This window comes from Streptomyces rubradiris (genome assembly GCF_016860525.1).
In the GTDB taxonomy this organism is placed as follows: Bacteria; Actinomycetota; Actinomycetes; order Streptomycetales; family Streptomycetaceae; genus Streptomyces; species Streptomyces rubradiris.
The window spans coordinates 112,127-169,797 of the sequence record NZ_BNEA01000007.1 but is presented as its reverse complement, the minus strand read 5'-3'; the positions used below and the strand labels follow the sequence as shown (position 1 = coordinate 169,797).

Below are 57,671 nucleotides of genomic sequence, written 5' to 3'. Positions count from 1 at the left end.
ACCGGCCACGACGAGCGCCGCTACGACGGGGTCGTCCTCGCCCTCGACACCGCCGGGCTGCGCTCACTGGTCGGCCGCTGCACGGAGCTGGGCGACGCACCCTGGCGCGAGCGGATCGGACGGTTGCGAACCGCCCCGCCCTTCCTGGTCAGCCGGCTGTGGCTGGACCGGCCCGTCGCACGCGACCGGCCCGGCTTCCTCGGTACCAGCGGTTTCGGCACCCTGGACAACATCAGCGTGCTGGAGCGCTACGAGGACGAGGCGGCCGGCTGGAGCGCACGCACCGGAGGCTCCGTCGTCGAACTGCACGCCTACGCCGTACCGCCCGGAGCCGACCGGGACGTCGAAGAGAAGCGCCTGCTCGAACAACTGCGCCTCGTCTACCCGGAGACCGGCACGGCAACGGTCCGCGACGCCCGCCACGAGTGGCACGAGGACTGCCCCCTGTTCCCGGTCGGCGGCTACGGCGACCGCCCCACCGTCCGCACCCCGCACCCCGGGCTGGTCGTGGCGGGCGACCTGGTCCGCACCGGCCTGCCCGTGGCCCTCATGGAACGGGCCGCCACGAGCGGTTTCCTCGCGGCCAACACCCTGCTGGAGCGGTGGGGCGTACGGGGCCAGACACTGTGGACGGTGCCCGACCGCGGGCGCAGCGCACTCCTCAGGGCCCTGGCCACGTGCGCAGGGGACGCGGTGCCGCTGCGAGCAGGGCGTGGTGCCCTCACGCTGGAGGAGTAGTGCCGCCGTTCGCGAAGGAGATGCTCGATGGCGAGGGACCGAGACGAGGGCAGTGAGTTCGAGAAGGGCGACAAGGTGGCCTGGAAGAGCCACGGCGGCCAGGCCGAGGGCGAGGTGGAGAAGAGGATCACGGAACGTACCGAGGCGGCCGGCCGTACGGTGAACGCGTCACCGGACGAACCGCAGTACCAGGTCCGCAGCGACAAGTCCGGCAGACCCGCGGTCCACAAACCGTCCGCGCTGAGGAAGAAGAAGTGAGGCGGCGTGGACGACGACGAACGCAAGGAGGTCTGGGACTACTTCCGGGACCTCGTGAACATGACACCGGCCGAGCTGGACACGTGGCTGGAGACGGATGAGTCCCGCGCCGCCGGGCAGCACAAAGGGGGAGGAGAGTCCACCGGGCACGCGTCCGGCCGACGCATCACACAGATCCTGCGGGCGGGGAAGAGCGACCTCACGGACGACGACTACCTGCACATGCGCAAGGTGGTGGGCTACATCCGCCGCCATCTGGCCCAGCGGCCGTCGGGAGACGTACGCGACACCCGGTGGCGGCACTCCCTGATGAACTGGGGCCATGACCCGCTGGCCTGACGACCAGCGGCCGACGACCATGTGAGCCCGCGGCGCCCGCGACCCGGCGCCGGGCCCGGAGCATCCGGCCCGGCGTCGGCCCCCCGCCGGCGCTGACGCCCTCGGTCGCCCAGGGGTTCTCAGTTTGCGGGGTGGGACCCGGGGGTGTGGCCGAAGGTGCGGCGGAAGACGTCGATGAAGGCACTGGTGGACGACCATCCGCACTGGTGTGCCACCGCGGTCACCGGCATCCGCTCGGTCAGGAGGACCAGTGCGTGATGGAGCCGGAGTTGGGTGCGCCACTGGGGGAAGGTCATGCCGAGGTCGTCGCGGAACAGCCGGGACAGGGTGCGGTCGCTCGCCCCGACCTCGCGGCCGAGTTCGGCGAGGGTGCGGCCGTCGCCCGGAGCGGCTCGCAGGATGTCGCACAGGGCGCGCAGCAGGGGTGACGTGGGGGTGGGCAGGTGCAGCGGCTGCTGGGGGGAAGCCCGTAGCTGGTCGAGGAGCACCGCGCGCAGGCGGGCCCGTTCGGGGCTGTCGTCGTCCTCGGCGCCTGTGTAAGCGATGATCAGTTCGCGCAGCAGTGGGCTGACGGCCAGTACGGTCGGTGTGTCCAGGCCGAGTGGGTTCTCGGTGGCGGGCAGCCCCAGCAGGTGCAGGTCGATCTCACCGTGGGCCCGGTGCGCGTGCACGGTGCCGGCGGGCACCCAGATGGCACGGGTGCCCGGGGCGATCCAGGTTCCCTCGCTGGTCGTGACGGCCAGCACGCCGCGGCCCGCGTAGATGATCTGGTGGTCGTCGTGCCGGTGCGCACCGATCGAGCCGCCGGGCGCCAGCGACTGGGTGCGGGTCGGGGCTACGGGCTCGTGGCGGATTTCCGTCATCACGTGGCAGTTTATCGGAAGCGCGACATGATGCCGGGCGCGGAACATGGCGGGGTGCGAAGGAACACATCGATCGTTCTGCTGTCCGTGGGTCACGCGTGTGTCGACATCTACCAAGGTGCTGTGGCGGCCCTGGTGCCGTTCTTCGTCGCCGAGCGTGCCTATACGTACGCGGTCGCCTCGGGCATCGTGCTGGCGGCCTCGCTGTTGTCCTCGGTGGTGCAGCCGGTGTTCGGCGCGCTCACCGACCGGTGGGCCATGCCCTGGCTGCTGCCGGTCAGCACGTTCTCCGGCGGTGTCGGTATCGCGCTGAGCGGCCTGAGCGGTTCTTACCCGCTCACCCTCGCATGCGTCGCGATATCGGGGATCGGGGTGGCCGCTTACCACCCCGAGTCCGCCCGGGTCGCCCGCATCGCCGGCCGGGGCAGTCACCGCGCCATGAGCTGGTTCGCCACGGGAGGCAGCATCGGCTTCGCGCTGGCCCCGCTCATGGTCGCCGCCGTGATGGCCGCCGGAGGACTGCGTTGGACACCCCTGCTGGTGTTGCCGGCCCTCGCCGGTACCGCCATGAGCCTGCCCGTGGTGCGTGCTGTGCGGCGCGGGCAGGCCACCGGACCCCGCGTGACGGTGCCCGCCGGAAGCGACAACATCGCCTCTTTCGTGAGACTGTCACTGGCCGTGGCCTTCCGGTCGATCGCGTTCATCGGTCTGAGCACCTTCATCTCGCTGTACGCCCGCCAGCGTCTGGGCGGCGGCACGGCCGCGGGCACCGCGGCCCTGACCGTGCTCTACCTCGGCGGTGCGATCGGCTCGGTACTCGGCGGGTCCCTGGCCGCCCGCTGGGACCGGGTGACGGTCTCGCGCTGGTCGTACCTGATCACGGCCGCGGCCGTCGCGGGCGTGGTGTGGGTGCCCGGCCCGGCCCTCTACCTGTTCGTGGCACTGACCTCGGCCGGCCTGTATGTGCCCTTCTCTCTGCAAGTCACGCTCGGCCAGGACTACTTGCCCTCCCGCGTCGGCACCGCCAGCGGGGTCACCCTGGGCCTGGCCGTCAGCATCGGCGGCCTGGCCGGCCCCGCCATCGGCGGCCTCGCCGACGCCACCTCCCTGCGCACCGCCCTGGCCCCTGTCGTCCTGATGCCCCTGCTGAGCTGGCTGCTTCTGCGCACCCTGTCCGAGCCGAACGTGCCGCGGTTCCGGACCGAGGTGCCTGCGAAGGGGGACGACGCCGGTACGGCCCTCGGTCCCGCCCCTGCCGACTCCCGCTGACCAGCCCCTCCTGCCACCGTGGTGAGCCGACGGGCACCCGACGCCCAGGACCACTGCCCGCTCCGCAAGCGGGACCGCACGGCAACCCCGAGCCGGGTCCCACACCTGGCTGACCGGCCCCATGACAAGGAGCGGCCGAGTCCTGGGATGTGACAGGAAGAAGGAACGTGGCGAACGGGAGGAGAAGGCTCTGCCGCCGCGGACCTCAGCGCCTCAGAGCACCGATGCGGCGCCACACCAAGCGCGGCGGTACCCAGCCGGCGACGAGTTTCACCACGCACCAGACCCCGCTCGGGCCGTACAACGAGCGTCCCGGGCGCGGCGGGGCTCCGTGCGTCAGCAGCAACAAGGAGCAGTATCCGGGAACCCAAGGCGACGACCGGTACGTCCGCGAGGCAGAAAGCCGGTTCACCGGCCTGATCCCCGCACTCGACGCCGAGCATTCCGACCTCCCCGTCTCGAAGCGCTGAAAGGCGGTCAGCTGAGTGAGGAGCAGATCGACGAACTGAGCGACGAGCAGTGCCGGGCGGTGGCGATGATCACGAGTATCGCCAAAGCCGAAGCCGTGCGTGAGCCGGGAGCGAACAAGCACATCCGCAGCGCGCTCCGGGGCGGCAGGCCAACCCGGAGCAGAAGCACCCGAGTTCCTCAACGACTTCCTGCGGGCTCGGATTGGTGGAGCCCAGCATGAGAACCGCGTCCGGTCAGGGAAGGCGCGGCGGGCCTCGCCCGAGGTCGAAACAATTCTGGAGGCCTCGTCCTCGTCCGGACGAGAGCATGTCCGACCGCTGACGCCGAGCCTGTGGCCGCTCCCTTCCACCGGGATGCGCGAGCGGAGCCGCGCGGGCGAGGGCCGGTGCCCCGTCGGAGGCGGGGGAGGGGCAGCGGCGGTTCGCGGCGGTGATGAGGTGGTTCGTGAGGGTGCTGCCTGTGCGGCCCGGTGGCCGAGCCGGCACCGGTGGGGACGGCGGCACGGGAGAGCGGGGTGGTGCGCGCGGAGGCGGAACGCATGCTTCCGTCATGTGAGCGACATGAGCCTGCCAGGCTCCTGCCCCGTCGCTGTGGTCACGGCCCTGTCAACTGCCCCTGCACTGACCGCGACAGGGGAGAGACCGGATGACACCCGCCGCACGCCCGTCCCAGCACGCCCCCGAACTACGCGCCGCCGCCCGGCAGTTCGGCCGACGCCGTTTCCTCACCGGCACCGGCGCCGCCGCCGCGCTCGCCTTCGCCGTGAACCTGCCCGCCGCCGGTACGGCCGCCGCCACCGAGTTCGACGCCCGGCGAATCACGGACGACCCCTTCACGCTGGGCGTGGCCTCCGGCGACCCGCTGCCGGGCTCCGTCCTGCTGTGGACCCGGCTGGCCCCGCAGCCGTACCAGCCCGACGGCGGACTGCCCGCGCGGCGCGTCACCGTGCACTGGGAGCTGGCCCACGACGCGAACTTCCGCCGGATCGTCAGGCGCGGCACCGCGCCCGCCCACCCCGAGTTCGGCCACACCGTCCACGTCGAGGTGCCCCACCTGCCGGCGGACCGCGTGTTCTTCTACCGCTTCCGGGCCGGCTCCTGGCTGAGCCCCACCGGCCGCACCCGCACCGCCCCGCTGCCCGGCGCCCGCCCCGCGGCTCTCACCCTGGGCGCCGTCTCCTGCCAGGCCTACGCCGACGGCTACTACACCGCCTACCGCCACCTCGCCGAGGACGACGTGGACGTCGTCTTCCACCTGGGCGATTACCTGTACGAGTACGCCGTCAACGCCACCGGCAACGACCGCAAGTACACCGACCGCACCCTGCCGGCGCACTACAACCGCGAGACGGTCACGCTGGAGGACTACCGGCTGCGCTACGCCCTGTTCAAGTCCGACCCGGACCTGATGGCCGCGCACGCCGCGCACCCCTTCGTCGTCACCTGGGACGACCACGAGACGGAGAACAACTACGCCGACGACACCCCGGAGGACGGCGGCTCCGCCGAGGAGTTCCTGCTGCGCCGCGCCTCCGCCTACCGCGCCTACTGGGAGAACCAGCCGCTGCGCCGGCCCCAGCTGCCCACCGGCTCCGACATGCGGCTCTACCGCCGCCTGCACTGGGGGCGGCTCGCCCAGTTCGACGTCCTGGACACCCGTCAGTACCGCTCGGACCAGGCCTACGGCGACGGCTGGCAGTACCCCGGCCCGGAGTCCGAGGACCCGGCGCGCACGCTCACCGGCGCCACGCAGGAGCGGTGGCTGATCGACGGCTGGCGTGCCTCGCGGGCGCTGTGGAACGTCGTACCGCAGCAGGTCACCTTCTCCCGGCGGTACAACACCACCGCCACGCCGTCCAAGGTCTCCATGGACTCCTGGGACGGCTACCCGGCCTCTCGCGAGCGGGTCCTGGCGGGGGCCGAGGCCGCCGGCGTGGAGAACCTCATGGTCCTCACCGGCGACGTGCACGTGCACTACGCGTTCGACATCAAGCGCGACTTCGACGACCCCGGTTCCCGGACCGTGGGCACCGAGATCGTCACCACGTCGATCACCAGCGGACGCGACGGGGCGGACAAGCCGAGCAACTGGGCCACCTACCTCGCGGCCAACCCGCACATGAAGTTCTACAACGGACGGCGCGGCTATGTGACCGTCACGCTCGGGCGGGAAGCGGCCCGCGCCGACTTCAAGACCGTCCCGTACGTCACCAGGCCGGGCGCGCCCGTCACGACCGCGGCGTCCTTCGTCACGGAAGCCGGCGCCCCAGGACTCGAGCCGGCCTGAACCCCGGCGCGGCAGCGGGGCACACGGACCCCGCCCGAGCCCCTGTGGCCGAACTCCCGTCTGCCGCGCGACGCCGGGAAGGGCGGGAATTCTGCCGCCGCGTCCGCTGCGGAGCGTGGGCCTTCGGCAGCGGGTGTCCGGGCGTGACCCGGCGCCCCCGCCGGGCTCTGCGAAGGGGCGGCCACGCGGGTGGGGAACGCGGCCGGAGGGGGACTGTCTGCCGACGGCCTCACTCGTGGTCGTATTTCGGGCTGATGCCGAGGGTGCTCCGCCGGGAGGAGCCTGGTGCCGGCGATGTCGAGTACCACCGGTATGAGCAGTTCGGCCAGCCGGGCCGTTTCGCCGGGCGCGAGTACGTTCCGGGGCGGGGCCGCGAGTTGGTCGGTGAGTCTCTCGACGGCGGCGTGTATCCGGTGTCCCTCGTCGGTGGCTGTGCCGTCGGCCTGACCGGACCGCGGGCGGCGAGGCGGTCGCGGGCGGCGGTCCATTCCTCCTCGGACCACTGCCTGCTGGTGAACACCTCCTCCGGCGAGGCGCCGACGGCGGCGTGCGAGACCAGGGACTCGGCGGGGCCGATGCCGTGGGCCCGGAGGGCGACGATGTGGCCGTCGCCGCGGTGCTCGCGCAGGATGGTGGCCTGCCAGAGCACCATGTGCGGTTCGTCGGGCCAGGGCAGCGCGGAATTGGCGGCGGCCCGGGCGCGGCCTGCGGTGCCCGCGGCCTCGGCGGCACGGCGGGCCAGACCTGCGGCCTCGCGCAGTCCGGGGCAGTCGATCCGGTCGCCGAGGAGCTTGCGCAATGCACGGTCCACTGCGCCCTGCTCCCTTGATGCGCATCAACGCCGGCAGGGCGCTCGGCTTCACCGCTCAGTCGCTGCAGTGGGTGGTCAGTGCCTGCGCGGTCGCCTTCGGCGGATTCCTGCTCTTCGGCGACCGCACGGTCGATCGCCTCGGAGCCCGCCGCATGGTCGTACTCGGCCTCGTGATCTTCGGCCCCTCCTGCCTCCTCGGGGGCTTCGCCGAGGCTCCCGGCCTGCTGATCACGGCTCGTGCGATCCAGGGCTTCGGTGCCGCCCTGCTCACACCGGCCACGCTCACTCTGATCGACACGCGCTTCACCGAGGGTTCCGAGCGCAACAGGGCTCTCGCGGTGTGGGGGCCTGCGGCAGCGGTGGTCTGGCCGCCGGAGCGCTGCACGGCGGTGTCCTGACTGAGGCCTGGGGCTGGAGTGGGTCCTGTTCATCCTGGCCCCGCTGGCTTTGCCCGCCGCGGCCGTCGCACCCAGCGCTCTCGCCCCGGAGGAGCGCGACGCCGCCGCCGACGGCGGTTTCGATGCCGTGGGCGCGATCCTCGCCACGGCCGGCTCATCCCTGCTGGTCCTCGGTCCAGTCAGCGGTCCGGAGGCGGGCTGGGGTTCGCTGCGCGGTGTGGGTTCGATCGCCGCCGCTGTCGTCCTCCTGGCGATCTTCGCCCTGGTCGAGAACAAGACCCGCAACCCGCTGGTTCCGATGCGTCTGTTCGGCAACCGCAGCCTGGTGACGGCTGTCCTGATCATCCTGGTCTTCCAGAGCGCCCTGGGCGGGTCGTGCTACATCTTCACGAACTTCCTCCAGGGCGTGCTCGCCCACGACGCGCTGGAGGCCGGTCTCGCCTTCGTCCCGCTGACGATCATCTCGATGGCCGCGTCCCTGAGGTTGGCCGGCTTGCTGCTCGGCAAGTGGGGCTCGCGCGCCACTCTCTTCACCGGCATGCTCATCAACGGCGTCGGCGTGATCGTGCTGGCCGTCCCGATGTCGACCGGTGCCTCCTTCTGGTCCCTCGTTCCCGGCCTGGGCATCTGGGGCATCGGCGGCGGTGTCACCTTCCCGGCGATGTTCGCCTGCGCCGCCTCCGGGGTGGCTCCGCAGGAGGCGGGTGCGGCATCGGCACCGGCCACCACCTCACAGCAGATCGGCGGTGCCGCCGGACTCGCGGTCCTCGTCGCGATCGCCACGGCCGGCCTGGCCGGTTCCGCCGGCGCCGCACCCGCCGTCGCGGACGTCGCCGAGGGCCTGCGCACCGCGATGTGGATCGGCGGCACGGCCTCCGTCATCGGCGGCCTGCCGGCCTTCACCCTCAAGAAGCCAGGTGCCCCCGCGGCCGAAGTCCCGCAGGAGCAGGCGGAGGAACTCGGGGTCCGCAGCGCCGGCTGACGAGGCCCCGCCCCTGGGAACGGTTCTTTGCAGTCTGCCGACTCCGCGCCGGCTGAAGGACTCAGTCTCATCCGGTGAGTCTGCGGTAGCAGACGAAGGTGCAGGCGATGCTGGTACCCGGTACGACGAGAGGGCCGACCTACGGGGCGGCCGTCACTCGCGCGTCACTCCTGATGCGGGCGTGACAGCGCCACGCTAAAAGGGGGGTTCCGCAGAGTACCCGTCCTCCCCGAGAGGGACGGATTCGGTCTTTGCCTTGGCGGCGCGCTGTTCGGCGACTGTGGGGTGGGCGGTTATCGCCTCGGTCGCCCGTCCTTGCTGGACCAGGACCTCGAACAGTTCCTCACGTGCTGCGATGGTGCCCAGGTCCCGCAGTTCCGCCGCGGCCTCGGCAAGGCGGCCGGCGGTGCTGAGGAGACCTGCTCTGATGATGCGGGGGTCGGTCCACGGATCGGGGTGGGCCTCGACCACGGCGATCGCTTCCTCGGCACGGCCGAGGCCGGCAAGGGCGAACGCCCGCCACCAGTGCTGGAACTCCTGGTGGCCGTGGTGGGGCACGGTGAGGGGATGGTCCAGGAGATAGAGCAGTTCCGTGGGCCGGTCGAGGAGGGAGCAGACAAGCGGGGCCAGGAGGTTGGAGCAGTCGTACCAGCTGAAGCCGGGTTCGGCCACGGCGATCGCGTCGTCCAGTCGGCCGTCCTCCAGCAAGACCGAGGACAGCCAGGCCCGGTAGCCGACCCAGTCGTCGGCGGCGATTGCCTCACGCATCACCGTCTCGGCCTCCTCGGCCCGCCCGTGCTCTCGCAGGGCACGGGCGTAGATGTCCAGGACGCTGTGTGCGTCCTGTCCGCCGGCCAGTTCGCGCAGCTCCGCCAGTCGACCGTGGCGTGCCAGTAGTCCGGCGTAGGCGGTGAGGGTGTTCTCGGAGAGGAAACGGCGCCTGGCCATGTCCTCGCCGAGGATCCGGATCGCCTCGTCGGCGCGGCCCGCACGCTCCAGTACCCGGGCCTGGAGCTCCTGCGCGTCCGAGCAGGAGGAGTCCCGTCGGCCCTCGTCGTCGGCGCGGCGCGCGGCTTCGGCGTGCGGGGCGATCAACTCCAGCACCCGCTCGTCACGGTCCCTGCCCTCGGTGATCTCCACCAGGGCCGTCCGGATCCACGGCTCACCGATGTGCGGCACGAGCAGGTCGATGGCCTCATCCACGCACCCTGCCTCGGCGAGCACCTCGGCGACGTCACGGCACACGATCTGCGAAGCGCGGTCCTCCTCGTCCGGGCACGCCAGATCCACGGCCTCAGTTGACCGGCCCGCCCGCGACAGGATCTCCGCCTTCGTCCACAGAGCCGCCCGCCATCCGGTCGCGACGAACGGCTCCATCACCTCCAGCGCCCGCCCGAACTCACCCGACCGGCACAGCTCCCGCACCGCACCCTCCGCGCAGAACCACTCGCCGCGCTCCTGTGCCGCCTGGACCACGAGGTCCAGGTGACCGTGCTCCAACAGGAGAGTCACTTTCCGGGGAGAAAGCCCACCGTAGTTACTGACCTGCCAGGAGAGATCCTCTGTGTTCACGGCTGAAAGCGTAGAAGTAGCCACCGACATCACCGTCACGAGGCAGTCGATCACTCGGCTCGACATACGGCAGCACAAAAGGCCTCCGCCCCCGGCGAACTCCCGCCTCCCAGGCGGAATCATGGCGGGCCCGCTCGGCGACCTCGAAGCCGGCGGCACCGCGGAGCCGCCGCCCACCGGATTCACCGATCCCGACTCTCTCACCGGAGGCATTCATCCCGGCCGGCTCGTCGTCATCGCCGGCGGGGCGACGACTTCCACCGTCCGGCGGCTGGCTTGCCCGTTTTGCCACGGGCAGCATGCGGACCCACTACCGTGTACCGGCATGACGGTGCTGATCATCGGCGGCAGCGGTTTCCTGGGGGCCGAACTGGTGCGTCAGGCGACGTCCGTCGGCCGCGTCACCGCAACGACCTTCAACTCCCGCCCCGGCCAAGCCCCTGACGCCCCGTGGCACCGCCTGGACCTACGAGATCCCCGTCGCCTCGGCGAGGTCATCGACACAGTGGCCCCCAGCGCGGTGATCAACGCCTCCAGCGGGGCGGCGGACTGGGCGGTCACCGCCGACGGCTCCGTCCGCCTCGCCCAGATGACGGCGCGGCGGGGGATCCGCCTCGTGCACGTCTCCAGCGACGCCGTCTTCTCCGGGGCCTCCCGCTCCCGTTACGACGAGACGGCTCTTCCCGATCCGGTGACCCCCTACGGGGCGGCGAAGGCGGCCGCTGAGACCGCGGTGCGCCTGCTCCACCCTGACGCGGTCGTCGCCCGTACCTCGCTGATCATCGGCGACGGCGACTCCGTCCACGAGCAGGCGGTGCGCGAGCTGGCCGCCGGCACCCGGAAGGGGGCGTTGTTCACGGACGACATCCGCTGCCCGGTGCATGTCGCCGACCTGGCGACCGCCCTGTGGGAACTCGCCTCGTCGGACGCGACAGGCGTCTTCCACCTCGCCGGACCCGATGCCCTCAGCCGCTACGAACTCGGTGTGCTCATCGCCCGGCGCGACGGGATCGACCCCTGCCTGCTGCCGACCGGCCGCCGGGCCGACACGCGCATCCTCGGAGCACTGGACGTGCGCCTCGACAGCCGGGCCACACAGGGGCGCCTGAGCACCCGGCTCCGCGGCGCCGGGGAGTTCCTCGACACGACCCGATGACGGCGGATGACGAAAGAATGACAGCTTTGACGGGCAAGCGGTCTGACCGCTCCGCGATCGCCTCCGCGCTCCGCCCACGCACCCCGGCGGAGATCTCCGCCCCGACCCCTACGGAGTCTTGATGACCGCGTACCGAACTGCCGCGCCGCACCGCCCGGTTGCGGACCACACCCGGAGGATCGACGGGCAACCCGTCGTCCACTGCCCGGACTGCCACTGGGCCCAGGCCCTGGACGAACGACTGCATCAGGGGCCCTACGGCCTTCTCTACTGGCACCGCGACCACCCCGACGACGCGGTCGACCACCTCGCAGCGCCGCCGGACCACTTGGCCGTGCCCACGTACGTGCGGTGGTGGGCGTCCGGCCACTGGCTGGCCATCGAAGACCGGCGCTCCGAGGGGCCTGGCGCGCTGCTCGGGACCGCGTGCCTGGAGATCTTCCGATCGGTCTCGGCCGACGGTGCTCTGGAGCGGGCGGTGGTCGAGAACACCCACCGGCGTTACGTCTTCCCGTCGAGGGCCCGCGCCGACATCGAGGAAGCCGCAGCCCGGCTGTTCCGCACAGGGCTGCTCCGCCCGGAACCGTGACACGGGCTGCGGCCGTTGCGTGCCCCGGGACGCGGTCGACGCCGACGATGACGACGACGGCGCGGAGGAACGTGCCGGGTGCCGGGCAGGGCCGGTCACGCTCCCCGCTCGGGCTCCCCGAACCCGCTGCCGACGAGTCCTCCGTGGAGCGCGGGCCGCAGGTCAGCGGTGGTCTATTCCGAGGCCGGCTACTTCGAACGGAACGTCCGCACCATCGAGGTGCTGGTCGACCGCGACGCGGTCGCGTCCGGAGCCGCCGCGACCGGCGAAGCCTGGCAACACTACGACCTGGGACACGGCTACTGCACCTACACCTTCTTCGAGCAGTGCCAGCACCGCATGGCCTGCGCACGCTGCGACTTCTACACTCCCAAGGAGTCCACGAAAGCCCAACTCCTCGAAGCCAAAAGCAACCTGCAGAAGATGGCCGTCTCGATCCCGCTCACCGAGGACGAGCAAGCAGCTGTCACCGACGGCCAGAGCGCGCTCGACCGCCTACTCGACAGGCTCGCCGACACCCTCACCCCTGCTGGACCCACACCCCTACAAATAGGCGTCCCGGCCCGAGCAACCATGCTGCCGGTCGTCGAGATCAACCGGAAGTCGACGTGATCAGCCGACCCTCATCAGCCCAGCCGATGCCTCACGAAGTCTGGATGCGGATCCCCCACTTCGATGGTGTTCTCGTCGAGGCCGTTGCAGATGCGGAAGCGATCCGCATCGAAGGCGAACTCCACAGCGATGGTGCCATCGGCCAAGTCCTGCCCTGACGGGCGCCATTCAAGCAGGGAAGCCTCGCGGAGTTCCTGGCCGACGAACGGCTGAAGCCGTTCGTCGGCGCTGGACCACACAGGCGTGAACTCTGACCACTCCCAGCCGGTGATCGCCGCGGTGGTGTCGATGGTGTTCCAGTCGATCGACAGCTCATCGAACTTCCAGTGGCAGATCTCGACTCGCACGCCCTCAAAGTCCAACACCACCGGGCAATCAGCGAACCATTCCCCGTCCTCAACAAAGCGCACCAGTGCGAACCCGGTCAGGCGCCGCCCGCGCAGCTCCGCCAACCGTGGTCGGTGATTCTCGCGGACGGCTTCGAGCCCGACGAGGAAGGTTGGCTCGAAGCCGGAGATGCCCATAGTCACAACACCGGATTCTGCAGAACTTTCAGGGACACGGCCACTCATTAAGACCAGGCCTGGAGAGCCTCGCTTGACAACTCAGATTCCACAGAATGATCCGGTTGACGTGCCCTTCGATGGCACCCGAGTTCCAGGCCAGGGTCGGTCCGGCGATGACGGCGTCGAGGTCGCGGGTGATGCCGGCGGCGAGGGTGTGGAGGCTGGGCAGGTCGTCCTGTCGGACGGCGTCGAGCCAGTCAGGCAGTCGCTCGCCCTGGCGCTCGGTGAGCATGGTCGCGAAGGAGCGGACGTGCCGGGTGAGGGCGTCGATTTCGGGGCAGTGGGCGCGGACAGTCTTGAGCTGGAGCTGTTCGGGCTCGGTGAGGGTTTCCGGGCGGCTGAGGATCCATCCGGCGACCGTCCGGGGCGAGGGCGGCCGGGCGGCCACCGGCCGCGGGGAGGCGCGCTTCTTGCGCAGATAGGCGCGGACGCGCTGGTAGCTGCCTTTGTATCCGAGTCTCCGTGAACACCGCGCCGACGGGCGAGCCGGAGGAGGGCTTCTGTCGGGGGCTTTCCTCCGGCCCGGCAATTGTCGTGGTGGGTGCGGGAGATGGGATCGTGTGGAAGTTCCCTACCCGGGCGGTACAGGCCGTGAGCCAGGCTGCGCACCCGTGTCCGCCGGTGGGCCAAGGAGTGCACCTTCGAGCAGATGCTGCGGGCAGCGCAGGCCAGGCGGACGCGGCCGGGGTCACCGCCCTGACCGGCGAGACACACCTGGCCTGTGATGCTTCCGGCCGTCCGTTCGTGTCACGCGCCGGCTGGTGAACCACGCCTTCAAGGGCGGGGAGTGGGTGGTCGACAGCCGGGATATGTGCGCATCTTCTGTGTTCACGCATCACCGCTCGCACTCCCGGCGCCTGCTCGGCACAAGTGCCGGACTCTCCGCCGTCCTGCTGTGGGTCCTCGCGCAGGCTCCGGCGCCCCGGCCGGCCGAGGCCGTCACGCCGAGCCTGGCGGCGACCGTGGACGGCGAGGGACTGCGGAAGAGCGTGCCCAACCCCTCCCCGCAACGCGCCCATCCTTATGTCGTGCCCATGGCAAGTGTGTTGACGTTTCGTCAACTACCTTGTGACGAGCGTCCGTTGTTGGCAACTCTTGATCGAAGCCCGAGCGGGATGCCACGCCCCCGCCTCGGCAGGGTGCGCGATCACGCGCGCCCGCCCCCACAGACGCGCGCCCCACCCGTGCGCGCCGCCAAGAGGAGGAATCCCTCGTGATGGCACAACTGCGGAGCAAGAGAATACGGTTCGCCGCGATGGCCGCGATCGCGTCGACCGCCTTGGCCGGCGGTCTCGCCGCCGTCCCCGCCCAGGCCGCTCCCGCCGTGGGCAAGGTGATCGGTGCCGGCTCGCCCACGGCGGTCCGGGACAGTTACATCGTGACGCTCCGGAAGGACGCCGGATTCAAGGCCTCCTCGATCAGGGGCAAGAAACTGGTCAAGCGGTACGGCGGCAGCGTGACCAGGACGTTCGGTAGCGCGCTGAACGGCTACGCCGCCACCCTCTCCACGGCGGAGGCCGAGCGCCTGGCCGCCGACCCGGCGGTGGCCGCCGTCGAGCAGAACCAGCGGGTCGGCGTCACCGACACCACGCAGTCCAACGCGCCGTGGGGCCTCGACCGCATCGACCAGACCTCCCTGCCCCTGTCCGGCACCTACGCCTACCCGGACAGCGCCGGCAGCGGTGTGACCGCCTACGTCATCGACACCGGCGTACGCATCACGCACCAGCAGATCAGCGGCCGCGCCTCCTACGGTTACGACGCCGTCGACGGTGACACCAACGCCGCGGACGGCAACGGCCACGGAACCCATGTGGCCACCACCATCGCCGGCTCCACCTACGGCGTGGCCAAGAAAGCGAAGATCGTCGCCGTGCGGGTACTGGACAACAACGGCTCCGGGACCACCGCCGGAGTCATCGCCGGCATCGACTGGGTGACCCGGAACCACTCCGGTCCCTCCGTCGCCAACCTGTCCCTCGGCGGCGGTGCCTCCGCCACGCTGGACGCGGCCGTGCGCACCTCCATCGCGAGCGGCGTGACGTACGCGGTGGCCGCCGGCAACAGCAACGCCAACGCCTCCTCGTACTCCCCGGCCCGGGTCGCCGAGGCCATCACCGTCGGCGCGACGACCAGCACCGACGCCCGGGCGAGCTACTCCAACTACGGCTCCGTGCTGGACGTCTTCGCCCCGGGATCCTCCGTCACGGCCGGCTGGAACACCGGCGACACCGCGACCAACACGATCTCCGGCACCTCCATGGCGACCCCGCACGTCGCCGGAGCAGCGGCGGTCTACCTGGCCGGCCACGCCTCCGCCACACCGGCCCAGGTCGCCACGGCCCTGGTGAACGGGGCGACGGCAGGCAAGGTCACCGGCGCCGGCTCGGGCTCGCCCAACCGCCTGCTGAAGCTCGTACCGTGACCCCTTCGCCCGCGGTCCGGCCGTCGTGAGCGCCGTGCCTCGGAGGCCGTCCCGCCTCCGAGGCACGGCGTGGCGAGGCGCGGATCGACAGCGGGGAAGGCGCTGTCGCGGACGGACCGGGCAGGGCCGACGGCGACGGCTGCGGCATGAGTCTCGCGCCCGGCTGCGGGCCCTGGTGGACGAGCAGCTTGCCGGCGCCAGTACAGCCCGGCGACGCCCGGTCCACGAACGGCAGCTGCGCGAGGGCGCACTCCGCGAAGCGGGGCGGGCGGAGGCGTGTCCCGCACGGGAGGCCGCCGCGGTCCAGGCGCGGCGGGCGGTGGCGGCCCGCGGCCGTGCACAGCGGGAGGCCGTTGCGCAGGCGCGCCGGTCCGCGCCCTGTGCGGAGTGCGGTCTGCCGGGCGCGGCCGGCCTGTGCCCGCAGTGCACCCACCGGCAGCGCATCCAGGACCTGCTGCGGGAGACAGTCGACTTGGCCGTCGCCGTCCGCGGGGATTTCGACGACCCCGACGACGTCGCCCGGCCACCGAACGGTGCGCGGCCGACGACACCCAGGCCCTGCTCACCAAGGCCGGCCGGCGCAGCGACAGCAGGCCGTAGCTTCGGTTCCTCACCGAACGGGAAGTGGCCGATCGCATCCTGGCCGAGCGACGCACCAGCGCCCTCAAGCGGCTGCTGCGCGGCGGGGAAGCCGACGCGGAGTCAATCGGCAGACCTTCGTGCCGACAGATACCTCGGTCAACTGGAGTCGCGGGTACGGAATCTGACATTCCGTCATTGAGGCGGTGGAGCAGAGGTGGAGCGGAGTCCCAACGGACGGCAAATCGTATGACTTTTATTGACCGGTGCCCACGACGCTGACATCATGAGGCGCACCAGGCGAACACCTGAGCGGTTGCCTGTGTCGCTGACGAAGAAGCCATCGACGGGTCCCACGTGACCCATCCACCCTTGCCGCCGCGCGCCTCGCCTGATCGCCCAATGGCGGGAAATCCATGGTGTGTGCCGCGTGAACAGTCCGCACATCGATGTGCGTGACCTCGGTGAATCCGTTGACACCCGCCCCGGCGTCGCCGTCCCGGCGCGGACGGCCCGTACCCGTCGGAATGCGGCACCCCTCAAGAGGTGTGCGGCTCTCCCCGGTCCGAGCCTCCGCGACAGAGGCTCCGCCGAACGGAGGTTTACGCTCTTGTCCGTCGACCAGATGATCAAGTTATCGGGCCTGGATCTGATCCGCACCCGGGATCCGAACAACCACCTGCACTGCCGCAAGACCCAACTGCTCGCCTACGTCGGCGGCCGCACCCGCTGGTCCGATCTGCTGATGTACGGAGCGCTGGGCTCCACCTCCGCCATCCACCGCCACTGCTACCTGCGGGGCGAGGACCGCTGGGCCTTCGACACCCCGTACGTGACCGACGACGACCTGCGCCTGCTCGGCTTCGAGATGCTCTCGGCCGGGGCCGTCGACCTCGCCCGTTTCGAGTCCGGTGTGACCGGGTTCCTCGCCGCCGGACAGCCGGTCTTCTTCTACGCGCCCCGGCACCACTTCCCGTACTGGGTGGAGTTCATGCGCCGGGCCGGCACCCTCCCCGAGGAGTACCACCTGCTGCACTCGTTCCTGCTGTGCGGAGTGAGCGGCACCGACGTCCTTCTGGTCGACAACGTTTCCGACGACCATGAGTACGCCCCGCTGACCGTGAGCTGGGACGTCCTGCGCGCCGGCTACGCCCGCGAGCCCGACCGCTGGTTCACCGGCTGCGCCACCGTACGGAAGACCTCCGGACCGGACCACGAGGGGTTCGAGGCCGCCTACCGCGCCTTCCTCGGCCGGTTCCGCGACGGCTTCGAACTCTACGACGTCGTCGGCGACAACCTCGTCGTGGAGCGCGCCTCGGTGACCGCCGCGTACCGCGCGCCCGGTGTCAACAGCATGGCCCTGCTGGCCGGTTCACGCACCCTGTTCCACCGTTTCCTGGCCCACACCACGCACGGGGAGCAGGTCCGGTCCGCCTACGCCCGCATCGCGCAGCTGGCCACCGTGCTGTCGGACCGGGTCACCGCCTTCCAGTCCGGGCTGCCCGCGCTGCCGGCGGACCGGATCCGGCGCGGGCTCAAGGGCCTGCGGCAGCTCGAACAGCGGGCGGCCCGGCGCCTGGTCGCCGAGGCGGACGCCCTCCCGCAGCTCCTGCCGACGCCTTCCAGCGGCCGGTAGCACCTCCTCACGGGGAAAGGCACATGCGAGACCTCTACCTGTTCAGCGGCATGGCGGGGATGCAAGGACCGCCGCTCGCCGCGTTACGGGCGCTGTACGCGCGCCCCGAGAACGCCCGGTACTTCACCACCGCTGTCGAGGCGGTGGCCGGCGTGCTCGACCACGTCGGTGCGGACGCCTACCGCGGGGAACTGCCCGGCGGCTTCCCGCTGACCGCCTGGCTCCGCGGCGCGTCGCCCGACGACGCCGCGCTGGACCACTCCATCGTCGACGGGCTGTGCGCCCACCTCTACCAACTGTGCCTGCTCCAGCCCGCGATCGGCGGCCGTGACGGCGACCGACCCGCGCCGGTGGCCGCCATCGGCCACAGTCTGGGCCTGATCGGCGCGGTGGTCGCCGGGCTGCGGATCACCAGCCGCCGACAGTACACGGAACTCTGCCACGACATGATCACCATGACAGCGCTCACCCTGATCCGCTGTCACCAGCAGGCGCCGCCGCGGAGCGGCGAGGCCACCCCGATGGCAGCGGTGACGGGCCTGAAGGCCGAGGAACTGCGCGACCTCGCGGCTCACTCCCCGGTGCACGTCGCGCTCGCCAACTCCGGCCGCTCGCACGTGCTGGCCGGAGAACCGGCCGACCTCGCCGGCTTCCGGTCACGGCACGCACGGCGGTTCGCCGACACCGGGGTGCGCTGGGCCTATCTGCGCAGCACCGCGCCGTTCCACACCCCGCTGCTGAACGCCGCGGTGCGTGCGGCGCTGGAGGACCGGCACCTGATGACGTCCACGCTGACCGGAGACCGGCTGGCCCTGCCGGTCTACGTCGCCGACGCGCCGGTCAACCTCCAGCACCGCGGCGACCTGCTGCCGGACATCCTCGCCCACGCGGTGTGCCGGCCAGTGGACTGGCCCGGAACGGTCCACGCGGCGATCGACGGCTGCCGGCCCGACCGGATCGTCGACTTCGGCCCGGGCCCTTCGGCCCGGGTGTTCACCCGGGAGAGCCTGCGCGGCAGCCACAACGGGCTGCGCTACCGCAGCATCCCCGCACCAGCGGCCTGATTGAGGAGCGTCCACGCATGCACTGTCTGGTCTTCCCCGGCCAAGGCGCACAGCGCAGAGGTATGGGGGAAGCACTGTTCGAGCGGTACCCGCGAGAGACCGCGGCCGCGTCCGAGCTGCTCGGATACTCCGTCGCGGAGCTGTGCCGCGACGACCCCGAGGGCCGGCTCGCCGACACCCGCTACGCCCAGCCGGCCGTCTTCCTCGTCAACGCGCTGTCCTGGCTGGACCTGGAACGGGCCGGCCGGCGCTACGACTACTTCGCCGGGCACAGCCTGGGCGAGTTCAACGCGCTGGTGGCCGCCGGAGCCATCGGTCTCATGGACGGCCTCGCCCTGGTCCGGCGCCGCGCCGAGCTGATGGCCGGCGTCACCGGCGGCGCCATGGTCGCGGTGGTCGGGCAGGACTCGGCACAGGTCGAGGCGACACTGCGCACCGCCGGGTTCAACCTGGTGCACGTCGCCAACCGCAACAGCGACCGGCAGGTCACGGTGGCCGGCGACCGGCGGCAACTGGCGCTCGCGGCCAAGGCCCTGCGCGGCCCGGGCGTCCGGGTGCTGCCGGTGCACGTGAGCGGCCCGTTCCACACGCCGGCGATGGCACCGGCCGGCCGGGCGTTCGCGGACGTCCTGCGCGCGTACGAGTTCCGCGCTGGGCACACGCCCGTGATGTCGAGCGTCACCGGCGCCGAGTTCGATCCCGGCCAGGCCGTCCAGCTGCTCAGCAGGCAGATCTCCCGCCCGGTGGAGTGGGTACGCACCGTCCGCGCCCTGCGCGCCGCCGGCGTGGACCACTTCGACGAGGCCGACGGCACCACTCTCACCGCCTTCATCGCACGGATCGCGGCACAGCCCACGGAGGAACGCGTATGACCACGGACATCGCCATCGTCGGACTGTCCGTCGAAGTACCGGACGCGCCGGACCAGCACGCCTTCTGGGACGTCGTCCGCACCGGCCGCAGCCTCACCCGGTCCTTCCCGGCGCGGCGACGCCGGGACGTCGAGGAGTTCCTGCGCTACCACCGCGCATCGGCTCTGGTGCCGGACGCCGAGGAACGCGTCGCGTTCCACGACGGCAGCTTCCTGGACCGGGTCGACCTGTTCGACCACGCCTTCTTCGGCATGACCCCGAAGCAGGCCGCGGTCACCGACCCGCACCAGCGGCTGGTCCTGCGCACCATGTACCGCGCGCTGGAGGACGCCGGATACACCGGCCGGCGACTGGCCGGCAGCCGCACCGGCGTGTACATCGGCTACGCCGGCAACCCCGGCGGGTCCTACCTGGACTACTTCTGCCGCATCGACCCCGCGCTGGGCCAGCTCGGTATCACCGGCAACATCGTCACCATGCTGGCCAACCGGCTGTCCTACCTGCTGGACCTGCGCGGGCCCAGCATGGTGATCGACAGCGCCTGCTCGGCCTCGCTGCTGGCGCTGCACCAGGCCAGGGCCGCGCTGCTGCTGGGCGACTGCGAGATGGCCGTGGTGGCCGGCACCCGCGTGGTGATGGCGCCCGTCCAGCACCCGCACACCCGCATCGGCATCGAGTCCTCGGACGGCGTGACCCGCACCTTCGACGAGAGCGCCGACGGCACCGGATTCGGCGAGGGCTCCGGGGCGGTCGTGCTCAAGCGGCTGGACCGCGCACTGGCCGACGGCGACCAGGTGTACGCGGTCGTCAAGGGCAGCGCGGTCAACCACGACGGCCACTCGGAGATGATGACCGCGCCGGACGCCGGGGCCCAGGCCGACCTGCTGGACGCCGCGTGGCGCGCCGCCGGCGTGGACCCCCGCACGATCGGCTACCTGGAGGTGCACGGCACCGCCACCAAGGTCGGCGACCCGATCGAGTTCGAGGGACTGCGGCGGGCGTTCGCCGCCCGGACCGACGACCGGCGGTTCTGCGCCGTCGGCACCGTGAAGGCGAACATAGGCCACCTCTTCGAGGGCTCGGGCGTCATGGGCGTGATCAAGACCGCCCTCGCGTTGCGGCACCGCACGATCCCTCCACTGGCCAACTACGTGCGGCCCAACGAGGCCATCGACCTGGCGGAAGGTCCGGTGTACGTGCCCCTGGAGGCTTGCGCGTGGCCGGACGGTGACGGCCCCCGGCGTGCCGGAGTCAGCGCCTTCGGCCTCGGCGGGACCAACGCCCACGTCGTGCTGGAGGAGTTCACCGCCGTGCCGCCGGAACCCGGCGAGGACCGGCCGCCCTACCTCTTCACGCTGAGCGCACAGAGCCCGGCGTCCCTCGGCCGGCTGGTCACCCGCTACCGCGAGGCGATCGACGCGGGCCGGATCGAGGGCACCGTCCGGGACGTGTGCTGGACGGCGAACGTCTCCCGCGCCCACCACCGCCACCGGCTCGCCTGCACGGTCGCCGACCTGCCCGCCCTGCGGGCGGCGCTGGCGGCCACCGAGACCGGTGAGGTGCCGGACGCCGCCCGCACCGACGCCGCCCGGCACTGGGCCGGCGGAGGTGAAGCGGACCTGCTCGCGCAGTACCGGGGAACGAGCCCGCGCACCGTGCACCTGCCGCCGTACGAGTTCGACGAGACCCGCGCCTGGGTCGACTTCCCCGACGACTGGCAGGACCGGTTCGCGCTGGCCGCGCCGCGCGTGGCCCACCCGCTCACCCACGCGGTGGAGTTCACACCGGCGCCGCCCGCGCGGTGCACGGACGCGTCGCCCCGCGTGCTGGCGCTGGCGGATCCGGAGGCGGCCGACGCCGTGGCCGCCGTCCTGCCGCCGGACGCGGTGCTGCGCACGCCGGGCGCCCCCGGCACCGAACCGGACGGGCTCGCCGAGGAACTCGTCGGCGAGGGGTACACCCACCTGGTGTACGCCCCGGCCCCCGGCGGCGCACCGGCTGCCGATCCGGCCGAGCTGGACCGCCGCGTCGACGAGCACCTGACCGGCCTGTTCCGGCTGGCCAAGGCGCTCATGCACGCCGGCGCGACGGTCGACTTGGTGGTGCTCACCCGCCGGGCGCTGGCGGTCGTACCGGGCGAGGCGGACGTCGTCACGGAACACGCGGCGCTCGCCGGGCTGGCCAAGGCGATCGCCCGCGAGTACCCGTACGTGACCGTCCGGCTGGTCGACGCCGACGACGCGGTGCCCGCCGAGCTGCTGCGGGAGGAGATCCTCGCCCCGCAGGCCGGCGTGTACGCGCTGCGCGGCACGGACAAGTACCGCGAGTCGTTCGCGGAGCTGCCGGGGGTCGAGGCGGTCCGCGACACGTATCTGCGGCCCGGCGGCGCCTACCTGATCACCGGCGGACTCGGCGCCATCGGTCTGGAGACGGCCCGTCACTTCGCGGCCGGCGCTCCCGGCGCGCACCTGTACCTGCTCGGACGCACCGCGTTGCCGCCCGAGAGCGAGTGGGACGCGGTCGCCGCCGACCCGCAGCATCCCGCCGCGGCGCGTGTCACCGCGGTCCGTGAGATCACCGCGCTCGGCGCCACCGTGCACCCGGTGGCCGCCGACGTCGCCGACGAGACCGCGCTGGCGGCCGTGCTGGACACCGTCCGCGCCGCGCACGGCCGTGTCGACGGGATCGTGCACGCCGCCGGAGTGCCCGGCGACAGCCTCATCGCCTACCGGGAGGCGGCCGGGTTCACGGCCGTCCTGCGGCCCAAGCTGCGCGGCGCGTTCCTGCTGCACCACCTGACCCGCAACGACCGTCCCGACTTCATCCTGCACATGTCCTCGGTGGCCGCGGTCTTCCCGGCCCTCGGGCAGGCGGACTACGCGGCCGCGAACTACTACCTGGACCATCTGGCCCGCGCCCTGGACACACCCGAGCACCGCGTGGTCAGCGTCGAGTGGGTGGCCTGGCGGGAGGTCGGCATGGCGGTCGCCGCCGGCGTCAACGAGGACCTGGCGTTCCGCTCGCTGCGCACACGCGACGGTCTGGGCCTGATCGACGCGGCGCTGTGCGGCGGCCGGCCGGTACTCTTCGCCGGCGAGATCAACTACGACAGCGACCTGATGAGCGTCCTTCCGACGTACGACGTGGCCCTGTCCGCGGACATCGAGGACAAGATCGCGACGGGGCTGGCGGCGCTCGCCGAGCGGACCAAGCGGAACCTGGCACGCGTGCGCGAGGCCGTGGAGTCCACCGAGGTACGGCTCACCGGGCAGCCGGACGGCGAGTACACCGACATCGAACGGATGGTGGGCCGCTGCCTGGCGCACGCCCTCGGCCATCCGGAGATCGACGTGCACGCCGACTTCCGGGACCTGGGCGCCGACTCGATCATGGCGCTGACCATCGGCAACAGCATCTCCTCCTGCATCGGCCGCCAGTTCGACGCCGTCGACCTGATGAGCGAGCGCACCGTGGTCGCCGTCGCCCGGCTCATCGAGACCAAGTACGACGCGGACGTACGGGGCGACGACGACGGCGGGGACGACGACGCGTGGCTCGACGAGCTGCTGACCATGCCCGGTGAGTGACGTGCCGGACCTGACGCGGGGCCCGGTCCTGTCCGGCGTCGTCGGCGTCGCGGCCCCGCTGGCCCTGGCCAACCTGCTCCAGCAGGGCTACCTGCTGGTCGACAGCGCGGTCGTCGGCCGTTACCTGGGCGTCGACGGGCTGGCCGCGATGGGTGCGGCACAACCGCTGTACGCGATGCTGACCTCGCTGTTCACGGGGGTCTCCAACGCCTTCTCGGTACGGCTCGGGCACCTCGCCGGCGCCGGCCGGCGCGACGACCCCAGCGCGCTGCGGGCCCTCGCGGTGTGCACCGTCGTGTGGGCGGTGGTCTGCGCCGTGGCCGCGGTACTGATCACCGGGCCGCTGCTGGCGCTGACGGGCGTGACCGCCGAGGTCGCCGCCGAGGCCCGGACCTTCCTGGTGACGCTGTGCTCGGGCATGATCGCCGTGTACGCGCTCGGCGCGGTCTGCGCGGTCCTGACCGGCCGCGGCGACGCCCGCCGGGCCACCGGACTGATGATCGCCGCGAGCGTGCTGAACGCGGTGTTCGCCTGGCTGTTCGTCGGTCCGGGCCGGCTCGGCATCGCGGGCGCCGCGCTGGCCGTACCGGCCGCCAACGCGCTGGCCGCGGCGGCCGGCCTGACCCGTTTGGTGAGTGAACAGCGCCGGCGCCCGGCCGGGACGTCCGCGGTCACGGCCGCCACAGTCCGCGCCGAGATACGACGCGGCCTGCGGATCGGCGCCCCGATGGCCGTGCAGTACCTGCTGATCGGTGTCGGTGTCCTGGCCCTGGTGTGGATCATCACGCCGTTCGGGGACGAGGCGCTCGCCGCGCTGACCGTCGTCTCCCGCCTGGAGCTGCTGACCAGCGCGCTGTTCCTCAACCTGTCCGGCGCGCTGATGGTGTTCACCGCGCAGAACACCGGTGCCGGACAGGCCGCGCGCGTCCGCGACGGCGTCCGCCACAGCGTATGGCTGGGCGTCGCGCTCACCGCCGTGGTGTCCCTGCTGCTGCTCACCGAACGCGGGCCGGTCGCCGCGCTGTTCTCCGGCAGTGACGAGACCCGGCTGATCACCGAGCGGTACATCCTCATCACGGCGCCGTTCTTCCTGTGCTACACGCTGACGGTCGTACTGCACGGCTGGTTCAACGGCATCGCCCGCACCGTGGTACCGCTGGTCTGCACGGTGCTGTCGCTGGGCGTGGTCCGGCTGCCGCTGTCGTACGGGCTGGGCCACGCCCGGGGCGTCGACGGAGTCATGTGGGCGACGGTGATCGGCTGGGCCGCGGGACTGGTGTACACCCTCCTGGCCGCCGCCCGGCGCACGGGGAGCCCACCCGAAGGCGGCCACGACCGCGACCACGACACCAAGGAAGGCCCGATGGCGACCTCGGACAACTGGGGCGACCGGTGATCCGCACCCTCTTCGTCAGCGACATCCTGCCCCGCCGTCCCGCCGGCGGCGCGGTGCGGCGGATGGACGCCGTCACCGCCGCCCTCGCCGAACTGGGCCCGGTGGACGCGCTGTTCCTCGCACCGCCCGGTACCGCCCCACCGCCGCGGGAGACCACCCGCTTCGCCCGCACCGGCGTGGCCGGTGTCCCGCCGTACACGGGTATCCGCGCCCTGCTGGAGATCACGGCACGCGGGCCGTCGGCCGCCTACGCCGCTCACCAGCGGCGCACCCTCGCCCCCAGGCTGCCCGACTGGTCGACCGGCACCCGCTACGACCTCGTCTGGTTCAACCGGGAACGCACCTGGCTGCCGCTGCGCGGCCGGTTCACCGGCCGGACCGTCGTCGACGTGGACGACTTCGAGGACGTGCTGATCCGCCGCTGGACACTGCTCGGCCAGGGCGTGTGGGGCGTGCCGCTGACCCCGTGGCAGCGGGTGCAGGCACGCCGTTCCATCGGCTGGTGGCGCCGCGTCCACCGGCGGGTGGCACGGCAGGCCGACGTGGTCGTGGCCGCCTGCGCCGCCGACGCGGCCCGGCTCGGCCGCGGGGACCGGACAGCCGTGGTCCCGAACACCTACCCCGCTCCGCCCGCTCACCCGCCGGTGCCGCCGCGCCCCGACGGCGGTGCGACCATCCTGTTCCAGGGCTCCTTCGACTGGGCGCCCAACACGGACGCCGCCCGCTGGCTGACCGCGGACATCCTCCCGCTGGTCCGCGAGCGGATCCCGCACGCGAGGGTCGTACTGGCGGGCGCCTCCACACCGGAGGTCGCCGCGCTGGCCGGCCCGCACGTCGAGGTCACCGGCGCGGTCCCCGACATGACACCTCACCTGCGGGACGCCGACCTGGTGATGGTGCCGCTGCGCGTGGGCAGCGGCACCCGCATCAAGATCCTGGAAGCCTTCGCACACGGTGTGCCGGTGGTCAGCACCACGATCGGCGCCGAGGGACTCGACGTGGTCGCCGGTGAGCACCTGGCGATCGCCGACACGGCCGAGGGCCTGGCACGGCACTGCGCCGATCTGCTCACCGACCGGGCCGCGCGGACCGCCACGGTCACCGCGGCGGCCCGCCTGCACACCGGCCGTTACCTGCCCGGACACGCGGCGGCCCGGGTACGGCAGGCGGCCCTGCGGGCGACCGGCGGTCCGGCCGGCGGCGCCGCCGCCCCGGCCGGGCGCCACACGCCCTGACGAACGGCTGCCGGTGGCTTCCAAGCCGCTTCGGCCGCCTGGGTGGTGGTGTGAACACCGATGTCGAGCCCGGGCAGGAGGCGGCGGATCCCGGGTGCGCTGTGGTGATCGAGGTCTCCTCCGGTCACCTCGATGACGGGGGCCGGAGGGGGGCGCTCCGCGTGCGGGTGTCCATCTCGCTCACTGTTCCTCTGCCCGGTCGGCGCGGGGCACGTGGACGGCCAGGACGGCGGTGTCGTCGTCCACTCCGGTGCCGAGCGTGCCGAGGAGGTCGCGGACGGCTGTGATGGTGCCCTGGGCGGTGGTGGGGGCCAAGGCCCGGACGAAGTCGAGAAGGGCTTCATCGCCGTAGCGTTCGCCGCGGATGGCGGTGTGGGCCTCGGTGAGACCGTCGGTGTGCAGCAGGAGGGTGTCCCCGGGACCGAGGCGGAAGGTGATGGTGGCGATGTCGGCGTCGGGCAGGACGCCGATGAGCTGGCCGCCGGGGGTGGGCAGGTAGTCGGCGGTGCCGTCCGCGCGGAGCAGCAGCGCCGGGGGGTGGCCGCCGCTGGAGAGGGTGATACGGAAGCCGTCTTGGTCGCCGTCGGGGGTCAGCAGGCCGAAGACGACGGTGCAGAACCGGGGGTCGGTTCCGTTGTACTCGTGGTTGAGGACGGTGTTGAGGTTGCCGAGGACCGCGGCGGGGTCGGGGTCGTAGACGGCGGCGGCGCGCAGGGTGTAGCGGGCCAGGGAGGTGACGGCCGCCGCCTCGGCGCCCTTGCCGCACACGTCTCCGAGGAACACTCCCCAGGTACCGGCTGCGAGGGGGAAGAGGTCGTAGAAGTCGCCGCCGACCTCGTCGGTCGAGGCGATGTGGTAGTACGCGGCCACGTCCAGGCCGGGCACGTTCTCCACCGCCGGCGGCAGCAGCGTCTTCTGCAGGGTGGTGGCCAGTTGCCGGAGGCGTTCGCGTTCGCGCTCGGCCTCCTGGCGGGCGCGCAGCAGCTCCTGCTCGTAGGCGCGGCGGTCACGGGCGTCGAAGACGGTGGTACGGATCAGCAGCGGCTGCCCGTCGCTGCCGGTCTTGACGGTGGAGGTCACGAGGACCGGCATCCGGCTGCCATCGGCCGCCCTCAGCTCCAGTGCGATGCCGCTGATCTCGCCCTGCATGCGCAGGAGCGGCGCGAAGTGCGTCTCGTGATAGAGCCGCCCACCGGTGGTGAGGAGATCACCGAACTTCCTCCGGCCGACCAGCTCCGCGCGGGTGTAGCCCAGCCAGTTCAGCAGAGTGGTGTTGACCTTGGCGATCTGCCCGTCCAGCAGGGTGGAGAGATATCCGCACGGGGCGTTCTCGTACAGGTCCTCGACACTGTCTTCCAGCAGAGCGGCGAAAGTCCGGTCGTCGTCCGGGGGCTGCCCGGGATCCGGGCCGCAGCCCTGGTCGCCGTCGTTCCGGCACATCATCGCAGTGTCCTCGCGAACGCGGCGATGGCCTGGGCCGTCTCCTCGGGGGCGCTGAGCTGGGGACAGTGCCCAGTGGCGTTCAGGGTGATGAGCCGGCTTCCCTTGATCCGGGCCTGGACGAAGGCGCCGACCTCTGGCGGGGCGATGGCGTCGCTGGAGCACTGGGCAACGAGGGTGGGCACCGCCACCTGCGCCAGGTCGGTGCGGTTGTCGGACAGGAACGTCACCCGGGCGAAGACCCGGGCGATCTCCGGGTCGGTGGCGCAGAAGCTGTTGGTCAGCTCCTGCCCCAGTTCCGGGCGCTCGGGGTTGCCCATGATGACCGGTGCCATCGATCCCGACCAGCCCAGATAGTTCGCGTCCAAGGACTGCAGCAGTTCCTCGATGTCCTCGGCGCTGAACCCGCCGCGGTACCCGGCCGCGGGATCGTCGATGAAGCAGGGGGAGGGGGCGAGCAGCACCAGCCCGGCGAAGTACTCCGGGTGTCGCGCCGCGGCCAGCACGCCCATCATCGCGCTGACCGAGTGGCCCACGAACGTCACCGGACCGAGGTCCAGCTCCCGGCAGATCTCCAGCACGTCGTCCACGTAGCCGTCCATGCCGGAGTAGCGGTCCTCGCTCCACGCCGACAGGTCCGAGCGGCCTGCTCCCACATGGTCGAAGAGCACCACCCTGAACTCACGCTCCAGCGTCGGTACCACCAGACGCCACAGGTTCTGGTCGCATCCGAACCCGTGCGCCAGCATCACGACAGGCCCGCCCGGCCGCCCGGACACCCGCACCTGGTTCCTGCTGCGCACGTCCATACGCCTCATCCTCGCAGATCCGGGATGCCGGGAACCGGCGAGCGACGCACGGTGACGCCCCCCTCCGGCGATAAGGGGCTGCGGCGCTGGACGCGGTCCGCCGTGTGTCACCCGGCGGCTGCGGACTCGTGGTGCCGGAACACCGCGATGATGAACCCGCCCTCGGCCCGGGCGCGCTCGCTTGCCGCCGCGCCCCTCCTCCACGATCACGCGGTGGTGTCGGTCCGTGTCCGGTGACCGCACGGCGGGGCTGGGGCAACCTGTCGCTGGACCCGCTGACGACCCACATCGTCGCGGCCGCCGTTCTCTGCCTCCTGTGCTTCATGGAGGAGGTGTCCGGCTGGCGCGGGTGGGCGTGGGGCCGCGCGAGGTGATCCCGGCTGCCGGCCGTCATGGAGATCGCGGGCACCGGCCAGGCGGCTTATCGGCCGGCAGCCGGCCCGCCGCCCGGGTGTGCGTCGCGCACCGTACCCGCAACGCCCTGACCCACTACGGGCTGACCGCCCAGGCCGCGGCCGTCGAGGCCCGCGCGGCCGCCGGGTCGACAATGTGGGTGGGGAACAGGGCCAGGTGAGCACGCTCGGCAGCAATGGGCGGGCGGCTGGCGTACCGGTCGGCGTCGTGGGTCAACACGACCCCCGCACGCCCATGCCCGCGCCGCCGGCCCCCGCTACGACGGCGGCGCGCGCATGCTCCGCCGGGGCTGCGCGTACGACAACGGAGCCGCCGACCAGGGCCTCCCCTCCCTCGCCTGCATGCGTGACCCCACCCTGTTGACCCGGGTCCAGGAACGCTTCACGACGAGGGGCGGCCCGCACCCGTACACGGAACACCGTGCGTCGGTGCTCGCGTACGTCCCCCCGGCCCCGGCGCCCGGCGAGTGCGTGGGGAAGCGGTTCCTGGACTCATGAGGCTGGGACGCGCCCGCCCGGACGGGCGGTGGTGGCGAGCGCGCCCAGAGCCTCCGTGCTCCGGCAGAGCCCCGCCGCGGTCGCGGCTCAGGACGTCAGGCCGGGTCCACACCGGCCCCCGCCGTGGGCTTCGGCCCGACGTCGGGCGCCGTCGTGTGCCGGATGTCGGCGCCCAGCTTCACCAGGTCCTCGACCAGGTCGCGGTAGCCGCGGGCCAGGTGGTGGTGGTTGCGCAGCGTGGTCCGGCCCGGTACCGCGAGCGCGGCGAGCAGCAGGACCGCGGCGGCGCGCAGGTCGGTGGCGTGGAGGTCGGTGCCGGGCCGGTGCGGCGGGCAGGGGCCGTCGACGCGCAGGACCGTGTCGTCGACCGCCGTCCGCATGCCGAGCGCCTCCAGCTCCGGGGCGAAGCCGAAACGGTGCTCCCAGACGGCCTCCCTGATGTAGGTGGGGCCTTCGGCGTACGCCCCCAGCAGGGCCAGGAAGGGCTGGTTGTCGCTGAACACGCCGCGTGACATGGCGGTGAACTCCACGGGCCGCAACGGCTTCGTCAGCGGGTGCGCGGTCACCTCGTCGGCGCCGACGTCGACCCGCACCCCCATGCGGTCCAGCAGGTCGAACTCGGGCGCGAGCGCGTGGACCGCGCGGTCGATGCCCGGCCCGGTGATCCGCAGCGGCTCGTCCGCCAGCAGGACACCGGCGCAGATCCAGGTGACCACCTCGATCAGGTCGGGGATCAGTGTCACGTCGGCGGGCCGGTCCAGCGACTCGGGGCCGCGCCCGTGGATCACCCACGTCTCGGGCCCGGCGAACTCGATGTCGGCGCCCAGGTCGCGCAGCACGGTGACCATGTCGGTCACGTCGGGCTTGAGGTACGGGTGCCGCAGCGTGGTCGTCCCGTGCGTGACCGCGCCCATCAGCAGCGCGGTCTTGACCGCACCGCTGTAGCAGGGCCCGCTCATGAGCGCCTTGTTGCGCGTGTAGTCGAGCATGTCGATGGTGCAGGGGGTGAGCCGCTGCGCCGTGAGGTCCGCGGAGCCGTCCGCCGTGAGCCGGGTGGTGACGCCGAACCGCCCCATCACGTCCAGCAGGTGTTCGACGGGCCTCCCGCGCGGGCCTTCGCCGATCGGGCAGCCGCCGCTCGCGGACAGCCGGGCCACGCCGTTGCGGGAGACGAGGGCGGGCAGCAGGTAGAGCGAACCGTGGATGCGGCCGACGAGATCGGCCGGCAGCTCCGCGCGGTCCCAGGCGGAGGCGTCGACGGTGAACGTCTCGGCCGCCCCGTCGTAGTGCGCGTGCGCGCCCGCGGCGCGGAAGATCTCGCCCAGCACCGCGGTCTCGACGATGTCCGGGCAGTTCTCGATGCGCACCGGCGCGCTCGCGGTGGCCGCGGCGGCCACGGTGGTGACCAGGGAGTGCTTGAACCCGGAGGTGCGGACGGCCCCGGAGAGCCGGTTCCCGCCGTGGATCTCCAGCAGCGGCTCACCAGGGGGAGCGGGTTCTCGCCAACGGTCCTGCATGGGGGTACCTCCTGAGCTGAGTGATGAGGGGTCGGGCGGAAGGGTCCGGTGCGGAATCGAGCGCAGCCACTGCCGCGCCTGCCCCGCATCGGTCAGGTGGACGACGGCGAGGCCGGGGTGCAGGCGGAGGAAGGCGGCCGTCTCGGCCCGCCGGGTGGCGTGCTGGGACCAGGCCCAGCGCAGCGGGTGGCGCGGGTTGCGCAGCATCGACCGCCAGGTCTCCCGGTTGCCGTGCCACAGCTCCCGGCCCGTGGCGGCCCGGACCACCGAGCGCCACAGCACGCGGCGCATGACGGTCCGGCGGGGCAGGTCGAGCCAGACGAACGTGTCGGCGCGCTCGCCGAGCAGGTCGCCGACGACCCAGTGGTACTGGGCGTCGCAGATCCACGCCGGTGCCCGCGTGGCGCGCTCGACGTCGTTCGCGAACTCCGCCCGGTGGGTCCAGCCGGGACCGTGGTAGAGCGCGTCCATCTCGATGTGCCTGATGTCCAGCGCCCCGGCCAGGGCGGCGGCCAGCGTCGTCTTGCCCGCGCCGGAGATCCCGCCGACGACGATCCGCCGCAGCGGCGCGGCTGCGGGCGCCGCCACCGGCCGGGTGGGCCGCATGAGGAACCCGACCGACAGGGCCGTCCCCGCGCAGACGGCGGCCAGGCCGAGCCACAGCACGGTGTTCCCGTGGGCCAGCAGCGCCGTCCCGGCCGCCGGGGCCACGGCGCCCGCGATCCCGAAGGACGTCTGGAAAGTCGCGTTGTAGCGGCCCTCCAGACCGGGCGGCGCGGCGGCGTTCGCCGTCGTCGTGACGACCGGCGCGAACAGCGCGTCGCCGAGCGCGCCGATCAGCGCCGCGGCCAGGACGACCGCGGTGGTCACCGGACCCGCCCAGCCGGACGGCGCCATGACGAGGACCGACAGGGTGAAGAAGCACGCCGCCAGGCGCAGCGCCTTCGGGGCGGAGACACGCCGCGCGTAGGCGACCGCGGGCCGCCGGGCCACGGCCATCGCCACGCAGGCGACGCCGGTCACCACCCCCGGCACCCAGGACGGCTGCCTCAGCACCACGACGGCGACCACCGGGAGCATCGTCGTCAGGCAGTCGGAGACGAACGCCAGCAACAGCGTCAGCAGGCACAGCCGCAGGAAGCCGGGGGCGTCGCGCAGGTCGCGCCACCGCCACGCCCGCCCGTCGGCCGGGGGCTCGGCCACGGGGGAGGGCCGGAGGTGCCGGCGCACCGTGAGCACCAGGCCCATGGCCGCCGCGTAGGTGAGGCCGTTGGCGTACGCGACCAGGTGCAGTCCCGTACCGCTGTGGATCAGCAGGCCCCCGGCGGTCGCGCCGATCGCACCGCCCGCCGCCCACCCGCTGACCTTCAGCACGCTCGCCGTGCTCAGCACGCCCATCAGCTCCCCGGCCGGGACCAGCCGGGCCAGCAGAGGGGTGCTGGACGTCCAGAACAGCCGGTCCGCGGCAGCCGCGACGACGGCGAGCGCGCCGACCTGCCACGTGGCGGAGACCAAGGGGAACAGCGCGAACACCCCGGTGCGCACGGCGTAGCTCAGGGCCGCCCCGTTCGCCGGGCCCCACCGGTCCACCAGCAGGCCGTTCACCGGCCCCGCAAGCAGGCCGAGGAGCCCGCCGACCGTCAGCGCGGCACCGACGTGCGCCAGGGGGAGATGCTGGCCCCGGGTGAAGAAGATCAGCGCGACCGGCGCCCACAGGCCGTTGCCCACGCAGTCGACGGTCAGCGCCACGAGGTAGGTGCGCTTCCCGGGCGTCTCCCGCCCCCGGCCGGTCAGGAACGGGATCACGGGCGGACGAAGTGCACGAGCAGTGCCCGCCGGTCCACGGGGCAGGTGTCGGCGACCGGCGGCACGCCGTGCCAGGACCGGTCCGAGCGGACGAGCACGACGGACGTCCCGGTGGTCGGCGCCACCCGCTTCGCGCAGTCGGCCATGTCGGCGCTGCGCAGCAGCCGCAGGTCACCTCTCCACTGCGGGTCCCACCCGTCGTTGAAGTAGAAGAGGTGGGTCACCGCCTTGTCCGGGCGGTCGGTGTGCGGCTCGATCCAGCAGCCCCGCGCGTAGCGGGTCATACGGGCCTCGACCAGACACCGCTCCAGGTCCACGCCGGTGAGCGCGGACAGCGCCTCACGGTAGGGCCGGGAGACGACGTCCGCGACGAGCTGCTGCCAGTTCGCGGGGAGCGTGCGCACCTGGTCCTCGTCGACCGCGCCGGCGGTCACGAGGTTGCGGTTGAACATCCGGTACTGCTTGTCGGACCGGTTCAGGTCGGTGCGCTCGGACTCCTCGAAGCCGTCGTCGCTGAACTCGCCGCGCAGCTTCTCGGCGACGGCGTCCGTGACGAACGAGCGAGGGATCACCACGTGGCCGAACGGGTCCTGTTCCAGCTCGGCCCGGCTGATGGTCTCGATGTCGACTAGGGACACGTCTTCTTCCTCACAGGTGAACGGGATGGGTGAACGCGCCGATGACCGTGCGCAACCGGGTCTCCTCCCGGAGGCCGTGGAGCGTGAGCATCCGGGCGACGCTGCCGTGTTCGGCTTCGATCCCCGCGATCAGGGAGTGCATCGTCGCCGCCGGCGTGGAGGTCCGCAGCCGCAGCTGCGCGAGGGTGTCCTCGCGGGTCCAGCTCGGACGGGCGTCGGCGCTGCGCAGGGCGCGGTAGGCGCGGGCGGTCAGGGCGTAGTCCCGGGCGACGTCCGCCGTCCGCACCCCGAGCGCCCGCAGGACCAGGGCGCTGACGACGCCGGTGCGGTCCTTGCCCATCGCGCAGCAGATGTAGACGGGGACCTCCGCCCCTTCGGCGAGCAGGTCCACGATCTCCGCCGCGACCGGCGCCGCCCTCGTCAGCATGTCACGGTAGTTCGCGAGGTAGTCGCTGGGCCGGGGCCGCACATTGCCCCGGATACGGCTCATGTCGCCGGCCACGGGCCGGGACAGCACGGTCGCGCCCGTGTACTCGGGCCCCCGGTACTGCCGGCGTTCCTCCTCCAGGCGCAGGTCGACGACGGTGCGGATGCCCAGGCCGCCGAGCGCCGGCGCCGTCTCCGGGGACGGCGCCGGCCCCCGGAGGAGGAGCCCCCGCCGCAGGTACCCCCCGCCGGGGCCGCGCAGCCCGCCCAGATCGCGCACGTTGGGCAGGCCCGGAACCGTGATCCTCCGGGTGTTCATGCCACCCCTTCGCGGTACCGGTCGCCCAGGGCGGCGACGACCCGGCGGACGACGGCCTCGTTCGCGACCGCGATACGGACGGCGGCCGGCAGCCCCGGCGCGCCGGACAGGTCCCGTACGACGATCCCCCGCCCCAGGAGGTGCCGGCTCGCGGCCCCGGCGTCCGCCGGATCGGGGACGTCCCAGGTGACGAAGTTCCCGCCGCTCGGCCGGGCGTGCCAGCCGGGCACCGCGCGCTCGACCTCGGCCGCGAACCGCTCCCGCAGCCGCCGCACGTCGGCCCAGATCGAGGTGAAGACGGCCTGCTCCTCCAGTGAACGCCGCAGCAGCGCGACCGCCGGAGCGGAGACCGAGCCCTCCGGGTCCAGGTCGAACAGGTGGCGGGCGGTGGCCGGGTGAGCGACCGTCACCGCGATCCGGGCGCCCGACAGCCCGTAGGACTTGGAGAACGTGTTGACGCGGACGACGTGCCGCAGACCGGCGAGCCCGCGCACCAGCTCCTCGCCGCCCTCGGTGAACGCCAGGTAGGCGGTGTCCACGACCAGCAGACTGCCGTGCTCCGCCACCGCGTCGGCCAGCTCGGCCAGTTCCTCCCTTGCGTGCACCTGCCCGGTGAAGCTGTGCGGGGTGGTGACGACGACGAACGCCGGCGCACCCGCGCGCAGCCGCCGCGCCAGGTCACGGAGGTCGAACAGCCCGGTCTCCGGGTCGGGGGCCACGGGGTCCAGGACACAGCCCGAGATCGCCGCGAACTTCGCCCAGCCGTCGAAGTTCGGCTGGTGCAGGACGATCCGCGACACCTCCGGGAACGCCCGGGTCAGCAGGTTCAGCCCGGGATCGCTGCCCGCGGTCAGGACGAGGGAGTCGGTGTCCACCCCGAACCGGTCGGCGAGCATGCCGTAGACCGGCTGGAGGATGGGGTAGGTCAGCACGTCGTTCGGGTCGAACTCCGCCAGCGTGGCCCGGTGCACCGCCGCCGCCCGGCTGTCCAGCAGCCCGCAGTTCTTTAGGTTGACCTCGTCGGGGACCCGGACGCGCCGGTTGCGGAACCGGCCGGCGCTCTCCCGCAGGAAGGGGGAGCCCGCCCCTTCCCGCGCCGGCACGAGCGTCTCGTCCCTCATGCCGGGCGCAGGGCCGGGCCGGCGGCGCGGGCGGGGATGTTCTCGAACACCTGCGTGACGTCCGGCTGGCTGCCGAAGACGATGTCGTAGCCGCGGGCCAGCTCCTCGTCGGTCAGCGCGTGGGTGCCCGGCACGAACAACTGCCGGTTGAACGCGGCCATCTCGTGGTCGAGGAGGTCCGGGCCCGCGAGCTCCCAGGGGGCGTACACGGTCGGCCGGGCCCGGCCCCCGCGCTCCTGGACGGCCTCGATGGTCCGCTCGGCCCCCTCGATCGTGGTGCCGGGCAGCCCGACGATGACGAAGCAGTTCAGCTCGATGCCCGACTCCTTGCACCAGGCCGAGAGCCGGTCGAGGTCCACCGCGGACTTCTGCTTCGCCCGGGGCAGCAACGCGCCCTCCTGCGGGTCGAGCGTCTCCAGACCGACGCTGATCCGGACGCAGCCGGCCGCCCCCATCGACCGGATCATCCCCTCGCTGAGGTGGTGGACCGTCGTCGCGCACTTCCACGGGTACGGGGAACCGCGGCCGGTCAGTTCCCGGCAGAGCTCCTCCATCCACTTCTTGTCCAGCGTGAACGTCGGCGCGTAGAACGCCACGTACTCGAACGGCGCCGCGGCGAACGACTCCTCGATGTACTGGAGCGTCCGCTCGACCGTGAGCCGCCGTTCCTTCCGCGTGTAGATCAGTGGCACCTCGCAGTAGGAGCAGCCGACCGGGCACCCGCGAGCCGCCGGTACGACCAGTTCGCGGCGGCGCGGGATGCCGCAGAACTTGTTGGCGTCGTCGAAGTAGAGGGCGTCGTAGTGCCCGTACGGGATCTCGTCGGGTGTCGGCAGGTACCAGTCCTCTGCCGGGAGCAGGTCGCCGCGGCGCTGGGGAGCGGCCCAGGAGCCGTCGCGGCGCAGGTGCACCCCCGCCGCGTCGGCCGCCCGGTCCCGGAAGGCCTCGATCGCGGCGACGACGCCGGACTCGAAGTCGCCGTTCTCCACGATCGCGTCGATGTCGAAGCGCTCGAAGAAGCGGGGGTTGACCCCGGACAGCCTGCCGAACGTGACGATCGGGGCATCCGGGTTCAGCGCCCGCGCGTAGGAGACGAGCCGGCGCAGCCCGTCGATGCCGTCGAACTCGTTCATCACGGCGATCACGTCGTACCGCTCCTGGAAGAGCCTGCTGCCGAGGTCCTTCCACGTCAGCCGCTCGACACTGGCGTCGATCGCGGTGACCTGGGCGCCCGGGTAGACGGCGCGCAGGTGACCGGTGACCTGGTAGAGCGCGAGGTGGTGCCCCGCGTTGAAGTAGCTGAGCACCTGCGGCGGCCAGATCACGAGGATCTTCCGGGGTTCGTCCACAATCTTTCCCATGGGGGTCCTTTCGGTGCCGGGCGCGGGACGGTCAGTTCTGCGGCCGGTACGCGGAGCCGGCGAGCCCGGTGGTCAGCCAGTACTCGATCTGGACCGTGATCCGCTCGGTCCCCTCCGGGTGCTCGATCTTCGAGACCGCGTGCCACGACGTGTCGGTGGGCGGGAAGGCCAGCAGCTGGCCGCCGACCGGGCTGATCTCCTCCGTCGGACCCTCCTTGGGGGACGCGAAGATCTGGAACTGCCCGCCCGCCTCGACGGGCCAGTCACGGTTCAGGTAGAGGATCACGGTGATCGCCTTGGTCGGCTTGTCCTTGTGTACCGACAGGTAGTCGCCGTTGCGGTGGGTGTAGAGGCCGATGCTGCGCTGCAGGCCGGCCAGTTCGATCCCGGTCGACTTCTCCAGCCAGGTGGTGAACTCGGCGCCGCGCAGGTCCTCCACGAGGTCGCGCCAGACCGCGGGCAGGCGGGGGAAGACCGGGGCCTCCTTTTCGAGGACGATGAGGTCCACGAGGTTCATCCGGTACTGCTTCTCGTGCTTCGGGTCCTCGACCGCGATCTTCGCGATGTCGGCGGTCGGCATGGTCGCGAGCAACTCCTTCAGTTGCCCGTCGTCGAGCAGGTCACGGCCGCGGAAGAGCTGGAACGGCTGGGTACGTTCCTCCAGCGCCGAGTCGAGCGTCAGCACCACGGTGTCTCCTTGGAGTCGATGCGTGGGCCCGGGACGGCCCGGGCCTGACCTGGCCACAGCCTGTCCACGGGCCCCTGCCGACCCCTCGTCGGTTCGCTGCCCGGCCGCTGCCGGGGATCGGCAAGGTCTTCGCAAACCGGTGCGCCATCACACGGCAAGCGGCACGGTGACACTGGCGGGGCAGCCCTGATACCCGAACCGGCGCACACGCCGGCCGCCGAGAGGTGCGAGTCTTGATCAACCTGGACGTCCGGCTCGAAACGTGGGACCACCCCTTCCGGCACTTCCGCGGCGCCGGTCTGCTCTCCGCGCGCCACCTGGCCGACCTCGGTGCCACCGCGCCGGACGAGGGTCTGTTCCAGCGGATCGACACCTCGACCGGTGAGGTACGGCGCCGCTACCGTTCGTCCGTCCTGCCGGTCTCCGACAACAAGACCGGCCTCACCCCCGAGGAGATCCCGCTGGCGGCGCCCTGGCGCGAACTGGTCACCGACCTGCTGTCCGACGGGTTCACCGACTGGCTCCGCCGCGAGACCGGGGTGGACACCGCCGGGCTCCACCGCCGGGCCGAGATCTACCACCACTACGACGGCGACTTCGAGGACCTCAGCATTGGCAAACAGCACAAGAGGCTCGCCTTCGCACTGCACACCAACGAGCACTGGCCGGCCGACGGCGGCGGAGAACAGGAGTGCTGGTCCGGCCCGGACAGGTCGGCCGGTCCCGCCTCGACCATGCTTCCGACGGGAGGCACCGCCTGGCTCTACTCGCCGTCGCCCTCGTCCTGGCACCAGATGGCGCCGGTCAGTGCGGGGCGGGGCCTGGTGCGGCGGTGGGTCACCATGGCCTTCTTCGAGTGACCGGCGCACCTCGGCCTGACACCGACGGCCGGACAGGACGGAAGCCGCCGCCCGAGTCGTCTCGGACGGCGGCTTCCGCCGGTCACTCCTCGTCGATCCGGATGGCCGACGACGGGCACAGGTGGACCGCCTGACGGACGGCCGGCCAATCCGCCCCGGCCGGATCCACCGTCACCGGCGCCACCAGCCCCTGCTCGTCCTGGTCGAAGACGGCGGGCGCCGCCAGGACGCACTGGGCGGCGCCGACGCACCGCCCCTTGTCCGCGGTGATGTGCACGGGCGTGCCCCTCTCCTCAGCAGTTCACCGGCATCCGGTAGATGCCGTAGATCCCGGCGTCGTCCTTGTACGGCAGCTCCTCGGCGGGCACGGCCAGCGACAGGCCCGGAACCCGGCGCAGCAGCGTCTCGAACACGATCTCCAGCTCCACCCGGGCCAGGTTCTGCCCGAGGCACTGGTGGACTCCGTACCCGAAGGCGACGTGGTGGCGCGCGCCGCGTTCGAAGTCGAGCCGGTCCGGGTGCTCGAAGACCTCGTCGTCCCAGTCGGCGGCCAGCCCGGACACGACGATGCCCTCGTTCTGTCGGATGGTCACGCCGCCGATCTCGATGTCCTCGGTGGCGACCCGGGCGGGCGCGTTCTCCACGACGCTGAAGTAGCGCAGCATCTCCTCGATCGCCGGGGGCAGCAGCGAGGGGTCGGCCGCGATCCGTGCCTTGTGCTCCGGGTTCTCCAGCAGCGCCACCACACCCAGCGAGATCATGTTCGCGGTGGTCTGGTGCCCGGCGACCAGCAGCATGACGGCGGTGCCCACGATCTCGTCGTGCGTCATCACCGGCGTCCGCCGGTTGCGCGCGATGAGCCGGCCGATCAGGTCGTCGGTGGGCTCGCCCCGCTCCTTCTCGGTGACGAGGTCTTCCAGGAAGTCGTTGAGCGCGTCGGAGGCCGCGGCGCGCTCCCGTATCGAGACGGACCGGCTGACCAGCATGCCCGCCCACTCGTGGAAGTCACGGCGCTGCTCGTGGGGCACGCCCAGCAGCTCGCAGATCACCAGCGACGGCACCGCCTGCGACACGTGCTCGACGAGGTCGGCCGGCTGCGGCGCGGCCAGCATCTCGTCGATGCTCCGGTCGACGATCTCCTGGACACGCGGGCGTAGCGCGGCGATCCGGCGCAGCGAGAACTCGCCGGTCAGGATCTTGCGGTGAGCCCCGTGCTCGTCCCCGTCCAGGTGGATCATGGACCGCCGGGTGCTGAGCCGGCGGACGCGCTCGGGCGCCGCGCGCTGCTCGGCGGTCAGCCGGCCCGGGAACGCCGGGTGCAGGCGGTCGGCGCTGACCCGCGGGTCGGCGAGCAGCTTGCGGGCCAGACCGTGCTTGAGGACCAGCCAGGCCACCTGACCGTCGGGCATGCGGACCCGGCTGACCGGCTCCCGCCCGCGCAGCTCGCGATACTCGGCGGGCGGGTGCATGGGGCACTCGCGGGCCATGGGGAACGACGGAATGTCGTGGCCGGACGTCTCGGTCATGGGGTGGGTTCCCGTTCCTCTCGGGCCTGCCGGTCCGCTGCCGCCGCACGGAGCGCGACCCGGTTGATCTTGCCGACGCCGATCATCGGGAGGGCATCGACCACCCTTATCTCCTCGGGCAGTTTGTACGTGGCGATGCCGCGCTCGGTGAGGAAGCGGCGCAGACCGAGCAGCGTCGGCTGCTTCTCCGGGTCGGAGGGGACGGCGAAGACGCAGACCGTCTGCCCCCACACCGGGTGCGGCATCGCGACCGCCGCGACCGCCCGCAGCAAGGGGTGCTCGGCGAGCAGCGATTCGATCTCCCCGGCGGAGATCTTCTCCCCGCCGCGGTTGATGACGTCGCCGATCCGGCCCTCCACCACCAGCCCGCCCGACGGGTGGAGGCGTGCCAGGTCGCCGGTGCGGTAGAAGCCGTCGTCGGTGAAGGCGCGCGCGTCGGCGTCCGGCGCCGCGTAGTACCCGGCGACCGTGTACGGGCCCCTGGTCAGCACTTCTCCCATCTCGCCGGGTGCCACTTCGGTGCCGTCCTCGGCCACGATGCGGATCTCGTCGCCGGGTGAGGCGGGCCGCCCCTGGGTGTGGGCGATGACGTCACCGGGGTCGTCCAGCGCGGTGTAGGTCAGCAGCCCCTCGCTCATGCCGTAGCACTGCTGCACCGTACAGCCGAGCAGCTTGTGCGCCTCGGCCGCCGGGGCGGGGTCCAGCCGGGCGCCGCCGGCCTGGAGCACGCGCAGCGACGTCGGCCCGCGCCCCCGCTTCCCGGCCTCGCCCAGCCACTGGGTGATCAGCGCGGGCACCAGCGTCGTGTGCGTCACCCCCTCCCGGTCGATGAGGTCGAGCGCCGCCCCGGGATCTCCCGGCGAGCCCAGGACGATCCGGCCGCCGAAGGCCAGGACGCCGAACATGCCGGGGCAGTTGAGGACGAACCCGTGCGCCCCCGACATGACGGCGAGGTACACCGTGTCCGGCGACAGCCCGGCCCACCGGGCGGCCGTGCGGATCATGTAGCCGTAGCCCTCGTGGGCGCGCGCGATCGCCTTCGGCGGGCCGGTGGTCCCGCTGGACAGCAGGAAGACGGCGGGCTCGTCGGCCAGCGGCGGCCCCAGATCGGGCAGGGGCCTCGCCTCGGGGTCCGGTCGGCACAGCCCGACCAAGTCCTCGGTGCCTTCGGGAGGGGCGTCCGCCGCGCGGTCGGCGACCAGGATGTGCCGGATGCTCGGGCAGCTCTCCCGCAGTTCCCTCGCCAGCGCGACATGGTCGAAGCGCTGCCAGCGGCGTGGTACGGCCACGGCCGTGGGCCGGGTGGCCGCCACGACCGCCAGCAGCTCGCGGCGGCGCAGCGTGGGCACCGCCATCACCGGGTGGGCGCCCAGCCGCATCAGCGCCAGCGGCAGGACGACCAGCTCCAGGTCGTTGGGGAGCTGCACCAGGACACGGTCCCCGCGCGCGATCCCGAGGCCGGCCAGCCGGGCGGCGGCGCCGGCGACCGCGTCCGCCAGCTCGCGCCGGGTCAGCCGGCCGCCGGGGCCGCGGACGGCCTCCTTCTCGGGATCCTCGGCCACGTGCCGCAGCACCAGCCGGTCGACCCGCTCGGGACGCCACCACCCGCGGTCGCGGTACTCCCGCGCGCGATCCGGCGGAATCCTCGGGAGGCCGGGATCCTCGGGACGGAATGAACTCATGCCCTGTCACCTTCCTTTCCCGCGGCCACGTCAGAGAGCCGACTGCGGGGCGAGCCGTGAGATGTCGTACGCGGTGGAGTCCTCCACCGCCAGGTCGGCGCAGATCCGGCCGAACAGCGGGACGAACTTGAACGCCCAGCCCGCCCCGTAGACGACGACCTTCTCCCCGTGCGTCATCAGGTCCCGGGCGGTGCCGAGGAAGAACTGCCGTTCGGGGTCCGTGGGCAGCACGGCCAGGCAGGTCGAGGTCCGCACCGGGTCGGGGTCGACCGTGGGCAGATGGTCCCGCAGCCAGCCCGAGAGCCGGTCCGTCTGGCGCCGGTCGGCGACGCCGGTGGCCGCCGAGGGGTGGTCGAGCGGGTCCACCTCGAAGACCGGCCCGCAGCGCACGAACTCCCCGGGCGCCCACGGGTTGTGGCCGAACCCGTAGAACAGGTTGGTGTCCTGCGGCGTCGGCTGCTGGAAGGCGAACCAGAACGGCGCCTCCGTCACCGGCGTGGCCTGCCGGTAGGCCGCGATGGCCATCTCGTACACCGAGTACGCGAGGCGCGCGCCCAGCGGTTCCAGCAGGTCGTTGGTGTAGGGGCCGCAGGCCAGCACCACCTTGCCGGCCCGGTAGGTGCCCCGGTCGGTGGTGACGCTCACCCCGTCCGCGTCCGGCACGAGTTCGGTCACCGTCTCCCCGGCGCGCAGGGTGACGCCGGCGGCCTGGGCGAGGGTGAAGAGCGCCGCGAGCGTTCCCCTGACGTCGATCGTCCCGCCGTCCGGCTGGAGGAACCCCTCGTAGTCCCGGGGCAGGCCGCGGAACCCGAACCGCCGCTCGATGTCGGTGGCCTTGAGCCACTCGTAGCGCACCGAGAGCTTGTCCATCATCGCGGCGGTCCCCGAGATCTGGCCCTCGTTGGTGACGACGTCGGTGTCCCCGAACCAGAGGCTGCCGATCTCGTGGATGAGGCGGCGCTCGCAGCGGCTCTCCAGCGCCCGCCACAGCGGAAGGGTCTCCAGCGTCAGGCGGAACAGGTCCTCCTGCGTGTACTGGAGCCGCCAGTGCCGCTCGGCGCCGCTGGTGCCCCCGTTCTCGTTGAAGAACGTGTGCCGTTCCAGGACCAGTACCCGGTGGCCGCGCTCGGCGACCTGCCAGGCGGTGGCCAGGCCCACGGGCCCGCCTCCCACGACCACCACGTCATAGGATTCCGTCATGCCCGGGCCTCCTCGTAACTCGACGTGCCGCGCTTGCCGGTGTCCCGCCGTCCGGTGAGCGCGGACTTCAGGGCCAGCACCAGGTGCTCCACCTGGCCGTCGGTCATCGACGGGTAGCAGGGCAGGTTGACCTGCTCGTGGAACCAGAGCCGCTCGGTGACCGGACACTCGCCGAGCCGGTGGCCCCGGCCCCGCCACTCGGGGCGCAGGTGCAAGGGGAAGTAACGCACCTGCACCTGGACCCCGGCGTCCTCCAGGGCGTGGATGACCTCGTCGCGGCTCACGCCCTGTCCCGGCCGGACGAAGAAGGTGAACAGGTGGTAGGGGTGGTGGATGTCCTCGGGGACGTCGGCCAGCCGCACCTGCGGCAACTTGGCCAGCGTCCGGGTGAGGCGCCCGGCGATCCATCGCCGCCGCCCGGCCAGCTCCCCGAGACGCTCCAGCTGGACGAGCCCGACAGCCGCCCCGGCCTCGCTGAGCGTGGCGTTGCTCCCGGGGTGCCGGATGCGCAGGCACTCCTTCTCGTACGCGTCCCCCGCCCACATCATCCAGGGTTCCGAGTGCTTGTACGGCCCGGCCGACAGCGGCGACGGGATGAGGACCCCGTCGGCGGCGTTGGAGCGGATGCGGTCGAGGCGCTCGGCCCACTCGGGATCGTCGAAGGTGAGCATGCCGCCCTCGCCGAGGGTGGTGATGTTCTTGCTGGAGTGGAAGCTGAAGCACCCGATGTCGCCGAGCACGCCCGGCCGCCGGCCGCGGTAGAGGGCGCCCAGCGCGTGCGCGCAGTCCTCGATCACCCGGACGCCGTGCCGACGGGCCACCCGCATGATCTCGTCCATGCGGGCCGGCCGGCCGCCGTAGTGGACCAGGATCAGGGCCCGGGTCCGCGGGGTGATCAGCGACTCGAACGAGTCGACGTCCACGTTCAGAGTGTCCGGTTCCACGTCGCAGAAACGGACCGTCACGTCGTGGGCCAGCAGGGGGTCGACGGTGGCCTTGAAGGTCTGCGGGGTCACGATGACCTCGTCACCGGGGGCGAGGTCCAGCAGGTGCACGGCGAGCGCGACGGCGACGGTTCCGCTGGTGACGGTCAGCGCGTACCGGCTGCCGACGTGCTCGCGCATCGCCTGTTCGAACGCGTCCCGCCACCGTCCTTGCGAGAGGCTCTCGCCGGACCGGACGACCTCGCCCAGTGCGGCCAGCTCGGCGCCCCCGAGGACGCTTCCCACCGCGGGGGCCGGCACGAAGTACCGGGAGTTCTCGTTCACGGTCAGCATGAGCCGGTCCCACTGCTGGCCGGGCTTCCCCCGTCCCGGGCGGCCCGCAGCGCCAGCGCCACCTCCACGATCAGGTCCTCCTGGCCCGCGACCACCTGACGCCTGCCGAGTTCGAAGAAGACGTCGCGCGGATCGACCCCTTCCCGCGCCGCGATGTCGAGCACCGGTTTCTTGAATCCGGAGAACACCCCGGCCAGCCCGCTGACGATGGAGACGGAGTCGATGGTGGGCGGCGCCGGCATGAGCTCCCGCCCGGCGATGTCCGCCGCGTCCAGGAGCCGGTACAGGTCGATGCCCGTCCGGAACCCCAGCCGTTCCAGCACCGGCACCAGGACCTCCAGCTGGGTGTTGCCGGCGCCGGCGCCGAAGCCCCGCGCACACGCGTCGAGGATGCCGGCCCCCGCCTGTGCCGCCGCGATCGAGTTCGCCACGGCCATGCCGAGGTTGTTGTGCCCGTGGAACATCACCGGCACGTCGACGGCGGCGCAGATGGCCCCGATGCGGGCGGTGACGTCCGAGGGCAGGAAGTGCCCCGAGGAGTCGAGGATGCCCACACCGGTGGCGCCGTACCCGACCAGGCGCGCGCACTCCTCGGCGAGCTGGTCGGGGCTCGCCATGTGCGTCATCAGGAGGATGCCGTGCGCCTCCACGCCCTCGTCGCGCAGGAAGCCGAGGTGGCGCTCGGCGACGCTGGCCTCGGTGCAGTGCGTCGCGATGCGCACCAAGTCGACCTCGTGAGCGAGGGCGTTCTTGATGTCCTGGGTGGTGGCCCAGCCCGGGAACATGAGAACCCCGAGCTTGCTGGTCGTCAGGGTCTCCCGGGCGATCGACATCATCTCGTCGTCGCTCAGCCGGGCCCGGCCGACCTGGAGGGACGAGGCGGCCAGCCCGTTGCCGTGGCCGACCTCGACGACCGGGACGGCTGCGGCGTCCGCGGCCTTCAGATAGGCGCGGAACTGCTCCGCGCCGAGGCTGTGCCGCACGGCGTGCTGGCCGTCGCGCAGCGTCGGGTCGTGGATCTGGACCGGCCTGCCCGCGGCGGCGTCCCGGGCCGCTTCCTGGCTCATGCCGTCTCCCTGCCTGCCAGTGCGAGCCGGTTCGCCGCGTAACACTCGGCGGCCTGGATCGCGGCGGAATTGATGATGTCGAGATTCCCGGCGTAGTGCGGCAGCCGGTCGCCGGACGAGGTGACCTCCACGGAGACGAAGGCCGTGGAGTCGTTGACGGTGCACACGCTGACGCCGAACCCCTTGGCATACGCGCGGATCTCGTCAGCGGCTCTCGTCACCAGCGCGCGCACCGAGTCGGTGGTGAGGTCCCGGCCCCGCAGGTACATGGCGACCCGGAAGGTGGCCGCGGGCCGGGCCGGGCTGATGTTGACGAGCGCCTTCACGTCCTCGACGCCGGTGAACCAGCGGATCGCGTCCTGCGTGGTCTGCACGTACTCGTCCAGGTTCAGGCGTGAGGCGCGGCCCACGCTCAGGGTGGCGGCCGTGGTCACGACCTCGACGCAGTCGATCTCGTGCACTCTCGCGATCGCGTGCAGGATCGGTACGCACGCCTGCCCGCCGCAGGTCACCATGCTGATGTCGCGGTGGGAGCCGATGTCCTCCCGGTTGACGCTCGGGACGATCATCTGCCCGACTCTGCTGGGCGTCAGGTCGACGAGCATCGCCCCGGACGCCGCGAGCTTCTCCGCGTGCTCGGCGTGGCACGACGCGTTGGTGGCGTCGAACACCACGTCGAAGTCCTCCTCGGCGTCGACGAGGGACTGGATGCCCCCGGTCGCCACCGGCATCCCGCGCCGGGAAGCCCGCCGCAGCTCGGCGGCGTCGTGCCGCCCCGCGACGAGCCGCAGGTCGAGACAGTCCGAGCGCATGATCTTGGTCGCCAGGTCCATACCGATGAGTCCGGCGCCCAGGACCGACACGGACAGCCGTCCAGTTGCTTGCATGTACGGTCGCCTTTCCGTCAAGGTGCGGCGTGATCCGCACGGGGACCGCCCGCGGAGGCCGGCCGCGGTGATCCCTACGCGGCCCAGCCTGGAACCGGGGCCTTGCCGACGGCTTGCCGTGCACTGACCGGCCGGCGCCGCGGGCGGGGCAAGCGAGGCGGCGAGGTCCTTGCAGGGACGCGGCGACATGCTGTGCGGGCACCACCCTGGGGCTTCCCCCGCTACAACGCCAGTGCGTACGCCGCACATCCAGCATCCGAAGGGGACTGCGATCCGTGGTCAACCCGATTCATGACGACAACGACGCCTCTCTGGTCCTGGTGAACAGCGAGAACCGGCACGCTCTGTGGGGCGACGGCCTCGACGTACCACCGGGCTGGCGCGTCGCGCACCGGGCGGCCGGCCGCCGGGAGTGCCTGGAGTACATCGGCGCCCACTGGCCGGACATCCGGCCCGCCGGACTCCCGGACGCCGGGAAGGACGCGGGCGCCTGCCTGCACGACCTGTTCGCCGCCCAGGTCGCGCGCACCCCCGGGGCGCCGGCCCTGATCTGGCGGGACCATGAGGTGTCGTACGGTCAACTCGACGATGAATCAGGCAAGTTGGCCGCGTACCTGCGGCTGCGTGGCGTCGGGCCCGGCGCGTTCGTGGGCCTGTGCGTCGAGCGGTCGCCGCAGATGATCACGGCCCTGCTCGGCATCCTGAAGACCGGCGCCGCCTACGTGCCCCTCGACCCCCAGTACCCGGTCGAGCGGCTGCGGTACGTCCTGTCCGACACGGGAGCGAGCCTGCTCCTGACCCAGGAGCCGCTCAGGCCGCTCTTCCCCGACCACGACGGCGAGATCCTCTGCCTCGACCAGCACCGGCAGGACATCGACGCGCTGTCCGCCGCGCCCGCACCGGACAGCCCCGTCCCGCTGCCGTCGGACACCGCCTACGTCATCCACACCTCCGGCTCCACGGGCCGCCCCAAGGGCGTCCTGGTGACGCACCGCTCCCTGGCGAACCACAGCTCTGCCGTGAACCGGTACTTCGCCTTCGCCCCCGGCGACCGCGTCCTGCAGTGCAGGCCGCTGAGCTTCGACGCCGCCGCCGAGGAGATCTTCCCGCCGCTCCTGCACGGCGCGGCCCTCGTCCTCGGCAGCGACCCCCTGCGCCAGACGTTCCGGGCCCTGACCCAGCAGGTCATCGACACCGGCACGACCTTCCTGAGCGTGCCCACGGCCTTCTGGCACAGCTGGGTCGCGGAGGAGGACTGCCTGCTGCGGCTGGCCACGGAGTCCGCGCTGCGCACGATGATCGTGGCCGGCGAGAAGGCGGCCCGTCAGGCCCTGCTGACCTGGAAGAAACGGGTCGGCGAGGACATCCGCTGGTTCAACGTCTACGGCCCCACCGAGGGCACCATCACCACGACGGTCCACGAGCCGGGCGCCGACTGGGAGACCGGCGACTACGGCTCCGTCCCGATCGGCCGCCCCATCGACAACGTCCGCACGTACGTCCTCGACGACGCCCTGCGGCCGGTCCCGGCGGGAGAGCCGGGCGAGTTGTTCATCGGCGGGGCGGGCGTGGCCGTCGGTTACCTGAACGCGCCGCGGACCACCGCCGAGCGGTTCCTGCCCGACCCCTTCTCCGGCGTGCCCGGCAGCCGGCTCTACCGCACCGGGGACCTGGTGCGCGCGGACGCCGACGGCTGCCTGGAGTTCCTCGGCCGCCGGGACCACCAGGTGAAACTGCGCGGCTACCGCATCGAGCTCGGCGAGATCGAGGCCGTGCTCACCGAGCACGAGGACGTCCGGACGTGCGTCGCCCTGGTGACCGGCGACGGCCCCGACAGTGCCCTCGTGTGCTTCGTGACCGCGGGTGGGCGGGCCGCGCCGCCGGCCGCCGAACTGATCGCCCACCTGCGCGGCCGACTGCCCTGGTACATGATCCCGACGGCCGTCCACGTCCTGGACGCCTTCCCCCTGACCCCCAACGGGAAGATCGACCGGGCCGCCCTGCTCGCCCTCGAACCCGACGACGACGGCGAAGCCGTCCACGTACCGCCGCGCACCCCCGAGGAAGCGGTCCTGGCGGACATCTGGGAGGACATCCTCGGCCGCCGCGGCATCAGCGTCGACGCCGACTTCTTCCAGGTGGGCGGCCACTCCCTGCTCGCCGCGAGTCTCATCGCCCGCATCCGCGCCCGGTTCGACGTCGCTATGACGGCCCGCGTGCTGTTCGAGTCCCCGACCATCGCCGGGCTCGCCGAAGCCGTCACCCGGGCGACCGGCGACGGCGCGGCGGCCCGCGCCGGACGGAGCTGACCGGCGGTGGCACCGCGACAGGTCGCCGCCACGCGCCCGGACAGCCCCTGGCTGCGCACCTCCGGCCCGCCGCGGCCCGCGGCCCCGGCCCGGCTCGTGTGCTTCCCGCACGCCGGGGGCGCGGCCAGCTACTTCCGGGACTGGGGCGGCCGTGACCTCGCCGGGGCCGAGGTGTGGGCCGTCCAGTACCCGGGCCGCGAGAACCGGATCCGGGAGGGGTTCCCGCCCGACCTGCACACCCTCGCCGACCAGGTCACCGAGGAGCTGCGCGGACTCCTCGACCGGCCCACCGTCTTCTTCGGGCACAGCATGGGCGCCGTCGTCGGCTACGAGGTCCTGCGCCGCCTCACGGCCGACGGCCGGGGCGGCGCCGTACTCCACCTCGTGGTCTCGGGGTGCGGCGCCCCCCAGCGGGTGCGCCCCTTCGCCGGACAGGAAGGTGCCCACCTCCTGGACGACGACCGGCTCGTGGCCCTCCTCAAGGAGCTGGGCTCGGGCAACGCGGGCCTGCTGGACGACCCGGACATGCGTTCGGCCTTCCTGCCGGCGGTCCGCGACGACTACCGCATCGTCCAGTCCTACGTCCCGCGCGTCGGCGGCCCGCTCCTGCGGACCGACGTCACCGCGTTCGTGGGCCGCCAGGACGAGGCGGTCGGCGTCGGCGACGCGGGCGCCTGGGCCGGCGCGACCCGGGGCCGCTTCACGCTCCGCACCTTCCCCGGCGGCCACTTCTACCTCGGAGAACACCCGGACCACGTCCTGCACGCCCTGCGCGAGGTCCTCCTTCCCGCCGCCACGATCGACACCGGGAGAGCCGATGAGAGTTGACCTGTCCGACCCGCTCTTGTACCGGGACTCCGACCCCGCACCGGTCTGGTCGCGACTGCGCGCCGAACACCCCGTCTACCGCAACGAGCGGGCCAACGGGGAGCACTTCTGGGCGGTGATGACCCACGGCCTGTGCACCGACATGCTGACCGACCCCCGCGTGTTCAGCTCCCGGAACGGGATGCGCCTCGACTCCGACCCGCGGGTCCTCGCCGCCGCGGCCGGCAAGATGCTCAACATCACCGACCCGCCCCGGCACGACAAGATACGCAAGGTCGTCAGCTCGGCGTTCACCCCGCGCATGGTGGGCCGGCTGGAGGCCACCATGCGCGAGACGGCCGCCAAAGCCGTCGACGAGGCGCTGGCCGCGGGGGAGTGCGAGTTCACGCGCGTCGCCCAGAAACTGCCGGTCTCGGTCATCTGCGACATGCTCGGCGTCGAGCCCGCCGACTGGGACTTCATGGTCGAGCGCACCCGCTTCGCCTGGAGCTCCACCGCCCTCGACGAAGCGGAGGAGGCGCGCAAGGTCCGGGCCCACACCGAGATCCTGCTCCACTTCCAGGACCTCGCCGCGCAGCGCAGGCGGGAGCCGAAGGACGACCTCATGAGCGCCCTGGTGTGCGGCGAGATCGACGGCGCCCCGCTGACCGACCAGGAGATCCTCTACAACTGCGACGCCCTGGTCTCCGGCGGCAACGAGACGACCCGGCACGCCACCGTCGGCGGGCTGCTCGCCCTCATCGACAACCCGGATCAGTGGCACCGGCTGCGCGACGAGCCCGCCCTCATGCCCTCGGCGATCCAGGAGATCGTGCGCTACACCTCGCCTGTCATGCACGCGCTGCGCACCGCGACCGAGGACGTCGAGTTCGGCGGGGAGCTGATCAGCGCCGGGGACCACGTCGTCGCCTGGCTGCCCTCGGCCAACCGCGACGAGAAGGTCTTCGACGACCCCGACCGCTTCGACATCGAGCGCGAACCCAACCGCCACCTGGGCTTCATCCAGGGTAACCACTACTGCATCGGCTCCTCGCTCGCCAAGCTCGAACTCACGGTGATGTTCGAGGAACTCCTGGCGCGGGTCGAGGTCGCCGAACTCGCCGGCCAGGTCCGCCGCCTGCGTTCGAACCTGCTGTGGGGGTTCGACTCGCTTCCCGTGAAATTCGTTCCCAGGGCCTGAGGAGAGCTGCCCCATGACCGCGCCCACCGCCCCCTCGATCGACGAGTACCTCGGCACCCATGTCCGTCTGCTGCCCCAGACCGGCCAAATGCGCGCCCTGCACACCGCGATCCGCGACCGGGACGCCCGCCGCGAGGACTTCGTCCACTACTCGCGCCGGATCATCCGCCTGCTGATCGAGGCGGGCATGGACCTGCTGCCCTTCGAGCCGCACGAGGTCCGCACCCCGACCGGCGCCGCCTACCAGGGGCTGCGCTTCGCCTCCGGGCTGTGCGGGGTCACCGTGGTGCGCGCCGGGGAGAGCATGGAGGGCGAACTGCGGGACGTCTGCCCGGGGATCAGGATCGGGAAGATCCTCATCCAGCGGGACGAGACGACCAAAGAGGCCCGCCTCTACTACACCTCCCTGCCCACCGACATCGCCCGGCGGCACGTCCTGCTCCTCGACCCGGTCATGGCGACCGGCGGGACCGCGCTGGCGGCGCTGCGCGTGCTGACAGACCTCGGCGTGCCCGAGGAGAACATCGTCTTCGTCAACTTCATCACCGTCCCCGAGGGCATCACCGCCGTCTGCGAGCAGTACCCGCGGGTGCGGATCGTGACCTCCGCCATCGAGGAGCGGCTGACCGAGGACGCGTGGATGCTGCCCGGCATCGGGGACTTCGGGGACCGCTACTTCGGCACGGACGCCTGACGCGTGCGCGGCCGGCTTCCCCGGCCGGCCTGGAAGACCGTGAAACGACGACTGATCGAAGGATGCGCATGAAGGCCGAACAGGGGCCGTTCCTCCTGCTGAACACCAAGAAGATCGTCTCGCGCCTGCACGAGTGGTTCCCCGACGCGGCGCGGGAGCTGGTCGTGGTGACCACGAGAGCGGACATCCCCGCCGCCGACATCTCCGCGTACGCGCGGCGCTTCCTCCACTTGGAGGTGGTGCCCAGCCTCTGGGAGCTGTCGGACGACGAACTCCTGGCCCTCGCCCGGCGGTTCGGCGTACGCCGGATCCTGTCGCTCGGCGAGCGCGAGGTGCTGCGCGCGGCGCGCATGCGGGCCGAACTCGGCCTGCCCGGCCAGAGCCTCGCCTCGGCCACGGCGTACCGGGACAAGCACGTCATGAAGTCGACCCTGGCGGCGGCGGGCATCGACGTCGCCCCCATGCGCAAGTTCCGGACCACCGACGACCTCGCCGAGTTCGCGTGGAAGTTCGGCTTCCCGGTCGTCGTCAAGGAACTCGACTCCGGCGCGTCGAACGGCACGGTGGTCCTGATGGACGAGGAGGACCTGCGCGCCCTCCCGGAGCGTGCCACCGCGGCCCCCCGGCTGGCCGAAGCCTGGGTCGAGGGCGACTTCTACCACGTCAACGGCCTCATGAAGGACGGCGAGGTGGTGCTCGCGGTGCCTTCCCGCAACCTGTATTCCGACTGGTTCTCGGTCGCCTACGACGCCCCGACCATGACGGGGATGATGCCCGACGACCACCCCCTGTCCGAGCGGCTGCGCAGTACCGCGCGGCAGGTCGTGGCCGCGCTTCCCGCCGTACCCGACCTGTGCGCCTTCCACCTCGAACTGTTCCACACCGCCGACGACCGCGTGGTCGTCTGCGAGATCGCCTGCCGGGCGGGCGCGGCCCTCGTCAGCGACGTCCACGAAGCCGTGCTGGGCGTGAACTTCCACGGCGCGAGCCTGCTCGGCCAGGCCGGACGCGGTGACCAGGTCGAGATCCGGCCGACCGGTGAACGGCTCGGCTTCGTCTGGTTCCCGCCGGCCAGGGGAGTCCTGCGCGCGCTGCCCGACACGTGCCCGCTGCCGGGGACGGTGAGCTACCGGCCCTGCGGCGACGTCGGACGCCGCTACGGCAGTACCCCCGGACTCGGCCGGCCCATCGCCGAGATGGTCTTCCGGCTCACCGAGCCGGACACCGGGGCGGAGCTGCGGCGGATCGAGGAGTGGTGGGACGACAACGTCGTCTGGGAGCACCGGACCAACGCGGTGCCCGACCGCTGGAAGACGCCCCGAAGGAAGCCGGCCGACGCGTAGCGGCCCGGCAATCGGACCGGAGGACCCGTGTACGAACTGCTGAAGACGATCATGATCGAGGAGCTGGAGGTCGAGGCCGGCCAGGTGTCCCCGGACGCGAGCCGCGAGGACGCCGGCCTGGACTCCCTCGCCACCTTCGAACTCTCCCTGGCGCTCACCCAGCGCCTCGGCGTCACCATCGCCGACGAGGACCTGTTCGGTCTCAGGACGCTGGCGGACATCGCCGAGTTCCTGGAGAAGCGCACCGCCGGCCTGCCGGGCTCCCCGGGAGCAAGCGGAGCTCAGGCGGCGGACCGAGCCGAGGGCCGCGAGCACGCCGGGCTCGCCCGGCTGCTCGGCGACGGGGACGGCGTCCACCCCGACCGCCCCGGCGGCCCCGCCCACCAACTCGCCCGCAACGAAACCCCGTTCCCGCCCCCCGCGCCCGTGCTGGACGCGATCACCCGGGCCGCCGCCGAGGCCAACCGGTACCCGGACCCGGCCTGCGGAGCGCTGCGCGCCGCACTCGCCCGGCACTACGGCCTCTCCCCGGACCGCGTCGCGGTGGGAGCCGGATCGATCACGCTCCTCCAGGCACTGCTCACGGTGACCGCCGGACCGGGAGCAGCCGTCGCCTACTCGTGGCCGTCCTTCGACGGCTACGAGGTGCTCGCGGACCTCGCCGGGTTCCGCACGGTACGGGTCCCGCTGGCCGAGGACGGGCACGACCTCGACGCCCTGGCCGCGGCGGTCGACGAGCACACCCGCCTGGTGCTGCTCTGCAACCCCAACAACCCCACCGGCACCGCGTCGGGCGAGGCCGACCTCCTGCGGTTCCTCGACGCCGTGCCGCGCACGTGCCTGGTCGTGCTCGACGAGGCGTACTGCGAATACGCGCGTGACCCCGGCCTCGGCGCCCGCCTCCTCACCTCGCGGCCGAACCTGATCGTCGCCCGCACCTTCTCCAAGGCGTACGGCCTCGCCGGCCTGCGCGTCGGCTACCTGCTCGCGGAACCCGGCCTGATCTCCCGCGTCCACCGCATGGTCATGCCGTTGAGTGTCAGCGACGTCGCCCAGGCCGCCGCCGTCGCGTCGCTGGCGGCGGAGAAGGAGCTCCTCGGCCGCGTCCGGGAAACGGTCGCCGAACGGGACCGCGTCCGCGCCGCGCTGCTCGCCCTGGGATTCGACGTGCCGCCCTCGGAGGCGAACTTCCTCTGGCTGCCGCTGGGCGCCCGCGCCCAGGAGTTCGCCGCCGCGTGCGCGTCGGCGGGAGTCGACGTACGGCCCTACCCGGGTGACGGCGTGCGCGTGACGACAGGAACCGCGGAGGACAACGACGCGTTCCTGGCAGCGGCGGAGATGAACCGCCCGTGAATCCTGCTTCCCGTGGAAACGGCAGGACATTCGTCGTGACCAGTGTGTCGTCGGATTCCCACATGTGGAACCTCGTTTTCCTCCAGTTGCTGCTCGAGGAGAACGGCGGGAAGGTGATCAACCTCGGCGCGTGCGCTCCGGACGAACTGGTCATGTCCGAATGCCTCAGAATCCGGCCGGACGCCTTGGTCATCAGCACGGTCAACGGGCACGGCCATATCGACGGCCTACGGCTGATCAGAAAGATTCGCGGGCATGCGGTGCTCGCCTCCATGAAAGTCGTCATCGGCGGAAAACTCGGCGTCCACGGTTCCCGGCAGGCGGGGTCCCGGGCGGAACTGGTAGCGAACGGCTTCGACGCGGTGTTCGAGGCGGACGCCGATCTCGACCGGTTCCTCGACTGCCTCGGACTGGGCACGCCCCCGCCGCGCCGCGTCGCCTCTACGGACATCCGGAGCACCTGATGGCACCTCCCACCGGCCCCGGACGCTTCACCCGGTTCGTCCGGCGGGCGTCGAGCGAAGGGAAACTGGTCGTCCAGCCGCGCATGGGCTTCGGCACGGTAGAGCAGATGCGCGCGGGACTCGACGCGGTCAGGACCGTCGACGCGGCCACGGTGGGCACCATCACCGTCGACAGCTACACGCGGGTGAACGATCACGCCTCGGCCCTTCTCGCTCTGGAGGAGGGCGCGGACCTCAACGGGTTCCCGCTGGTGGCCCACGGCGCGGCGGCCACCCGCGAGCTGCTCGCCGGAATCGCGGGCGACGACTTCCCGGTGCAGGTGAGGCACGGCTCGGCGCTGCCCGGCGCATTGTTCGAGGGACTGGTGGCGGCCGGCATCGACGCCACCGAAGGCGGCCCTGTCTCCTACTGCCTGCCTTATAGCCGCGTCCCCCTGGCGCAAGCCGTCGACGCCTGGGCGGAATGCTGCGAGATGCTCGCGGGAATCAGCGAGCCGGTGCATCTGGAGAGTTTCGGCGGCTGTATGCTGGGACAGTTGTGCCCGCCGAGCCTGCTGATCTCCCTGAGTATTCTGGAAGGCTTGTTCTTCCGCGAACACGGACTGCGGGACATTTCCCTCAGCTACGCCCAGCAGACGAATCAGCAACAGGACATCGAGGCGATCCGCGCCCTGCGCTCCCTGGCGAAGGAATGGCTCGGAGACACCGACTGGCACGCCGTCCTGTACACCTACATGGGCGTTTATCCCCGCAGCCGGCAGGGGGCGTACGGGCTCCTCGAGGACAGTGCGAGGCTCGCCGCCAGATCCGGGACCGAGCGGTTGATCGTCAAGACCGCGGTGGAGGCCAGCAGAATCCCGTCGATCACGGAGAACGTCGACGCCCTGGAACGCGCCGCGAGGGCGGCCGAGCGGGAGGCGGTGGCCGAACCGGCCGGAATTCCGGACTCCGGGATCTACGAGGAGGCCCAGGCGATCATCACGCACACGCTGACCCTCGGCAGCGATGTCGGAAAGGCGCTCGTCCGCGCGTTCGCCCTCGGACACCTCGACATCCCGTTCTGCCTGCACCAGGACAACGCGAACCGCTGCCGGGCCCGCATCGACGACCGTGGCCGGCTCACCTGGGCCGACCCCGCGGGGGTGCCGATTCCCCGGGCCCGCGATCTGGCCGGTAACCGGCGGCGGCTCACCGCCCGGGGCCTCATCGACATGCTCAGTTACAACGAACGACGCTACGACAACCCGTCCCGGATCAGCCACCCTCGTTGACGGGCCGCACGGCGAGGAAGATCACGAACCCGGGCTGGAGGGCCCTGACCTGTCCGCCTCGGCCGCGGCGGGCCTGGCCGCGCCGCCGCGCCGGACCACGACGCTGCCGGCCAGGCTCGCCGACGCCGCACGGCGGATGCTCGACTACTACGTCCACGGCGCCCACGCCGCCACGACCGGGCTGACGCCCGGCCGCATCGACGCCCCCGCCGAACGGGCGTCGCACCGGAGGCATTCACCGATCGCGCCTCGGCCGCGGCCTGGCTGGAGCGGGAACTGCCCGTGCTGCTCGCGCCGTGAAGCGGGCCGGAAGCACGGGCCACCCGGACCGCGCCTGGCTGCCGGCCCAGACGCTGGAGCTGTACCTGGACCGCAGGGGCCGCCGGCAGGACCGAATCGACATCCAGTCCATCGCCGTGGACGCCGCCCCCGCGCTCCAGCACCGGCACCGCGAGGCGAAGGCCCGTCGGGCCCTGGGCTTCGCGTACGGGCGCCTCACCGAGGACGACCGAACCCACACCGAACTCCAGGAAGCGATGGCCTCTTCACCGCACTCGGCGACCAGAGCGGCCAGGCCCGCGCCCACCGGTCGTCGGCCTTCCCGGCCAACGGCCGCGAGGACCACGACGCGGCCCCGCGCCCCTACGCGCAGGCCCCCGACCGTACCGGGCGGCCGGCAACCACACCGGACAGGCGCTCGTCCTCGACGAGATGGGATGGCCCCCGCGGAGACCGCGCCGCCGCCCTGCCGCTGTGGCGGGAGGCGGCGCGGATCCTCGACGGACTCGGCCACCCAGAGGCCGGCCAGGCCCGCGCCCGGCTGAGAGGCGAAGGAACCGACGACCCGGCCGCTACGAAGCGGACGTCAGGGGAGACAGCCGGGTGAACGGCAGGGGGCGGCTCACATAGGCGAACTCCCCGCGCGATCTGGCCTCCGCGGTCGACGACCGCAGCGTCCGTCTGGCGTCCTCGGCCGCCCCGCTGCTGTGCTGGGCGTGGGCCAGCAGGCCCAGGTGGAGCGGCAGCCGGATGAGCAGCCGCCGCTCGCGCAGCTCGGCGATGGCCGATTCCAGGCTGTCGAGTGCGGCGGCCTCGCCGCTCTGCTGGAGTGCCCAGCTCTGGCACACCTGGAGCATGGCAGTCCAGTGGCTCAGACCGTGGGCGCGGGCGATGTCCAGGCCCCGGCCGCTGGAGGCCCCCGCCCCGTGGGGGTCCTCGCCCAGGGCCGCTGTCAGGGAGTGGAAGTAGTACGCGCTCGCCTGGTCGACCGGCGTGCCGTCCAGGCCGGTGGCTACGAGCAGCTTCTCGCTCAGCGCCCGCGCCTCGTCGGTGGCGCCGAGCAGCCACAGGGTGAGGACGCGATGGTTCGCGGCCATGAACCGCGGGTCGTGCTGGGAGCGGCCGGTCATGCGCTCCCGTTGTTCGGGGGTCAGCTTCTCGGCGATCCGCTCCGCCTCGGTCAGGGCGGTGAGCGCGTCGGCGGTCTCCCGGGGCAACTGGAGCATGCCGTGGGCGATCCGCTCGTAGAACCGGACCTCCGGGGCGTCGGACCGCTCGGCGAGAGCGCGCAGCTGCTCCGCGTGCCGGGCGCACTCGGCATGCCGGCCGGTGATCAGTTCGGCCCCGAACTGCCACAGCAGCAAGGCAGCCTGCTCGATGGACCCGCCCGCCGTGGCGGCGTACAGCTTCCGGACGCGCCCGGCCTCGGCCGCCACCTGCCGGTTGCTGTAGCCGCGGGTGATGCTCGCCGTGTAGAGCAGTTTGCTGCGCAGGTCCAGCGTCTGCTCCGATGCCGCGCCACCGTCCCGGGGCAGGGCGCAGAGCAAGGTGTGCGCGTGCTCGAACCAGGTCTGCGCGCGCCGGTAGTCGCCGTCGACGACGGCCTGTTCGCCGGCGCGCCTGAGGTGCGGCAGCACGTCCTCGGCCGGCAGGGCCAGCACGGCCTGCCAGGCGTGCTCGGCGATCTGCTCGCTCGCCTCGGGGGAGTCGCCGTGGCGGGCACCGAGCACGCCCACGGCGCGCGCGTGCAGGGCCGCCCGCTCCTGGCGGCGCAGCTCCGCCAGGAGGACGTCGCGGATAAGGCCGCAGCGGAAGACGAGCCGGTGCGGGTCGTCGGGGTCGCTGTGCATGAGTCCGGTCGCCAGGACCTCTTCCAGGACGTCGTGGCCGGCGCCGTCGTCGTTCAGCATGGCGGTCAGCGAGGCCAGCGTCGCCTCGCCGCCGAGCACGGCGCAGCACTGGAGGAGGCGCAGGACGCGCGGGGGCAGCCCGGCGAACTGCCGACGCAGCATGCTGCGGACGCCCGTCGGGATCCCGGCGCGGACGACGTCGGCCGCACGGGGATCGTGCAGGCGCCGCGCCCCGCCGGCGTCGGCGAGCAACTGGTCGAGGAGATAGGGGTTGCCGGCGCTGCGCTCGTACAGCGCCCGTACGACGGACGCTTCGACGCCGGGCCCGGCCTGGGCCGTGACCGCGGCCCGGACGTAGTCCTCGGTGAGGTTGTCCAGGTGCACGACCTTGGTGCGGCAGTCGGCCAGGAGCTCGACGAGCGGGCCGTCGGTCTCGGGCCCGGCCCCGAGACCGGGTTCGCGGACCGTGATCACCACGCTGACGGGCCGCCCCTGCGTGCGGCTGCAGAACAGTCCTAGCACGTCGAGCGTGAGGCGGTCCGCCAAGTGCACGTCTTCGAGGACGAGCAGGAGGGGGCTGCCGTCGGCGTACTGGAGGATCGCTTCGCACAGCGCGTCCTGGGCGAGGAAGTCCATTTGGTCCGAGGGGGGCTGCGACAGCGTTGTCACCGGATGCCGTTCGGCGCGCTGCTTGCGCAGGTTGTCGAAGGACGTCCCGAACGGGATGTCGAGCCGGCGCAGCACCTGCTGCCACACCCAGCCGACGGGCATCCCCTCGCTGCTGCGGCAGTTGACGCGGATCACCTCCGCCTGCGGTAGCGGCGGATGCGCCTGATCCGTGGCCCGTGCCACCAGTTCGGT

At 72.3% G+C, this 57,671-nt stretch carries 48 protein-coding genes and 1 pseudogene (2 of these 49 running past the window's edge); 28 read left to right on the top strand and 21 right to left on the bottom strand.

What is annotated here, in order from left to right:
• The 3 genes in view from Srubr_RS10080 to Srubr_RS10070 are tightly spaced (at most 27 nt apart) and all read left to right on the top strand, a layout consistent with a single transcriptional unit that may run on beyond the window.
• Nucleotides 1-738: the 3' portion of an FAD-dependent oxidoreductase gene (locus Srubr_RS10080; RefSeq protein WP_189997777.1), read on the top strand. Its footprint begins 861 nt before the window's first position; only the last 738 of its 1,599 coding nucleotides appear in the window; its start codon lies off the left edge, out of view; it ends in the stop codon at nucleotides 736-738.
• A gap of 27 nt (nucleotides 739-765) precedes the next feature.
• Nucleotides 766-996, top strand: coding sequence for a hypervirulence associated TUDOR domain-containing protein (locus Srubr_RS10075; protein WP_189997776.1), 231 nt, complete (start codon nucleotides 766-768; stop codon nucleotides 994-996).
• A gap of 6 nt (nucleotides 997-1,002) precedes the next feature.
• Nucleotides 1,003-1,335 (top strand): DUF3140 domain-containing protein, encoded by a 333-nt coding sequence (locus tag Srubr_RS10070; protein ID WP_189997775.1) that lies wholly within the window; start codon nucleotides 1,003-1,005, stop codon nucleotides 1,333-1,335.
• A gap of 119 nt (nucleotides 1,336-1,454) precedes the next feature.
• On the opposite strand, the gene Srubr_RS10065 is transcribed toward Srubr_RS10070, so the two are convergent.
• On the bottom strand, nucleotides 1,455-2,198 hold the full coding sequence (locus tag Srubr_RS10065) for an AraC family transcriptional regulator (protein ID WP_189997774.1): 744 nt from the start codon (nucleotides 2,196-2,198) through the stop codon (nucleotides 1,455-1,457).
• 54 nt (nucleotides 2,199-2,252) lie between these two features.
• Between Srubr_RS10065 and Srubr_RS10060 the strand changes: the two genes are divergently transcribed.
• From Srubr_RS10060 to Srubr_RS10050, 3 genes are all read left to right on the top strand, one after another.
• The gene (locus Srubr_RS10060; protein ID WP_189997773.1) at nucleotides 2,253-3,467 is read left to right on the top strand and encodes an MFS transporter; all 1,215 of its coding nucleotides are present in this window, start codon (nucleotides 2,253-2,255) and stop codon (nucleotides 3,465-3,467) included.
• Between the two features lie 224 nt (nucleotides 3,468-3,691).
• Nucleotides 3,692-3,937 (top strand): hypothetical protein, encoded by a 246-nt coding sequence (locus Srubr_RS40455; protein ID WP_229926868.1) that lies wholly within the window; start codon nucleotides 3,692-3,694, stop codon nucleotides 3,935-3,937.
• 646 nt (nucleotides 3,938-4,583) lie between these two features.
• Nucleotides 4,584-6,224: an alkaline phosphatase D family protein gene (locus tag Srubr_RS10050; RefSeq protein WP_189997772.1), complete on the top strand. Its 1,641-nt coding sequence runs from the start codon at nucleotides 4,584-4,586 to the stop codon at nucleotides 6,222-6,224.
• Nucleotides 6,225-6,559: 335 nt separating this feature from the next.
• Here Srubr_RS10050 and Srubr_RS10045 read toward each other — a convergent pair.
• Nucleotides 6,560-7,035, bottom strand: a pseudogene (locus Srubr_RS10045) (SCO6745 family protein); the annotation flags it as partial.
• Between the two features lie 17 nt (nucleotides 7,036-7,052).
• Between Srubr_RS10045 and Srubr_RS10040 the strand changes: the two are divergent.
• Together Srubr_RS10040 and Srubr_RS10035 are read left to right on the top strand one after the other, a co-directional pair.
• Entirely contained in the window at nucleotides 7,053-7,433 is a 381-nt protein-coding gene (locus tag Srubr_RS10040) for an MFS transporter (protein WP_189997771.1), read from the top strand.
• A gap of 49 nt (nucleotides 7,434-7,482) precedes the next feature.
• Nucleotides 7,483-8,415: an MFS transporter gene (locus Srubr_RS10035; protein WP_189997770.1), complete on the top strand. Its 933-nt coding sequence runs from the start codon at nucleotides 7,483-7,485 to the stop codon at nucleotides 8,413-8,415.
• Between the two features lie 195 nt (nucleotides 8,416-8,610).
• Here Srubr_RS10035 and Srubr_RS10030 read toward each other — a convergent pair whose 3' ends face one another.
• On the bottom strand, nucleotides 8,611-9,927 hold the full coding sequence (locus tag Srubr_RS10030; RefSeq protein WP_229926866.1) for a hypothetical protein: 1,317 nt from the start codon (nucleotides 9,925-9,927) through the stop codon (nucleotides 8,611-8,613).
• Between the two features lie 385 nt (nucleotides 9,928-10,312).
• Here Srubr_RS10030 and Srubr_RS10025 point away from each other — a divergent pair, with 385 nt between their 5' ends.
• The 3 genes from Srubr_RS10025 to Srubr_RS10015 all read left to right on the top strand — a co-directional run bounded on the left by Srubr_RS10025 (nucleotide 10,313) and on the right by Srubr_RS10015 (nucleotide 12,344).
• Nucleotides 10,313-11,143, top strand: coding sequence for an SDR family oxidoreductase (locus Srubr_RS10025; protein ID WP_189997768.1), 831 nt, complete (start codon nucleotides 10,313-10,315; stop codon nucleotides 11,141-11,143).
• 121 nt (nucleotides 11,144-11,264) lie between these two features.
• Nucleotides 11,265-11,732 (top strand): hypothetical protein, encoded by a 468-nt coding sequence (locus tag Srubr_RS10020; RefSeq protein ID WP_189997767.1) that lies wholly within the window; start codon nucleotides 11,265-11,267, stop codon nucleotides 11,730-11,732.
• Nucleotides 11,733-11,900: 168 nt separating this feature from the next.
• Complete coding sequence (locus Srubr_RS10015; protein WP_229926865.1) at nucleotides 11,901-12,344, top strand: hypothetical protein; 444 nt, start codon at nucleotides 11,901-11,903, stop codon at nucleotides 12,342-12,344.
• Between the two features lie 14 nt (nucleotides 12,345-12,358).
• Here the strand turns inward: Srubr_RS10015 and Srubr_RS10010 are convergent, their stop codons facing one another.
• Both Srubr_RS10010 and Srubr_RS10005 read right to left on the bottom strand, forming a co-directional pair.
• Nucleotides 12,359-12,868 carry a hypothetical protein gene (locus tag Srubr_RS10010; protein ID WP_189997801.1) on the bottom strand — a complete coding sequence of 170 codons (510 nt, stop codon included), beginning with the start codon at nucleotides 12,866-12,868 and terminating at the stop codon, nucleotides 12,359-12,361.
• A 28-nt stretch (nucleotides 12,869-12,896) separates the two neighbouring features.
• On the bottom strand, nucleotides 12,897-13,298 hold the full coding sequence (locus tag Srubr_RS10005) for a transposase (protein ID WP_189997803.1): 402 nt from the start codon (nucleotides 13,296-13,298) through the stop codon (nucleotides 12,897-12,899).
• Between the two features lie 828 nt (nucleotides 13,299-14,126).
• On the opposite strand from Srubr_RS10005, the gene Srubr_RS10000 reads away from it, so the two are divergent.
• From Srubr_RS10000 to Srubr_RS09970, 7 genes are all read left to right on the top strand, one after another.
• Nucleotides 14,127-15,335 (top strand): S8 family peptidase, encoded by a 1,209-nt coding sequence (locus Srubr_RS10000; RefSeq protein ID WP_189997766.1) that lies wholly within the window; start codon nucleotides 14,127-14,129, stop codon nucleotides 15,333-15,335.
• Between the two features lie 1,189 nt (nucleotides 15,336-16,524).
• On the top strand, nucleotides 16,525-17,550 hold the full coding sequence (locus Srubr_RS09995; protein WP_189997765.1) for a hypothetical protein: 1,026 nt from the start codon (nucleotides 16,525-16,527) through the stop codon (nucleotides 17,548-17,550).
• Between the two features lie 23 nt (nucleotides 17,551-17,573).
• Nucleotides 17,574-18,614, top strand: coding sequence for an ACP S-malonyltransferase (locus tag Srubr_RS09990; RefSeq protein WP_189997764.1), 1,041 nt, complete (start codon nucleotides 17,574-17,576; stop codon nucleotides 18,612-18,614).
• A gap of 17 nt (nucleotides 18,615-18,631) precedes the next feature.
• Nucleotides 18,632-19,486, top strand: a complete 855-nt coding sequence (locus Srubr_RS09985; RefSeq protein ID WP_268257596.1) for an ACP S-malonyltransferase — start codon at nucleotides 18,632-18,634, stop codon at nucleotides 19,484-19,486.
• Nucleotides 19,483-23,073 carry a type I polyketide synthase gene (locus tag Srubr_RS09980; protein WP_189997762.1) on the top strand — a complete coding sequence of 1,197 codons (3,591 nt, stop codon included), beginning with the start codon at nucleotides 19,483-19,485 and terminating at the stop codon, nucleotides 23,071-23,073. Before Srubr_RS09985 ends, Srubr_RS09980 begins: the two co-directional genes overlap by 4 nt.
• A gap of 1 nt (nucleotide 23,074) precedes the next feature.
• A complete protein-coding gene (locus Srubr_RS09975; RefSeq protein ID WP_203854959.1) occupies nucleotides 23,075-24,469 on the top strand; it encodes an MATE family efflux transporter in 1,395 nt (464 codons plus the stop codon).
• Complete coding sequence (locus Srubr_RS09970) at nucleotides 24,466-25,704, top strand: glycosyltransferase (protein ID WP_189997760.1); 1,239 nt, start codon at nucleotides 24,466-24,468, stop codon at nucleotides 25,702-25,704. Before Srubr_RS09975 ends, Srubr_RS09970 begins: the two co-directional genes overlap by 4 nt.
• A gap of 180 nt (nucleotides 25,705-25,884) precedes the next feature.
• Here the strand turns inward: Srubr_RS09970 and Srubr_RS09965 are convergent, their stop codons facing one another.
• Nucleotides 25,885-27,144, bottom strand: a complete 1,260-nt coding sequence (locus Srubr_RS09965; RefSeq protein ID WP_189997759.1) for a SpoIIE family protein phosphatase — start codon at nucleotides 27,142-27,144, stop codon at nucleotides 25,885-25,887.
• Nucleotides 27,144-27,953, bottom strand: a complete 810-nt coding sequence (locus tag Srubr_RS09960; protein WP_189997758.1) for an alpha/beta fold hydrolase — start codon at nucleotides 27,951-27,953, stop codon at nucleotides 27,144-27,146. The genes Srubr_RS09965 and Srubr_RS09960 overlap by 1 nt, the downstream gene beginning before the upstream one ends.
• A 233-nt stretch (nucleotides 27,954-28,186) precedes the next feature.
• On the opposite strand from Srubr_RS09960, the gene Srubr_RS09955 reads away from it, so the two are divergent.
• Nucleotides 28,187-28,327, top strand: a complete 141-nt coding sequence (locus Srubr_RS09955; protein ID WP_189997757.1) for a hypothetical protein — start codon at nucleotides 28,187-28,189, stop codon at nucleotides 28,325-28,327.
• Nucleotides 28,328-28,959: 632 nt separating this feature from the next.
• Here Srubr_RS09955 and Srubr_RS09950 read toward each other — a convergent pair.
• From Srubr_RS09950 to Srubr_RS09925, 6 genes are read right to left on the bottom strand one after another with little or no spacing between them, the layout of a single operon-like run.
• Nucleotides 28,960-32,187: an MFS transporter gene (locus tag Srubr_RS09950; protein WP_189997756.1), complete on the bottom strand. Its 3,228-nt coding sequence runs from the start codon at nucleotides 32,185-32,187 to the stop codon at nucleotides 28,960-28,962.
• Nucleotides 32,184-32,825: a prolyl hydroxylase family protein gene (locus tag Srubr_RS09945; protein WP_189997755.1), complete on the bottom strand. Its 642-nt coding sequence runs from the start codon at nucleotides 32,823-32,825 to the stop codon at nucleotides 32,184-32,186. Before Srubr_RS09945 ends, Srubr_RS09950 begins: the two co-directional genes overlap by 4 nt.
• Before the next feature lie 10 nt (nucleotides 32,826-32,835).
• Nucleotides 32,836-33,570: a tyrosine-protein phosphatase gene (locus Srubr_RS09940; RefSeq protein ID WP_189997754.1), complete on the bottom strand. Its 735-nt coding sequence runs from the start codon at nucleotides 33,568-33,570 to the stop codon at nucleotides 32,836-32,838.
• Nucleotides 33,567-34,691, bottom strand: coding sequence for an aminotransferase class I/II-fold pyridoxal phosphate-dependent enzyme (locus Srubr_RS09935; RefSeq protein ID WP_189997753.1), 1,125 nt, complete (start codon nucleotides 34,689-34,691; stop codon nucleotides 33,567-33,569). The genes Srubr_RS09940 and Srubr_RS09935 overlap by 4 nt, the downstream gene beginning before the upstream one ends.
• Complete coding sequence (locus tag Srubr_RS09930; protein ID WP_189997752.1) at nucleotides 34,688-36,052, bottom strand: B12-binding domain-containing radical SAM protein; 1,365 nt, start codon at nucleotides 36,050-36,052, stop codon at nucleotides 34,688-34,690. The genes Srubr_RS09935 and Srubr_RS09930 overlap by 4 nt, the downstream gene beginning before the upstream one ends.
• A 31-nt stretch (nucleotides 36,053-36,083) precedes the next feature.
• The gene (locus tag Srubr_RS09925; RefSeq protein ID WP_189997751.1) at nucleotides 36,084-36,740 is read right to left on the bottom strand and encodes a prolyl hydroxylase family protein; all 657 of its coding nucleotides are present in this window, start codon (nucleotides 36,738-36,740) and stop codon (nucleotides 36,084-36,086) included.
• 233 nt (nucleotides 36,741-36,973) lie between these two features.
• Between Srubr_RS09925 and Srubr_RS09920 the strand changes: the two genes are divergently transcribed.
• Nucleotides 36,974-37,600 (top strand): 2OG-Fe(II) oxygenase, encoded by a 627-nt coding sequence (locus Srubr_RS09920; protein WP_189997750.1) that lies wholly within the window; start codon nucleotides 36,974-36,976, stop codon nucleotides 37,598-37,600.
• A gap of 82 nt (nucleotides 37,601-37,682) precedes the next feature.
• On the opposite strand, the gene Srubr_RS09915 is transcribed toward Srubr_RS09920, so the two are convergent.
• The 7 genes from Srubr_RS09915 to Srubr_RS09885 are packed head-to-tail and all read right to left on the bottom strand — an operon-like array spanning nucleotide 37,683 to nucleotide 45,239.
• Nucleotides 37,683-37,877, bottom strand: a complete 195-nt coding sequence (locus Srubr_RS09915; RefSeq protein WP_189997749.1) for a ferredoxin — start codon at nucleotides 37,875-37,877, stop codon at nucleotides 37,683-37,685.
• Nucleotides 37,878-37,893: 16 nt separating this feature from the next.
• Nucleotides 37,894-39,126 (bottom strand): cytochrome P450, encoded by a 1,233-nt coding sequence (locus tag Srubr_RS09910; RefSeq protein WP_189997748.1) that lies wholly within the window; start codon nucleotides 39,124-39,126, stop codon nucleotides 37,894-37,896.
• Complete coding sequence (locus Srubr_RS09905; protein WP_189997747.1) at nucleotides 39,123-40,808, bottom strand: AMP-binding protein; 1,686 nt, start codon at nucleotides 40,806-40,808, stop codon at nucleotides 39,123-39,125. Before Srubr_RS09905 ends, Srubr_RS09910 begins: the two co-directional genes overlap by 4 nt.
• Nucleotides 40,809-40,838: 30 nt before the next feature.
• Nucleotides 40,839-42,008 carry an FAD-dependent oxidoreductase gene (locus Srubr_RS09900; RefSeq protein WP_189997746.1) on the bottom strand — a complete coding sequence of 390 codons (1,170 nt, stop codon included), beginning with the start codon at nucleotides 42,006-42,008 and terminating at the stop codon, nucleotides 40,839-40,841.
• Nucleotides 42,005-43,285 (bottom strand): DegT/DnrJ/EryC1/StrS aminotransferase family protein, encoded by a 1,281-nt coding sequence (locus tag Srubr_RS09895; RefSeq protein WP_189997745.1) that lies wholly within the window; start codon nucleotides 43,283-43,285, stop codon nucleotides 42,005-42,007. The genes Srubr_RS09900 and Srubr_RS09895 overlap by 4 nt, the downstream gene beginning before the upstream one ends.
• On the bottom strand, nucleotides 43,279-44,352 hold the full coding sequence (dmpG, locus tag Srubr_RS09890; RefSeq protein WP_189997744.1) for a 4-hydroxy-2-oxovalerate aldolase: 1,074 nt from the start codon (nucleotides 44,350-44,352) through the stop codon (nucleotides 43,279-43,281). The genes Srubr_RS09895 and dmpG overlap by 7 nt, the downstream gene beginning before the upstream one ends.
• Complete coding sequence (locus tag Srubr_RS09885) at nucleotides 44,349-45,239, bottom strand: acetylating acetaldehyde dehydrogenase (protein ID WP_189997743.1); 891 nt, start codon at nucleotides 45,237-45,239, stop codon at nucleotides 44,349-44,351. Before Srubr_RS09885 ends, dmpG begins: the two co-directional genes overlap by 4 nt.
• A 275-nt stretch (nucleotides 45,240-45,514) precedes the next feature.
• Here Srubr_RS09885 and Srubr_RS09880 point away from each other — a divergent pair, with 275 nt between their 5' ends.
• From Srubr_RS09880 to Srubr_RS09845, 8 genes are all read left to right on the top strand, one after another.
• A complete protein-coding gene (locus Srubr_RS09880) occupies nucleotides 45,515-47,548 on the top strand; it encodes an amino acid adenylation domain-containing protein (protein WP_189997742.1) in 2,034 nt (677 codons plus the stop codon).
• 6 nt (nucleotides 47,549-47,554) lie between these two features.
• Nucleotides 47,555-48,376 carry a thioesterase II family protein gene (locus Srubr_RS09875; protein WP_203854958.1) on the top strand — a complete coding sequence of 274 codons (822 nt, stop codon included), beginning with the start codon at nucleotides 47,555-47,557 and terminating at the stop codon, nucleotides 48,374-48,376.
• Nucleotides 48,366-49,556 carry a cytochrome P450 gene (locus Srubr_RS09870; protein ID WP_189997741.1) on the top strand — a complete coding sequence of 397 codons (1,191 nt, stop codon included), beginning with the start codon at nucleotides 48,366-48,368 and terminating at the stop codon, nucleotides 49,554-49,556. The genes Srubr_RS09875 and Srubr_RS09870 overlap by 11 nt, the downstream gene beginning before the upstream one ends.
• A 13-nt stretch (nucleotides 49,557-49,569) precedes the next feature.
• Entirely contained in the window at nucleotides 49,570-50,250 is a 681-nt protein-coding gene (upp, locus tag Srubr_RS09865) for a uracil phosphoribosyltransferase (protein ID WP_189997740.1), read from the top strand.
• Between the two features lie 68 nt (nucleotides 50,251-50,318).
• Nucleotides 50,319-51,593: an ATP-grasp domain-containing protein gene (locus Srubr_RS09860; protein ID WP_189997739.1), complete on the top strand. Its 1,275-nt coding sequence runs from the start codon at nucleotides 50,319-50,321 to the stop codon at nucleotides 51,591-51,593.
• Between the two features lie 27 nt (nucleotides 51,594-51,620).
• Nucleotides 51,621-52,946, top strand: a complete 1,326-nt coding sequence (locus Srubr_RS09855; RefSeq protein WP_189997738.1) for a histidinol-phosphate transaminase — start codon at nucleotides 51,621-51,623, stop codon at nucleotides 52,944-52,946.
• Nucleotides 52,947-52,981: 35 nt separating this feature from the next.
• Entirely contained in the window at nucleotides 52,982-53,410 is a 429-nt protein-coding gene (locus Srubr_RS09850; protein WP_229926864.1) for a cobalamin B12-binding domain-containing protein, read from the top strand.
• Nucleotides 53,410-54,681 carry a methylaspartate mutase gene (locus tag Srubr_RS09845; protein WP_189997737.1) on the top strand — a complete coding sequence of 424 codons (1,272 nt, stop codon included), beginning with the start codon at nucleotides 53,410-53,412 and terminating at the stop codon, nucleotides 54,679-54,681. Before Srubr_RS09850 ends, Srubr_RS09845 begins: the two co-directional genes overlap by 1 nt.
• An 851-nt stretch (nucleotides 54,682-55,532) precedes the next feature.
• Here the strand turns inward: Srubr_RS09845 and Srubr_RS09840 are convergent.
• Nucleotides 55,533-57,671, bottom strand: the 3' portion of a protein-coding gene (locus Srubr_RS09840) for an AfsR/SARP family transcriptional regulator (RefSeq protein WP_189997736.1). The gene runs 954 nt beyond the window's last position; 2,139 of the gene's 3,093 nt are visible here — the last part of the coding sequence; the start codon falls outside the window, past its right edge; it ends in the stop codon at nucleotides 55,533-55,535.

What these genes read in the sequence shown, in the direction of transcription:
- Srubr_RS10075 (WP_189997776.1), top strand. Translation starts at nt 766, where the DNA reads ATGGCGAGGGACCGAGACGAGGGCAGTGAGTTCGAGAAGGGCGACAAG.
- Srubr_RS10065 (WP_189997774.1), bottom strand. Translation starts at nt 2,198, where the DNA reads ATGACGGAAATCCGCCACGAGCCCGTAGCCCCGACCCGCACCCAGTCG.
- Srubr_RS40455 (WP_229926868.1), top strand. Translation starts at nt 3,692, where the DNA reads ATGCGGCGCCACACCAAGCGCGGCGGTACCCAGCCGGCGACGAGTTTC.
- Srubr_RS10050 (WP_189997772.1), top strand. Translation starts at nt 4,584, where the DNA reads ATGACACCCGCCGCACGCCCGTCCCAGCACGCCCCCGAACTACGCGCC.
- Srubr_RS10040 (WP_189997771.1), top strand. Translation starts at nt 7,053, where the DNA reads ATGCGCATCAACGCCGGCAGGGCGCTCGGCTTCACCGCTCAGTCGCTG.
- Srubr_RS10025 (WP_189997768.1), top strand. Translation starts at nt 10,313, where the DNA reads ATGACGGTGCTGATCATCGGCGGCAGCGGTTTCCTGGGGGCCGAACTG.
- Srubr_RS10020 (WP_189997767.1), top strand. Translation starts at nt 11,265, where the DNA reads ATGACCGCGTACCGAACTGCCGCGCCGCACCGCCCGGTTGCGGACCAC.
- Srubr_RS10010 (WP_189997801.1), bottom strand. Translation starts at nt 12,868, where the DNA reads ATGGGCATCTCCGGCTTCGAGCCAACCTTCCTCGTCGGGCTCGAAGCC.
- Srubr_RS10000 (WP_189997766.1), top strand. Translation starts at nt 14,127, where the DNA reads ATGGCACAACTGCGGAGCAAGAGAATACGGTTCGCCGCGATGGCCGCG.
- Srubr_RS09990 (WP_189997764.1), top strand. Translation starts at nt 17,574, where the DNA reads ATGCGAGACCTCTACCTGTTCAGCGGCATGGCGGGGATGCAAGGACCG.
- Srubr_RS09985 (WP_268257596.1), top strand. Translation starts at nt 18,632, where the DNA reads ATGCACTGTCTGGTCTTCCCCGGCCAAGGCGCACAGCGCAGAGGTATG.
- Srubr_RS09980 (WP_189997762.1), top strand. Translation starts at nt 19,483, where the DNA reads ATGACCACGGACATCGCCATCGTCGGACTGTCCGTCGAAGTACCGGAC.
- Srubr_RS09965 (WP_189997759.1), bottom strand. Translation starts at nt 27,144, where the DNA reads ATGTGCCGGAACGACGGCGACCAGGGCTGCGGCCCGGATCCCGGGCAG.
- Srubr_RS09960 (WP_189997758.1), bottom strand. Translation starts at nt 27,953, where the DNA reads ATGGACGTGCGCAGCAGGAACCAGGTGCGGGTGTCCGGGCGGCCGGGC.
- Srubr_RS09940 (WP_189997754.1), bottom strand. Translation starts at nt 33,570, where the DNA reads ATGAACACCCGGAGGATCACGGTTCCGGGCCTGCCCAACGTGCGCGAT.
- Srubr_RS09935 (WP_189997753.1), bottom strand. Translation starts at nt 34,691, where the DNA reads ATGAGGGACGAGACGCTCGTGCCGGCGCGGGAAGGGGCGGGCTCCCCC.
- Srubr_RS09930 (WP_189997752.1), bottom strand. Translation starts at nt 36,052, where the DNA reads ATGGGAAAGATTGTGGACGAACCCCGGAAGATCCTCGTGATCTGGCCG.
- Srubr_RS09910 (WP_189997748.1), bottom strand. Translation starts at nt 39,126, where the DNA reads ATGACCGAGACGTCCGGCCACGACATTCCGTCGTTCCCCATGGCCCGC.
- Srubr_RS09905 (WP_189997747.1), bottom strand. Translation starts at nt 40,808, where the DNA reads ATGAGTTCATTCCGTCCCGAGGATCCCGGCCTCCCGAGGATTCCGCCG.
- Srubr_RS09900 (WP_189997746.1), bottom strand. Translation starts at nt 42,008, where the DNA reads ATGACGGAATCCTATGACGTGGTGGTCGTGGGAGGCGGGCCCGTGGGC.
- Srubr_RS09895 (WP_189997745.1), bottom strand. Translation starts at nt 43,285, where the DNA reads ATGCTGACCGTGAACGAGAACTCCCGGTACTTCGTGCCGGCCCCCGCG.
- dmpG (WP_189997744.1), bottom strand. Translation starts at nt 44,352, where the DNA reads ATGAGCCAGGAAGCGGCCCGGGACGCCGCCGCGGGCAGGCCGGTCCAG.
- Srubr_RS09885 (WP_189997743.1), bottom strand. Translation starts at nt 45,239, where the DNA reads ATGCAAGCAACTGGACGGCTGTCCGTGTCGGTCCTGGGCGCCGGACTC.
- Srubr_RS09870 (WP_189997741.1), top strand. Translation starts at nt 48,366, where the DNA reads ATGAGAGTTGACCTGTCCGACCCGCTCTTGTACCGGGACTCCGACCCC.
- upp (WP_189997740.1), top strand. Translation starts at nt 49,570, where the DNA reads ATGACCGCGCCCACCGCCCCCTCGATCGACGAGTACCTCGGCACCCAT.
- Srubr_RS09860 (WP_189997739.1), top strand. Translation starts at nt 50,319, where the DNA reads ATGAAGGCCGAACAGGGGCCGTTCCTCCTGCTGAACACCAAGAAGATC.
- Srubr_RS09845 (WP_189997737.1), top strand. Translation starts at nt 53,410, where the DNA reads ATGGCACCTCCCACCGGCCCCGGACGCTTCACCCGGTTCGTCCGGCGG.